The organism is Sphingobium xenophagum NBRC 107872 (assembly GCF_000367345.1).
GTDB classification, from domain to species: domain Bacteria; phylum Pseudomonadota; class Alphaproteobacteria; order Sphingomonadales; family Sphingomonadaceae; genus Sphingobium; species Sphingobium xenophagum.
In genome coordinates this window covers 1-47138 of record NZ_BARE01000021.1, presented here as the reverse complement: position 1 = coordinate 47138, position 47138 = coordinate 1, and the positions used below count along the sequence as shown (strand labels likewise).

Here is a 47138-nt window from a genome sequence, read left to right as displayed (position 1 = left end):
TCAACCCCGTGTGCCGGATAGCCGTGTCATCCTCTGCGGCCATCTGGGGGGCGGGGCTGGTTTGCGCGTGGGCGCTGGCACCCAGCATCAGCGCGAACATGGATACGGAGCATAATGCGATCGGCAGACGTGCCATTTCAAGTCCTCCCCTATGGCTGGCCCATTCGCCATGCCCTGAATTACTCGGACTAATTATTGCTCAGACAAATGGAGTGCAAGCGAAATTTTCTGGTGGGGCCGCATGATGGCGGGGCGTGACATTATTGCTGCATCAAAAAGTACCGGATATTCAAGGATAGTCCGGCCGGAAACGGGTCTGGCGGGGGGCTGGCGGCCCGCCGATATGCAAGATCCGACATTGCCTATTTGTCGGAGCATATCGGTTGACGTCAGTCCGCACGCCAGCGTGCCGCAGCGTCACGGCTGCGCACGAGGCGAATCTGGCCGTCTGCCACGCCGATCGCCTTGCCCGGCGCGGCGATCGCGGCAAAGCGGATGGTGCCCCGCCGCGCATCGGCCAGGCGGACGAACTGGCTGCGCAGGTCGAAATCGGCGCTGTTGCTGTCAGGCTCCAGCGCGACCGATCCGTCCTTGCGCGCGACCAGATAATGGCCGGGCATCAATATGGGGGACAGCATGACGCTTTGCTGGCCCGCGCGACCGGGCGTCTGGCGGAACTGCGTCTGGGCCAGCAAGGGGTTGCCCGCGATCAGGCGGGGGCCGTCATGCGCCAGCAGGAGTTTGGCATTGGTGGCTGACGCAAAGCGCTCCGGCAGTGGTCCGTTGCCTACCGGCACACCGAAATCGGGGATGCCATCGGCGGTATAATAGAGCCGCTGGACGCGGGTATGGCGGTCCGGGTTGAACAGCGGATCGCCCTGGATCGCCTCATAGTCCCGGCCATGATAGACCAATATGTCGCGTCCCTGTTCGTCCACGGTGAAACTGTTGTGGCCAGGGCCGAACACGCTGGTTTCCCGGCATGTCGTGAAAACCGGCTGTGGCGATTTGGTCCAGCTGGCCGCGTCGAGCAGGTCGGCATCTTCATCCGCGGTCAGCATGCCCAGGCAGTAGCGCGCGTCGGTCGCGCTGGCCGAATAGGTCATTAACAGACGGCCATTGCGGTGCAGGACAGCAGGCGCTTCGGCGACCTTGTAGCCGCGAATTTCCCAGTCGAGCGTCGGCACGGTCAGGCGGGTCGCCTTGCCGGCCAGCTTCAACGGGGATTCCAGCTTGGCTATGTACAGGTTACTGTTCGTCTCGATCTCCGGCTCACGCTGCGCCCAGGCGAAATAGCGCTGGCCCTTGTGGACGAAGCTGGTCGAATCGAGGTTGAAACTGTCCCACGGCGCCTGAAACTGCCCCAGGAGGCTCCATTTGCCGGTCATCGGGTCAGGCCCGTCGCAAACGAGGGCATAGGTGCGGATGCGGAATACATCCTCGCCCCCGCCGCTGGGCCCGGCGGCGAAATAGATGATCCACTGTCCATCGATCCGGTGCAGTTCGGGCGCCCAGATGAAGCCGGACAGGGGGCCGGTCTTTTCATGCCGCCACAGCACGGTTTCGGTTGCGCTGGTCAGGCCCGCGATCGTCTTTGACCGGCGCAGCACCAGCCGGTCATATTCGGGGACTGACCCGGTCATGTAATAATGGCCATCGTCATGGCGAAATATCTGCGCATCGGCGCGCTGGCGGACGAGCGGGTTTTGCGGTGCGGCCACGGGCGCTTCGGCGACCTTGGCGCGCGCCATCATCGGCGCGGCGGACAGGGCGGCGCTGCTGGCGATGAAGCCACGGCGGGACAGGGTGAAATGCATGTCTTTCTCTCCGGTCGGTATTCAATAATCGGCCTGGGGCCAGCCGTCCGCGCCCCAGCGGACCGGCGCGATCCGCAGGGTCGGGACGCCGTTCGATTGCTTGTCATAGGCGTGGTAGACGACATAATCCTGGCCATCCCTGTCATGCAGCCAGCCCGCATGACCAGGACCACGGAAGCGCTGTTGTTCCTGCAGGTCGGCGCGCAGGAAGATGGTGCCGCCCCCTTCCAGCATCGAACTGCCATCCTTGCCCAGATAGGGGCCGGTAATCGCCTTCGACCGGCCGATGACGGTGTAATAGGTGCTGGCGGCGCCCTTGCAGCAATAGTCGTAGGACGCCATCAGCCAATAATAGCCGCCATGGTCGATGATGAAGGGCGCTTCGACCGGGGCCGGACCACCCGCCGGGGCCGGACGCCGGGCGATGGCGACGGGCCAGGCCTTGGGGTTTTTGGGCTTGCCGCTTTTGGGGTCCAGTTCGAACAGTTTAAGGCCCGTCCAGAAGCTGCCGAGCGAAAGCCAGTGACGGCCTTCGCGGTCGATGATGAAATTGGGGTCGATCGCGTTGAAGTCGTCGCCCTTGTCCGACATGACGACCATGCCTTCGTCCCGCCAATGATAATCGGGCGCGCCAGGGTCCAGCGTCGGGCTGGTCGCCAGGCCGATCGCGGATCGGTTCGACCCGAAGGTGGAGACCGAATAATAGAGGCGGTAGCGGCCATTCACATAGCTGATGTCGGGCGCCCACATGCCATCGCTGCCGGGGATCGCCGCCTTCGCCCAGTCGGGCAGGGCGGTAAAGACCGGCGCGCCGGCGGTCCAGTGGATGAGGTCAGGCGACGTGCGGGTTTCGATCAGCCGCTTGCCATGGCCGGTGCTGAATATGTGATAGGTGTCGCCCTGCCGGATGATGACCGGATCATGGGTGGGCGTCAGGTCGCCGGTCAGGCGGCTGTTGAGCGTGTCGCGCGGCGGCGGGGACGGCTGCTGCGCGCTGGCGGGGATCGCCAAAAGGGCAAGCGCCAGCCAAGCGATGAACGTCGGTCGCCTCATGCGGACCTCTCCAATTAAAGCCATGTGCTCCCGCGCAGGCGGAAGCACATGGCACTTCAGGCTTTACTGCAACTCCAGCACCACGACCGACTTGGGCGGCAAGGTCACGCTCAGCGTGTCGCCGCTGACCTGCGCCCCGGTAAAGGCGACCGGCTTGACGGTGTCGGGCGCGTCGAACGTGTTGTGGGCGTTGATCGCTGATGCGGTCAGGATGCGGCCGGTGACGTTCGCGGCATTCAGCCCGTCCAGCTTGACCGTGACGCTATTGGGCTGGTTGGGGTCCAGGTTGGACAGGCCGACATGCACCTTCCCATCCTTGCCCCGGACCGCCGATCCGCTGACGGCGGGCATCGACCATTTGTCCTTATGGTACCAGGGTGTGTCGATGCTGATCGGCAGCACGGTCGCATCCTGCCAGGGCTTGTACATTTCGAACACATGATAGGTCGGCGTCAGCGCCATCTTGCTGCCATCGGTCAGGATCATGGCCTGCAACACGTTCACCATCTGGGCGATGGCGGTCATCTTCACCCGGTCGGCATGACGCGCAAAAATGTCGAGATGGATCGACGCGACCAGCGCATCGCGCAGCGTATTTTGCTGGCGCAGGAAACCGGGATGGGTGCCTGGGTCATCGGCATACCAGGTGCCCCATTCATCGACCGCCAGCCATATTCTCTTGGCCGGATCATATTTGTCCATGATGGCGCTATGCCTGGTGATCAATTCGTCGATGCGCAGCGCTTCGGCCAATGTGTTGGCCCAGCCCGTCTCGTCAAACTGAGTGGAGGAAGCGCGCGGCGGCCAGGCGCCTGGGATGGTGTAATAATGGAGCGACAGCGCGTCGAGCTGGCCGCTCGCCATCTTCATCATCGTCTCGGTCCAGTTATAATCGTCGGAATTGGCGCCTGCCGCGATCTTCATGATCCTCGTGCCGCGCGGCGCCTTGATGAAGGTGGCGTAGCGGCGGGTGACGTCGGCGGCATATTCGGCGCGCATATTGCCGCCACAGCCCCACAATTCGTTGCCGACGCCGAAATAGGGAACGGCCCATGGTTCCTTATGCCCGTTCTTCGCGCGTTCTTCGGCCAGCGTTCCCGCAGGCGACGTCATATATTCGACCCATTCGGCCATTTCCTGCGGCGTGCCATTGCCGACATTGCCCGCGACATAGGCCTCCGCGCCGATCTGGCGGATCAGCTCGAAAAATTCATGGGTGCCGACCGTGTTCGGCTCGGTCACGCCGCCCCAATGGGTGTTGATCTTGACCGGGCGCTTGGATTTGCCGCCAATGCCTTCGCGCCAATGATATTCGTCGGCAAAGCAGCCGCCGGGCCAGCGCACGACAGGCACGGACAGGTTCCTGAGCGCCGCAATCACATCGTTGCGGAAGCCGTTCGTGTTGGGGATCGTCTTGTCATTGCCGACCCACAGGCCGCCATAAATGCCGTTGCCCAGATGTTCGGCAAACTGGGTGAAGATGCGCTTGTCATAGACCGGGCCGGGGCTGGCGGCGTTGATCGTCGCGGTCGTCGGCTTGCCATCCGTGTCGGCATGGGCGGTGGTGGCAAGCGCCGTAGCGCAAAGTAGCAGCGTGGCCGTCGTGCGGCGCAGGGCTTTGATCATGTCGTCCACTCCTGTGATCTTAATCGTGAAATGCGTCAGTGGTCTCGCGCCGCCCGCGCAGGAAGGCGTCGGCGACCAGCCGCAGCGGATCGGTATCGACGTCCGATCGCCCGCCCCGGATCAGCGCGGCAAAGCGGCTGTAGAGCCCCGGATATTCGACATCCTCGCCATGGTCGGTGGAACCGGGCAGGTGCAGCACCGCGCCGCCCTGCGACAATTTGAGCGTGCCTGCGTCGGTTTCGACGGCAATGTCCCAGCTTTGCGGGCCGGTCTGCCGCCAGTCGAGGTCCATGTGGATCGGCGCGCCGCCCGTGTCGCGAAAATGCAGGTCAGCCGCGATCGGGGCGGCGCGATTGTCCGGCAGGATCAGCGTTGCATCCTTCAGGAAGAAGGGGCGCGGCAGGATGTGGGTCGCTATCGAGAGCGCGTTGATCCCCGGATCAAACACGCCAAGGCCGCCGGGCTGCCAGATCCACGCCTGCCCCGGATGCCAGACGCGCACATCCTCTCGCCAGACGATCGACACGCTGTCGATCTTCCGCTCCGCGAGCCAGGCGCGTGCCGGAGCGACGCCCGCGGCAAAGCGGCTGTGCCAGGCCGCGAACAGGGAAACGCCCACCTTGTCCGCCTGCGCCTGCAACGCGCCGACTTCGGCCAGCGTCGCGCCGGGCGGCTTTTCCAGAAACATATGGATGCCGCGCCCCAGCGCCTGCGCCGCCAGATCATAGCGGACCTGCGGCGGGGTGCAGAGCGCTATCGCGTCCACCGCCGGGCCGTCATGCAGCAGCGCGTCCAGGCTGGCCAGATGCGGCACCCCGTCCAGCCCGGCATCATGCGGGCTGACCGTCGCGGCCAGGCTGAAGGCGCTATTGCCACGGATGGCGGGGACATGCTGGTCGCGCGCAATCTTGCCCATGCCCACGATTGCGATGCGGATCGGGTCCATGGCGGTCAGAGCGCCTGGACGACCACTTCGACGGGCCGGGCGCGTTGCAACACATTGCGCACGGGCAGGGTGAAGGGCGCGGCGGCGATTTCGAACACATCACCTTCCTGCGTCGCGATGCCATCGCTGAACGACAGCGTCGCCGTGCCGAAGAAATGGACATGGACGTCGCCGGGACGGCGGAACAGGTCATATTTGAAATGATGATGTTCCAGATTGGCGAAGCTGTGCGACATATTGCCTTCGCCCGACAGGAACGGTTTTTCCCAGATCGTGGCGCCATCGCGCAGGATGCGGCTGGCACCCTCGATATGTGCAGGCGGGGTACCGACCAGCAATTCCGGCCCAAGGGCGGCCTGCCGCAGCTTGGAATGGGCGAGCCACAGATAATTGTGCCGCTCGGTCACATGGTCGCTGAACTCGTTGGCCAGCGCCAGGCCGAGCCGATAGGGCTGGCCGTCATCACCGATGATGTAGATGCCCGCCAGTTCCGGCTCCTCGCCGCCATCCCTGGCAAAGGCCGGCATGGTCAGCGGTTCGCCCGGCCCCACCAGTTGCGACCCGTCGCCCTTGTAAAACCATTCGGGCTGCTGGCCGACGGCGCCCGGCGCGGGCTTGCCGCCCTCCAGCCCTTCCAGGAACATGCGCATGGAATCGGTCTGCCGTTCCGCCGCCGCTGCCTCGCGGTGCATCTTGTCGCGGCCTTCGGCGGAGCCGAGATGGGTCAGGCCCGTGCCGGTCAACTGGATGTGCGCGTCATCGTCATGGTCGATGGGGGCGAGCAATTCGCCCGCTGCAAAGGCCGCGGCAATGTCGATCGCATCGCCCGCGCCCGCCGCTTCGACCGCGGCGCTCAGGCTGATGTTACGGGCGATTGCGTCGAGCGCCAGGGCGCGGATGCTGGCATAGCCCGGCACGATATGGGCGGCATCGCCCTGCGCCGCGATGACGGAGCGGACGCCGCTGGGGGCACGATGCTGCAACAGGCGCAATGTCATGAAAAAACTCTCCTCCCGCACGCCATTCGCGGCGCTGGCTGACCCTGAATGATGGCCGATCATGTGCTTGGGCGGCTGTGATATGCAGCAGCGCTTGCGTGATGACTCTCTCAATTACTCCGACATATTACAGGAAGATGGTAATGGCAATGCTTGTATTCTACATCGATCCGTGCCTGATAGGTGCAAGGTGGGAGGAGCCGGGATGGGACAGGACAGGCCGTCAACAACTGCGCATGCCGCGGAAAATGGGGATTCGGCAAAAGTGGCGCGGGGGCCTGGCAGGCGATTGCACGGGGCGATCGCGCACAAGCTGGGTACGGCGATCTTGTCTGGCCAATATGCGCCGGGCGATGTCCTGTCGGGCGAGGTCGCCTTTGCCGAGGAACTGGACGTGTCGCGCAGCGCCTATCGCGAAGCGATTCAGGTGCTGACAGCCAAGGGATTGGTGGAAAGCCGCCCCAAGGCCGGAACGCGGGTGTTGCCGCGCACCCGCTGGAACCTGCTTGATCCCGAAGTGCTGGGCTGGGCCTTTGCCGGGGAACCCGACATCCAGTTCGTGCGCGACCTTTTTGAGCTGCGCGCCATCGTCGAACCGGCCGCCGCCCGGCTGGCGGCGCAGCGGCGCGACAAGAATGACATCAAGATCATGAAGGACGCGCTGGCCGCGATGCGCCGCCATACGCTGGCGACCGAGCTGGGCCGCGCGGCCGACCGCGATTTTCACAATGCGATCCTCAACGCGACCCGCAACGATGCGCTTCAGGTGTTGTCCGCCAGCATCGGATCGGCGGTCAACTGGACCACCCAATATAAGCAGCGCGCCCGTGCCCTGCCGCGCAACCCGATCCCCGACCATGTCCGCGTGTTCGACGCGATCGCGGCGGGAGACGCGGCGGCGGCGGCCGAGGCGATGGGCGTGCTGGTCGATCTGGCGCTGGAGGATACTGCAAGCGCGATGGGGGGATGATCCTGCCCGGTACGGGCAATGAAAAAGGCCGGAGCAGGGTGGTCCTGCTCCGGCCTTTTTTTGCCCCGAAGTGCGACCCTCGGCTGTTTTTGGCTTATTCCGCGACTGGCTGGTCGGGCAGCGCATGGGTCACTTTCGATCCCCATAGCGCGTAGAAGAGGATGTAGAGTTCGCACGCCGCGGTCAGCAGGAACGACCATTGCAGGCCGAATTCGTCCGCCAGCTTGCCCTGCACCACGACCAGCGCGCCACCGGCGATCGCCATGATCAGCAGGCCCGATCCTTCCTCGGTCAAGGGGCCAAGTCCCTTGATACCCAGGGTGAAGATGGTGGGGAACATGATCGAATGGAACAGGCCGACCAGGATCAGCGACCACATCGCGATCGGGCCGGTGGTGAATACCGTCACCAGCATGACGATGAACGCCCCGATCGAGAAGGCCGCCAGCACATGGCCTGCATCGAATTTCTGCATGATCGCGGAGCCAGCGAAGCGGCCGACCATCATCCCGCCCCACAACAGGCTGAGATAATTGCCCGCCTGCTCATGGGTCAGGTTGGCGATATCGGGCTGGCTGACGAAATTGACGAACAGGTTGGCGACGCCGATTTCCGCGATCAGATAGATGAAGATGGCCGGGATGCCGAACACCAGATTGCGATGCACCCAGAGCGAGTGCTTCTTGCGCTCTTCCTTGCTGTGACGCGATGTCGCATTGCCCATGGCGGGCAGGGGGAAGCGGGCGATGATGACCGCCAGAACCACCAATATGACCGCGACGATGATATAGGGCAGGATCACCGACTGCGCGTCGGCCAGCCGTTCGGCCTGGGTCAGGACGACATCGCCCTGCGACGTGCCACCCTTCGACCGGCCCAGGATCAGATAGGCGCCAAACAGGGGAGCAAGCATCGTGCCCGCCGAGTTCATCGCCTGCACCAGATTGAGGCGCGAGGAGGCGGTTTCCGGCTTGCCGACGACCGCGACATAGGGGTTGGCCGCGACCTGCAACAGGGTGATGCCGCTGGCGATGACGAACAGCATGACCAGCGTCACGCCATAGGAGGGGATGGACGCCGCCAGCGTCATGCCCGCTGCGCCCGCCGCCATGATCAGCAGCCCGATGACCATCGACTTCTGATAGCCGACCCGTTCGATCAGCTTGGCCGACGGGATGGAGGCGAAGAAATAGGCGATGAACCAGACCGATTCGATCAGCGTCGTCTGGGTGTAGCTCAGGTCGAACACGCTGCGCAGATGCGGCAGCAGCGTGTTGTTGATGACCGTGATGAAGCCCCACATGAAAAACAGGCTGGCCAGCAGCCCAAGCGCCGGGCCGTAGCGAACGCCGGGATTATGCGCCATCGATGGCGCGGCGGTCGAGGAAACTGGTCCTGCCATTCATCCGTCTCCGTAAATTCCAATGCGGCACAGCCGCTATGAGGGGTTGCATCCGCTTATTTTGTCTGAGTATATTCCCCGAAACCGCCCGTCAATGGGTCATGGTCATCAGAGGAAGCCTCATGCGCAACGTCGCTATTATCAAAACAACGCTGTCATACGCAGTCGCGCTGGCGCTGACAAGCGGGGCGGCGCTCGCCGCCGAAGCCAGCCGCGCGCCCGCCGGAACCCTGGCGGACGGAGCCGCGGTCGAGGTGATCAGCCTGACCAACAAGCAGGGCATATCGGCCCGGATACTGACCTATGGCGCGACGCTCCAGTCGCTGTCGATGCCGGACAAGCATGGCAAGACTGCGGACGTGCTGCTCGGCTATGATGACCTCAAAGACTATGTCGACCATCCCAATTATTTCGGCGTGACCGTGGGCCGCTATGCCAATCGCATCGCGGGCGGTGCCTTCTCGATCGACGGCAAGGCCTATCAGTTGCCGCTCAACGACAAGACCAACAGCCTGCATGGCGGCGGCAAGGGTTTCGACAAGCAGGTCTGGAAAGTCGCCTCCGTCAAGAGTGGCCCGGTCGCGACGCTGGTACTGACATTGACCAGTGCGGATGGCGATTCGGGTTATCCGGGCAAGCTGGACAGCAGCGTCACCTACACGCTGGACGAAGCGGGCAATCTGGGCATCCTATTCGATGCCAAGACGGACAAGCCCACCATCGTCAACATGACCAACCACGCCATTTTCAACCTGGGTGGCGAAGGATCGCCGGACGGGGCGCTGGGCCATCTGCTGACCATTCCGGCCAAAGCCTATACCCCCGTCGATGAAGCGCTGATCCCGACTGGTGAACGCAAGCCGGTGGATGGCAGCGTGTTCGATTTCCGCCAGCCCCGCCGTGTGGCCGACGGCATTCGCGACGGTCGCGATCCGCAGATCGTATTCGGGCGTGGCTATGACCATAATTGGGCGCTGGACAAGGGGCTGACCAAGACCCCCGAACTCGCCGCCCGGCTGGAAGATCCGGTGTCGGGCCGGGTGGTTGAGGTGCTGACGACCGAGCCGGGCGTGCAATTTTATGCGGGCAATTTTCTCGACGGTACGCTGGTGGGCAAGGGCGGTCACCTCTATCGCATGGGTGACGGCATCGCGCTGGAGCCGCAGAAATTCCCCGATGCGCCCAACAAGCCCAATTTCGTGTCGGCGCGGGTCGATCCCGGCAAACCCTATCATCACGCGATGGTCTATCGCCTCTCGGTCAAGCGGTGAACCATGGCGCAGTGGCGGATGATCGCGCGCGATGGCGCCGACATGCTGGGCGAAGGGACTATATGGTCGGCGCGGGATGATGCGGTCTATTGGGTCGACATCCTTGCTCCCGCGCTCAACCGGCTGTCCCTGAAGGACGGCGCCGTCGAACGCTGGGCGATGCCCGAACCGCTGGGCTGGGTGGCCGAGCGGGCGGGCGGCGGCTTTATCGGCGGGTTCAAGAGCGGTTTTGCAGAGATCAGCCTCGACCCGCTGACCATCACGCCGATCGGTGACCCGGAACCTGACCTGCCGGGCAATCGCATGAATGATGGCAAGGCCGATGCGCAGGGCCAGATCTGGTGCGGCACGATGGACATGGCGGAGGAAAGCGACAGCGGATCGCTCTATCGCCTCACCCCCGATCTTGTCTGGCAACAGATGGATACAGGCTATCGCGTCCCCAACGGCCCGGCCTTTTCGCCCTGCGGCAAATGGCTCTATCATAGCGATACGGCCCGCCGGATCATGTATCGCTTCGCCCGGACGGCAGACGGAATTGCCGATCGGCAACCCTTCATTGCCTTCACGGATGCGGACGGTCATCCCGACGGCATGACCGTGGATGCCGACGGCCATATCTGGGTCGCCCATTGGAGCGGCGGGCGGATCAGTCGCTTCACGCCCGATGGCAGGCTAGACCGCGCCATCGCCTTGCCCGCGCGGCAGGTGACCAACATCTGCTTCGCCGGACCCGACCTGGATCGCATGTTCGTCAGTTCAGCCGCGATCGGTCTGGACGCGACGCCCTGTGACGGCGGCTTGTTCGAAGTCGATTGCGGCGTGCGTGGCTTGCCGACCCATCTATTTGGTGGCTGACGTTCGATCGACATATGGTTCGATAAAAGGCGATTGAACTGCGTGCCGAAATCTGCTTAAAGCACCTGGACAGCGTTGTCATTCCTTCTCCAAGACGTACAACGTTGCGATCCCGAACAGCCATAGGCGAACTGCACGCGCCAAAGGCTGTTCGGGACATTTTTCGCCACCTATGTTCGGTTCGCTGTCGGCTTATCCGGGCTATGGCCGACGCGCGGCGACCCGCACCGGCTTTCGCAGACCTGGCTCCGACAAAAGCAGCGTCGCTTGAGGGCGGAGAATGGAGACAGGGGCGCAAGCCCCTTCCCTGTGCGTGGCTTCCTGCTAAAGCGCCCCCATGCTCAATCTTAACGGTATCACCGTGCGCCTTGGTGGCCGCACCATCCTCGACCGCGCCAGCGCGGCGCTTCCCCCACGCAGCCGGGTCGGCCTGATCGGTCGCAATGGCGCGGGCAAGTCCACGCTGATGAAGGTCATGATCGGCCAGCTCGATCCCGACGATGGCAGTTGCGACATGCCGCGCGACACGCGCCTTGGCTATATTGCGCAGGAAGCCCCCAGCGGCACGGCGACCCCGTTCGAAACGGTGCTGGAAGCGGACAAGGAGCGCGCCGCGCTGATGGCGGAGGCCGAGCATACCGAAGACCCCGATCGCCTGGGCCATATCTATGAGCGGCTGACCAGCATCGACGCCTATACCGCGCCCGCCCGCGCCGCGCGCATATTGGTGGGCCTTGGCTTTGACGAGGAAATGCAGGGGCGTCCGCTCGACAGCTATTCGGGCGGCTGGAAGATGCGGGTGGCGCTCGCCTCGCTGCTCTTCTCCAATCCCGACCTGCTGCTGCTCGACGAGCCGTCGAACCATCTCGACCTTGAAGCGACGATGTGGCTGGAAAATTTCCTGAAAGCCTATCGGGGCACGGTGGTCGTGATCAGTCATGAGCGTGACCTGCTCAACAACGTCGTCGATTACATCCTGCATCTGGAGGGCGGCAAGGTCACCCTCTATCCCGGCGGCTATGACGCATTCGAGCGGCAGCGGGCCGAACGCCTGGCCCAGCTTGAATCGGCGCGCGTCAAGCAGCAGGCCGAGCGGGAGAAATTGCAGGATTATGTCGCGCGCAACTCCGCGCGCGCATCCACTGCGAAACAGGCCCAGTCGCGCGCCAAGGCGCTGGCGCGGATGCAGCCGATTGCGGCGGCGATCGAAGACCCCACGCTGGCGTTCAGCTTCCCCAGCCCGCCCGAACTGCGCCCGCCGCTGATCACCATGGACATGGCGGCGGTCGGCTATGGCGACACGCCGATCCTGCGCCGGGTCAATCTGCGCATCGACCCGGACGACCGGCTGGCGCTGCTGGGCCGCAATGGCAACGGCAAGACGACGCTGGCCCGCCTGATCGCGGCGCAACTCGCGCCCATGGAAGGGCAGATGCAAAGCTCGTCCAAGATGCAGGTCGGCTATTTCACCCAATATCAGGTGGAGGAACTGGACGTCACCGACACGCCGCTGGAACATATGACCCGCGTGATGAAGGGGGCAACCCCCGGCGCGGTGCGCGCGCAACTGGGGCGGTTCGGCTTTTCCGGCGAACGCGCAATCCAGAAGGTCGGGAGCATGTCCGGTGGCGAGCGGGCGCGGCTGGCGCTGGCGCTCATCACCCGTGACGCGCCGCATTTGCTGATCCTCGACGAACCGACCAACCATCTGGACGTCGACAGCCGCGAGGCGCTGGTGCAGGCGCTCAACGATTATAATGGCGCGGTGGTGATCGTCAGCCATGACCGGCACATGATCGAACTGGTGGCCGACCGGCTGGTGCTGGTCGATGGCGGGACGGCCCAGCCGTTCGACGGCAGCCTGGAGGATTATACCGACATCGTCCTGCGCAAGGCCGATGGCAACAGCAGCGGCGACGCGCCCAAGGTCGATCGCAAGGCTGACAAGAAGGCGGCTGCGGAATGGCGCGAAAAGCAGAAGGCGCTCAAAAACGCTGTCTCCCGCGCCGAAAAGGAAATGGCGGCGCTGATCGCCGAGCGCAAGCGGATCGACGCCGTGCTGTTCGATCCCAAGACCGCCACCGGGGCGGAAGCGAAGATGACGACCAGCGAACTGATGGTGAAGCGCGCCGCGGTGGAAAAGAAGCTGGAAGCGGCGGAGGAAGTCTGGATGGAAGCAGGCGCGGCGCTGGAGGCGGGCTGAAACCCCTTCAGCGCCCGATCAGGATGAACGGCGCCCAGATATAGGGCTGTGCCGCATCGGCCCGCCCTGACCGCATCAGCTTGCGCATCGCCTTCTGGAGCGCCACCGCGCGGGGTGTCCCCCGGTTGGCGGCTTTCACCGTTTCGAGCGTCACGAAAGCGCTGGCATCGTCGCGCACCGGCCAGTGCGATACCAGCAGCGATCCCGCCCCTGCATAGCGGAACGCCTGCGCCAGTCCCGAATAGGCTGGCGCCTGCGCGCTGTCGCCCGCCGCCGTGTTGCAGGCCGACAGGATCACCCAGTCCGCGCCGATCCGCATCGCGGCGACCTCCGAAGCGGTCAGCAGTCCGTCATCGCCGGTGCCGGGGGACGGCGGAGACAGGACCAGCGCGGGTTCGGTCACGCCCTCCATCTGGCCGCTGACCAGTCCGTGGGTTGCAAACAGGATGACGGAATAGGGCGCGAAATCTTGTGCGCGCAGCGCCGCTTCGCTCGCCTGCGCCCCGACCAGCAGGGTCGCGCGATCCGTGCCGAAGCGATCCGCCACGGCGCGCAATTCGGCGAGCGATCCGGGCAGGGACGGCAGTTCGGACAAGGCAGCCGCATCAGCCGTGCCGCCGCGAAAATAATGGTTCGCCGCGAGCAGCGCAGGTGCCGCTGGCCTGGTCCCGCTGGGAAAGGGGGCAGGTGCGCCGACGCCCAGGAAGCTCTGGTTGCGCATGGCGATCCGCTGTGGCGCCGCGGGGCCGGTGGCAAAGCCAGGCTGTACCTCGATCGCGAAGCGGCGGATCAGCCAGGGCGTATCCCGATCGATCGTAACGACAGGCCGTTGCGGCAGCATCGCGAAGGGCAGCGAGGCGAAGGCGCCGGTGGGCACGATCCGCAACGCCTTTGCCTTGCCCAGCCGGGCGAGGATGGTGGGCGTAAAAATCTGGGCATAGAGATCATGCGCAGCGGTCCGGTCGAACCCGCCGGGTGTCATCGTGCCGCGCAGCCGGTCGACCAGCGCGACCATGGCGGCGCGGCCCAACCCCGTGCGCTCCACGGTCGCGCCGTCTGCATCGACCGCCAGCAGATACACCCCGTCAAAGGCGGGCATCACCGCCAGCAAGGCTTCGTCCTGCGCCAATCCCGCGCGCAATGTCGCAAGGTCGGGCCGGATGCCGCCGCGCGCTTCGATCCAGCGGGGATAGTCGCGGGCGATGGCGGCCCGTTCGGCCTCGGCAATGGCCTCCACGGCGGAACGGGCGGCGCGCGCGGCGTCGACATCCTTGTCGGTCGCCAGCGCCTTGAGCAACGCGCTATCCGCCTTGGCCAGCGCCTTCAGCTTGTCCTGCAAGGTGCGGACCCGCGCGGCGAGCGCTGGATCGGCCACCAGCCGCTCTGCCACCAGCCTGTTGGCCTGGGCAATGCGCGATCCGGCCAGAATCGCCATGGCGTCCAGCGCCAGCGCCGGGTCGTTCGCCTGCACCGCGATCTTGAGGATGGTGTCGAGCGCAGCGCGCTGTTCCTCGTTCAGATCACCATCATCGTCGAGCGACTGGCTTTCGCGCAGCAGCCCGGCCATTTGCCGCGCCGCCGCGACAGCGCCGTCGCCCTGTGCCCAGGCGGCCATCATGGCGGCATTGGCCAGGGCGAAGGCAGGCGCGTCATCGATCTGCCGGGTTTCGCGCAGATAATCGGCGGCCGCGGCCCGCGCCGCGTCCTGCCGGCTGGTGGCGATCAGCGCGGGGACGAGCAGCGGATAGACACGCTGCCCCATGTCTCGATCGCTGGCGGTCGGGGTGCGGACGCGGTCCATCGCCGTGCGCGTACGCTCGATCACCTCCTCCGGCCGTCCCGACGCGGCACTGGCAACGGCGGCAAAGGCCAGCGCGCGCGCACCCTGCGGGCTATTGTCGCCCTCGATCGCCCGAAAACCGCGCTCCGCCTCCAGAAACAGTGGCTCGGCATCACTATAGCGTTCCATCGGCAACAGCACGCCAGCCATGTTATAGAGGCCGAAATGATAGAAGAGGCTCTTCGTCCCCACCGTCTCGCGCTTGATGGCGATGGAGCGCTCCATATAATCCAGGCTCTCCGCGCGTCGCCCCGTCCGCGCCAGCAGCAGCCCCAGCATTTCCAGGGACCGATGATAGCTGGGATGTTTGCGATCGACATGGTCGGTCGCGATATTGACCGCCAGCCGCGCATATTGTTCCGCCTCGACCAGCCGCGCCGCGCGATAGAGCATCTGCGCATAGGTGTAGGTCGCGGCCACCGTATCGGGATGATTGGGGCCAAGGCTGGTCGTGCGCGCTTCCAGGCTGGCGCGCTGGGCGTCGACGGCTTCGCCATAACGCCCCAGCCGCGATAGCGCCTGCGCGTGGGAAAAGGCGATGTTGGACTTGAGCATATAGTCCGCTTCGGAAAGCGCCTTTGGCCCGACGCGCGCGAAATAGCGGTCGGCATAGGCGCTGGCCTGCGCCAGCGTCTCCGCCCCGGCGGTGACGTCGCCGATGATCGACTGGACATAGCCCTTGACCGACATGCCTTCCAGCCAGGGGATGGGATAGGTGTCGCGGAACGGCGCGATCAGCGCCAGCCCCTTGTCCACATGGGCGAGGGCGGAGGGATTCTTGCCCTCGATCTGGTCCATGGACCCCAGCTTGATCAGGCCGACGCCCGCCAGCGGATGAGGGTGGTTGCCCACGCGCACCTTCATCGCCTTGTCGTGCAACGCGGCCCAGGCGTCGCGCGTCTTTTGCGACATCGACTGGGCGAAATCGTCATTTTCGAACAGTGTTGTGGCTTTTTCATCGAGCGCGCGCAATTGGGCGTGGCGCGGATCGTCGACGCGAAAGCCCGGCACGGTCTGGGCGACGCCCGGCAGCACCGGCATCGTCGCCAGCGCCAGCATCACGGCTATCCTGCCTGCCAAAAGCCCCATCGCCTGTCCCCTGACTCTGCCCCTACGGCATCCTTTGCGGGCGCGGGGGCTTTGGCGTCAAGTTACAAGCGTTCGGGCAGGACGATCATGCCAGCGTCAGGCGCCAGTCCCAGCGCAGCGGATCGCCATCCATGACATCGACCCCGCGCGCGATCAGGGCGTCGCGTATCTCGTCCGACAGGGCGAAATCCTTGTCGGCGCGCGCGGCGGCACGGCGTTCCAGTTCCGCTTCAATCTCTTCCGGCGCGATCTGCGCATCCTTGGGCTGGAGGCGCAGGTCGGCGCGGGTCAGGCTCATGAGGTTAAGACCCAGCGCCGCGTCGAAGGCCGCGATCAGGCAGAGTTTCTCATCCACCGGCACTTTCTTGAGCGCAATAGCCTCTTCCAGCAAAGGCAGCGCGCGCGGCGTCATCAGGTCGTCGCTGATCGCCGCGTCAAACTGCTCCAGCAGGGGCGCGAGTTTGGGGTGCATGTTGGCGCGCAAATAGTCGAGCCGGGGCGATTGCCATGTCACCCCTTCGGCGCGGGCCTTCAGACCCTCGACGCCCATGACCAGCCGCTTCAGACGGGTGAGTGCCGCGCCGACACCCTCCGCGCTGAATTCCAGTTCGCTGCGATAATGCGCGCCCAGGCAGAGCAACCGATAGGCCAGCGGATGCACGCCTGCGTCGATCAGCGAAAAGAGCGTGGTGAAACCGCCCTTCGACTTGCTCATCTTGCCGCTGCGATCGACCAGGAAATTATTGTGCATCCACCAGCGCGCGCCGGTGAAGCCCGCTTCGGCCGCGCCGACATCCGGGCCGCAGCAGGCGTGAAAGGCCTGATTCTGGGCAATTTCATTGGGATGATGGATTTCGCGATGGTCGATGCCGCCGGTATGGATGTCGAACGGATGGCCAAGGCGCGCCTGGCTCATCACCGAACATTCCAGATGCCAACCCGGCGCGCCCTTGCCCCACGGACTGTCCCATTCCATCTGCCGCTGTTCGCCGGGCGGCGACTTGCGCCAGATCGCGAAGTCGGACGGGTTGCGCTTGCCCGCGACCGGATCGATCCGGGCATGGGCGGCATCGTCCCGCCCGCCAGCCAGCGCGCCATAATCAGGCACGGTCGCGCTGTCGAAATAGAGGCCGCTGTCCAGTTCATAGCAATGTGCTGGCGCGATCCGCTCGGCAAATGCGATCATCTGCGGCACATAGTCGGTCGCGACCGTCCATTCGCTGGGCGCGATGATGTTGAGGTCGGCGATATTCTGCTTGAAAGCCTGGGTGTAGTGGGCGGCAATGTCCCAGATGCTCTTGGCGCTGGCGCGGGCCGCCGCCTCCATCTTGTCATCGCCCGCGTCCGCGTCGCTGGTCAGATGGCCGACATCGGTGATGTTGATGATGTGGGTGACCGACAGCCCCTTCCATAGCAGCGTCCGCCGCAAAGTGTCGGTAAAGACATAGGCGCGCAAATTGCCCAGATGCGCATAATTATAGACGGTCGGTCCGCAGCTATAGACGCGCGCATGATTGTCCTCGATCGGCGCGAACGGCTCGATCGTGCGGGTCAGGCTGTTGAACAGGCGCAGCGGCGCAGTGATATGCTGGTCGTCGAAAGCATTGCTCATGGGTGCAGCCATGCGACCAAGCGGCGCAGGCGTCAACGGGGCCGAAGGTCGAAAAAATTGCTTGAACTTGACCCAACGTCAAGCGGTAGGTCAGCGTCATGACGGATTATCTCGATATCGCCGCCGTCGTGCGGCAGGCTGGTGTTACCAGTCGGGCCTTGCGCTATTACGAAGCACGCGGTCTGCTCCACCCGTTACGCACCGGTTCCGGGCGGCGGCTGTTCGGCCCCATGCAATTGACGCGATTACACCAGCTTCTGACACTCAAGCGCGCCGGCTTCACCTTGGCTCAGATCGGGAAAATGTTTGCCGAGCCGATGCCAGACATAGGCGCATTGCTGCGTGCGCAGATGCAGACGCTGGATGACCAGGTCCGTCTGCTCGATCATGCACGCTATCATCTCGACCTAGCCCTTTCCCGCATCGCGCGCAGCGAGCCGCTCGATACCGCTATTCTCTGCTCGCTCATCAGGCATGGAGGCAAAGATATGGACGAGAAGGACTGGAAGAAGGTCACCGATCTGTATTTCAGCGCGCAGGCTGAAGCAGATTTTGCCGATGCGCAACAAAGTCTACCAACAGATTTTGATCAGGCCGCCTATGGCGCGCAATGGGCGGCATTGACCCAGAGGATCGCAGGGGCGCTGCCGCTCGATCCGGCCAGCGAACAGGCGCAGACATTCTATGACGAATGGCAGGCGCTGCTTGCGCCGTTCATGGCGGCGGCAACCCCAGCTATGCAGCAGGGGGTGGTGCATCTCTACGACCATATTGGCGAATGGGAGGATAATCAGACGCCTCCGTTCCCGTCGGACATATGGGATTTCATTCGCGCGGCGGGAGTGGCACGGACACAAGGCCGCGCTGGATTGTAATAAAATGTTGCGCCGGCCTCTGGCTCTTGTACCGGCGCGTTCCTCCGCCAATATGGTTGGTGCGGGCCGGGCCCCTCTGACGCGCTGGACTTCTCCCCCCCTAGTCCAGCCGTGATGTCGGACCGCATCGGGTGCGCCCGGTGCAGGTTTTGCGGCAATTCCCCCCTCATATGCCGCAGGAGACCGCACCGGGCCACTCGAACCATATCTTGATGGATGGAGTGACCTTACGTGAATAATCCCGTTCGTATGCCGGGCTATGGTGCGAGCCGCACGGCGCAGACCGACGCCGGGCTGCGCGCGCACATGCTGGGTGTTTTCCGCAATATGGGCCTGGGTCTGGTGATTACCGGCCTGGTCGCGGCGTTCATCGGCAATACGCCGGTGCTGGCCGCTGCCATCTTCGGCACGCCGCTCAAATGGGTGGCGATCTTCGCGCCCCTGGCCTTTGTCTTTTTCTTCAGCTTCCGCATCGAAAAGATGACGACATCCGGCGCACGCATGGCCTTCTGGGCCTTCTCCGCCGTGATGGGCGTGTCGCTGGCCAGCGTTTTTCTGGTGTTTACCGGCGGCAGCATCGCGCAGGCCTTTTTCTCGGCCGCCGTCATGTTCCTGGCCATGTCGCTGTGGGGATATACCACGCAGCGTGACCTGACGAAGATGGGCAGCTTTTTGATCATGGGCCTCATTGGCATCATCGTCGCCAGCCTGATCAACATCTTCATCGGATCGTCGGCGATGGCGATGGTCATCTCGATCCTGGGCGTGGTGATCTTCACGGGCCTGACTGCCTGGGATACGCAGCGGATCAAGTCGGAATATTTCGCCTATGCCGGCCATGAAATGGCGGCGAAGATGCAGGTGATGGGCGCGCTGTCGCTGTACCTGAACTTCGTCAACCTGTTCCAGATGCTCCTCAGCCTCACCGGCGAGCGGGAGTAAGCGGATGCGGGATCAAGCGGCCGTATCGGCCATGCTCTGCCCGGTCTGTCACGTCGGATTGGCGATGACGGACCGGCAGGGGGTCGAAATCGACTATTGCCCGCAATGCCGGGGCGTATGGCTGGACCGGGGCGAACTGGACAAGATTATCGACCGGGCCATGTCCGACACGGCTGCACCCGCCCGGCCAGCGCCCTTCGCGCAACCCAGCTACCGCCCGGACCGCGATTATCGCGACGACGGGCGGGGCTACCCGAAAAAGCGCAAGAAGAGCTTTCTGGAAGAGCTGTTCGATTGATGGAAAGGCCGGTCCTGCTGGGCCGGCCTTTTTCTTACACCCATACCCGTCATCCCCGCGAAGGCGGGGATCCAACTCACGCCAGTCGCGGGTCGGGAGATGGGTTCCCGCTTTCGCGGGAATGACGGAAATTTTGACACGCTTCACCAGCGCGCGATTACTACTGCCGCTGTAAAACACGAGAACATTGCTATCACCGCGCCGGGCCAGCCCGTATACGGCAGGGCTATCGCGAAACAGGCAAAGAGCGTAAGTAGCGCGGCTATTTTTTGGGCCCTATCGGCTTGCTTGATCTTGAAAAGCTCAATGCGCCGCACCCCAGCTCGGCCCCGTGCCGATCTCCACCCCAAGCGGCACGCTTAGCTTCACGCTCGGCTCGGCGGCGCTTTCCATGACGCGGCGGATCACCGCGCTGGCGGCGTCCACATCGCCCTCCGGCAGTTCGAACACCAGTTCGTCATGCACTTGCAGCAGCATCCTGACGCCCGGCAGCCCCGCTGCCTCCAGCGCCGGTTCCATGCGCGCCATCGCCCGTTTGATGATGTCGGCGCTGGTCCCCTGGATCGGTGCGTTGATCGCGGCGCGCTCGGCGCCCTGCCGTTCGTGCTGGATCGATGCGCGGATGCGCGGGAACCAGGTTTTTCGCCCGAATAAAGTCTCGGTATAGCCGCGCTCCCGCGCCTTCTCGATCGTTTCGTTGATGTAGATGCTGATGCCGGGGAAGCGCTCATAATATTTGGCGATCATCTCCTGCGCCTCGTCCGCGCTGATCTCCAGCCGTCCGGCCAGTCCCCAGCGGGAAATGCCGTAGAGGATCGCGAAATTGATCGTCTTGGCCCGGCCGCGCGTGTCGCGGTTTACCTCGCCAAACAGCTCCTTGGCGGTCGCCGCGTGAATATCCTCGCCCGCCGCGAACGCCTCTTTCAGCGCAGGCACGTCGGCCATATGCGCGGCCAGCCGCAGCTCGATCTGGCTATAGTCCGCCGCCAATATGACATTGCCGGGTTCCGCGACAAAGGCATGGCGGATCTGCCGCCCGACTTCGGTGCGGATCGGAATATTTTGCAGGTTGGGATCAGTGGAGGAAAGCCGCCCGGTCTGCGCCCCGGTCAGCGAGTAGCTGGTGTGGACCCGGCCTGTATCCTTGTTGATCTGGGCTTGCAACGCGTCGGTATAGGTGGATTTGAGTTTGGAAAGCTGACGCCATTCCAATATTTTGCTGGCGATCGGCGCGCCTTGCGCGGCCAGTTGCTCAAGGATGGTGACGTCGGTGGAATAGGCGCCCGACTTGCCCTTCTTGCCGCCCTTATAGCCCATCTTGTCGAACAGGATCGCGCCCAGTTGCTGGGTCGATCCGATCGCGAAGGGTTGCCCGGCCAGTTCGTGAATCTCCGTCTCCAGCGCGGCGATGCCAGCGGTAAATTCGCCCGACAGCCGCGCCAGATGTTCGCGGTCCACCTTGATCCCGCGATGCTCCATCCGCGCAATCACCGGCACCAGCGGACGGTCGACCAGTTCATAGACGCGGTTTGCGCCTTCATTGGCTACCCGCGTCTTGAACAGCTTCCACAGGCGCAGCGTCACGTCCGCATCCTCGGCGGCATAGGCGGTCGCCTTGTCCAGCGGCACTTCGGCAAAGCTGATCTGGCTCTTGCCGGTGCCGACGACCTCCTTGAAGCTGATGCACTCATGATTGAGGTGCGTGCGTGCGGCCTCATCCATGCCGTGGCCTGACAGGCTTTGACCGGCATCCAGGTCGAAGCTCATGACGATCGTGTCGTCGAACGGCGTGACGGCGATGTCGTGCCGCCGCAGCACGGTCATGTCATATTTCAGATTCTGCCCCACCTTCAGGACTGCATCATCCTCCAGCAGCGGTTTGAGCTTCGCCATCACGGTTGCCAGCGGCAGTTGCTCCGGCTTTTCGGCAAACATGTCGCGCCCGCCATGGCCGATCGGGATGTAGCAGGCCTTGTTGGGGCCGGTCGCCAGGCTCACCCCCACCAGCTGGCAGGATACGCAATCGAGCATGTCGGTTTCGGTATCGACCGCGACGATCCCTTCCGCCGTCGCCTGTGCGATCCAGCGGTCGAGCGCTTCTTCGCTGACGACGGTTTCATACAGGCTGCGGTCGATCGCCGGTTCCTGCGGCGCGACCGGGGTGGTGACGGGTTCCGGCACGCCGGAGGAGACCGCGGCCACCGCGACGGCGGCGGCTGGGGCGCCCAGCCGGTTGAGCAGCGTCTTGAAACCGTGATGCGTCAGGAAATCCTGCAACGGCTCCTTGGGAATACCCTTGAGCGCCAGATCCTCCAACGGTTCGGGCAGATCCATACTGTCATGCAGCGCCACCAGCCGCCGCGACAGGCGCGCCATGTCGGCATGGGCGATCAGATTTTCCTGCATCTTGGACTTCTTCATCGCCGGCGCTGCCTCCAGCGCCGCTTCCAGCCCGCCATATTCGACGATCAGCTTGGCCGCGGTCTTGGGGCCGATGCCCGGCACACCCGGCACATTGTCCACGCTGTCGCCCATCAGCGCGAGCACGTCGCCAAGTTGCTCTGGCTGTACGCCGAATTTGCCGACGACATAATCGGCCCCGCGCCGTTCATTCTTCATCGTGTCATACATGTCGACGCCCGGCTGGATCAGCTGCATCAGATCCTTGTCCGAACTCACGATGGTGACATGCCATCCCGCCGCAATCGCCGCCCTGGTATAACTGGCGATCAGGTCGTCCGCTTCATATCCCGCTTCCTCGATACAGGGGAGGGAAAAGGCGCGGGTCGCGTCGCGAATCATCGGGAATTGCGGGACCAGATCTTCGGGCGCGGGCGGGCGGTTCGCCTTATACTGGTCGTACATATCGTTGCGGAAGGTGTGCGACCCCTTGTCCAGGATCACCGCCATATGCGTTGGCCCTTCCGCCTTGCCCAGTTCCTCCGCCAGTTTCCACAGCATCGTCGTATAGCCATAGACAGCGCCGACCGGCTGGCCATGCTGGTTGGTGAGCGGCGGGAGCTGGTGATAGGCGCGAAAAATATAGCCGCTGCCATCGACGAGATAGAGGTGATTCTGGGTCATGGGGAAGGGGGATAGCGGGTTACGCATCCTCCCTCCAGTCGTCAGGTCGACAGAAAGTCCGGCGGCCGGACCCGATCAATCAAACCCCGCGTCACCGGCGCGTGCCCTTATCTCATTTCGGCTCGTGGTTCGCCGCGACGGCCTTTGCCACAGCCTGCATCAGCGCCCAGCGTTCCGGGATGGAAACGGTGGTGCTGCCGATCATCACGGCGACCGCGTAGCTGGTGCCATCAGGCGCAGTCATGATGCCGACATCATTATATCCGGTGGAGCGTGGCGGCAGATCCTGGCCGGTCCCGGTTTTGTGCAGATAGGACCAGCCCGGCGGCACCCCGCCCTTGATCCGCTGCGGCCCGGTCTTGGCTTCCGACATGATCGACAGCAGCAGGCGGGAAGATGCGGACGATAGCATATCGCCCTGTTTCAGCCTTGCCAGCGCCTGGACGATCGCGGCGGGCGCCGCCCCATCGGGCGGGCTGGCGAGGTAATTGTCCAGCGCCTTCACCCGCGCAGCCATCGGCACCCTTGCGCGGGCAGTGTAGAAGTTGCGGCCGATCGCATAATCCTGCCGCCAGTCGAGCCCCGCCGTCGCCGATTGCAGCAGCCTTTCGCCCGGACCAAAGCGGATGTCCTTGATCATCCGCCGCGCCAGAAAGCCACGCACGGCGTCCGGCCCGCCGACCGCGCGCAGCAGCGTGTCGTTGGCGGTGTTGTCGCTTTGCGTCATGGCCCGGCGCATCAGGTCGGAATAGCTGGTGGTCCAGCCGTTGGTCCCGACCATCGCGGCGGTCGGCTGGTGAAACAGGGTCAGGTCGTTGCGGGTGATGGTCGTGGTGTCCGCCAGGCGCAGCTTGCCCCGGTCGACAGCGTCCAGGAACGTCATCGCGACCCAAAGTTTGGACACGCTCTGCTGCGGGAACAGCGCATTGCCATTCCATGCCACGGTCCAGTCCGCGCCGATCCTGCGAACGGCGATGCCCACCTTGCCCCGGAAACTTTGCCCCAGATTGCGCACGACGCTGACCAGCGCGGGGGAGGGCGTTTCGGTCTGGTCGATGTCCCTGTAGGGCAGCGGCGGGTTGGCGACCTTGCGGATCGGCCAGGTGTTGGTCGTGGGCTGCACGCCCTTGGGCGCGGCGGCGGCAGCCTGCGCCGGGCGCGGTTCGGGGGCGCTTACGCAGGCGGACAGCGCCGCCATCAACAGGACCAGGCGCGCAGAACCGCCCCGGCTATCATTCGATCTCATTTCATTCCCCGCACTCTGCAAGTGCCATTTAGGGTCAGCCGCCCGGTTGGCGGGCAAGGCCGATGCGACGAATGATTCCACAAATGCGATGTAAGGAGGCTTAACGGGGAACCGGCACGAAACCGCTTCCGCTCAGTTGCGGTTAAGCGGCGCAGCGGCAATAGGGCGGCATGATGGACAATGGCATGGACAGGCGGACGCTGCTCGGCGGGATGCTCGCGGCGAGCGGCCTGATGTGGAGCGGGACGGCGCAGGCCGCGCCCTTTACCTCGCGCCGGATCGCGGTGACGGTACGGGGGGCAGGGCGGGACGTGCTGCTGATCCCCGGCCTTGCCAGTGGTCCGGGCATCTGGAACGGGGTGCTGGGCGCGATGCCAGGCTATCGCTTCCATCTGGTTCAGGTGCGCGGCTTTGCAGGGTTGGCGGCGGATGCCAATGCCAGCGGCCCGCTGGTTCAGCCGCTGGCCGACGAAATTGCCCGCTACATCACGGTCTCTGGCCTGAAACGCCCGGCGATCGTGGGGCATTCGATGGGCGGCACGCTGGCGATGATGGTGGGGCTGAAGGGCGTGGCTGGCCGGGCAATGGTGGTCGACATGCTGCCAGCCGGGGCGGCGATTGTCGGCGGCACTGCCAGCGGCCTTGGCTTTCTGGCGGACCAGCTTGGCGGCTATCTGACCGGGACAGTCGCGGGGAGACGCTATCTGGCGCAGATTGTGGGCCAGGCGCCCGGCGCCAGAGGCAGCGATCCCGAAGTCATTGCCAACGCCCTGCGCGATCTGGCCAATATCGATCTTGGCCCGCAACTCGCGCGACTCTCTATCCCGCTTGAGATAGTCTATGCGGTCGGCGCGGACCGGGAGCAGGCAGCGGTCATCACCAGCCGGTTCCGCAGCGCCTATGCCCCCAAGAAAGATGCCGTGCTGCGCGCCATTGGCCCCAGCGGTCATATGGTGATGGCGGATCAGCCTGCACGCTTTCAGGCCGCACTCGGTGCTTTCCTCAAGGATATTTGATAGGCGTCAAAGCGTGGTGCGAGCGAGAGGGCTAGGGCGGAAATCGGATGCGCTTCCAGCGTCTCCCTCCTCCACCTTGAGGCGCGGCGCCGACCCGGCGACCGCGCCATTTTTTTACGGCGTCAGCACCGTGTCGACCGCCTTTTCCAGCATGTCGGGATAATCGAGGGTATAATGCAATCCCCGGCTTTCCTTGCGATGGAGTGCGGAGCGCACGACCAGCCGGGCGACTTCCAGCAGGTTGCGTAATTCGATCAAGTCCGGCGTGACGCGGAAATTGCCGTAATAATCATCGACCTCCTGCGCCAGCAGGGCGACGCGGTGCTGGGCGCGTTCCAGCCGCTTGGTGGTGCGGACGATGCCGACATAATCCCACATGAAGCGACGAATCTCTTTCCAGTTATGCTGGACGATGACTTCTTCGTCGCTGTTGGTCACGCGGCTTTCGTCCCATGGCCGGATGGGCGGCGGGGCGGGCAATTCGTCCCAGTGACGGCGGATATGTTTGGCGGCGGCTTCGCCGAACACGAAACATTCGAGCAGCGAGTTGGACGCCAGGCGATTGGCGCCATGGAGGCCGCTTTCGGTCACTTCGCCCGCGGCATAGAGACCCGGCAGGTCGGTGCGGCCATCCAGGTCGATCACCACGCCGCCGCAGGTATAATGTTGCGCGGGGACGACCGGAATCGGCTCCTTGGTAATGTCGATGTCCAAGTCCAGCAGCCGGGCATAGATGGTCGGGAAATGCTGCCGCACAAACTCTGGCGGCTTGTGGCTGATGTCGAGATGGACGTAATCGAGGCCCAGCCGCTTGATTTCATGGTCGATGGCGCGGGCCACCACGTCACGCGGGGCCAGTTCCTCGCGCGGGTCGAAGCGGGGCATGAAGCGCTCGCCGCCGCCGGGTACGCCAGGCGGCAGTTTCAGATGCCCGCCTTCGCCGCGCACCGCTTCGGTGATAAGGAAATTCTTGACCTCCAGATTATAGAGGCAGGTCGGGTGGAACTGGTTCATTTCCATGTTCGACACGCGGCAACCTGCACGCCAGGCCATGGCGATGCCATCCCCGGTCGCGCCGCGCGGGGCAGTGGAGAAAAGATAGGTGCGGCCCGCGCCCCCGGTGCACAGGATCGTCGCCTTGCCCAGCAGCGCATCGACATGCTTGGTCTTCTTGTTGAAGGCATAGACGCCCCAGACATGGCCATCGCCCGAATAGCGCTCGCCATGGCGGGAGGTGATGAGGTCGATCGCGATCAGATCGTCGATCAGGGTGATGTTGGGATTGGCGCGGGCGGCCTTCAGCAGGGCGACCTGCACCGCATGGCCGGTGGCATCATCGACATGGACGATGCGGCGATGGCTGTGCCCGCCCTCGCGCGTCAGATGCCAGCGATCGCCGAAATCCTCACCTGCGTTGAACGGAACGCCGAGTTTGGCGAGGCGCTCGATCGCGGCAGGCGCTTCGGACACGACGAACTCGACCGTGGCGCGATCATTGAGGCCAGCGCCCGCGACCATCGTATCTTCGACATGCGCCTCGAAACTGTCACCGGCGTCGAGTACGGCGGCAATGCCGCCCTGCGCCCAGTTGGTCGACCCACCATCGAGCGCGCCCTTGGCCAGCACCAGCACCTTGCGATCCTGCGCGAGGTTGATGGCGGCCGTCAGCCCCGCAGCGCCGGAGCCGATGATGATGACGTCGTGGGTTGTTGTGGGCATTATGTGGTCTTGCTGCTTCTTATTTACTCCCCTCCCGCAGGCGGGAGGGGGTGATTGAAGATTGCGGCGTTACCGCAGAATGACAGTTCGCGTCAGGCCGACTTTCTTTCGATGACAGTCCAGTCGGGCCGATAGCCGTCTATTTCCCACAAATCATGGCGAAAACCGGTAATGCTGGCAGCAAGTTCGATCGGAATGTCGAAAATGAAATCTACTTCTGCGCTTCCGGCATCTTCACTTTTCTGGTCCAAAAACAGCTTGTCCTTGATAGGCAACAATTCCGGGGGTGGATTGCCGGAAATCGAAAGGTCATGCAGCGATTGCTGCGCATCATGGACCACGCTCCACAGCTCAATTCCGTCGTCAGCGCCGTGTGTGGCGCTATACATTAAGCCTTCATGCAATTGGCAGCTGATGGCGCGCTTGGTTGGAAAGGATGATTTAACGGGCTGGGTGGCTGCCCATTCAAAGTCGTTGGACCATATTATGCTCCAGCCATTACGCAATTGAACGGCCGAAAAAGGGCTTTCATTTGCCTCGTCGGCTTCACCGGTATCCCGGAATCCCAAGGCATCCAGCATCGTTGCTTTTTCGATGGCGTCAAAAGCCAGCCACGAGATTTTAAAGCCCACGATCCTTCTCCTTCAAAATCACGCCGCCGCCGTCAGATTGAGGAACACATCCTCCAGGTCCGGGTCGCGCGTCACGACGTCGACGATCGCCAGGCCGCTGGCCTGCACGGCGCTGAGCACCTGGCCCGCATTGGCGCGGTCCTTGAGGTAGGTGATGGTCAGCGTGCGGTCGCCCGATCGTTCGACCTTCTCGAAACAGGGGGCGTCGGGCGGGGTCGTAATGTCGCGGTCCACGGTCACCTGCACCACCTTTTCCTGCGCCATGTCGACCAGTTCGCGGGTCGGCTTGTCGGCGATCAGGCGGCCATGGTTGATGATGCCGATGCGGTCGCACAGTTCCTCGGCCTCTTCCAGATAATGGGTCGTCAAGACGATGGTGACGCCCAGCGCATTGAGTTCGCGCACATAGGCCCAGAGTTGCTGGCGCAATTGCACGTCGACGCCCGCAGTCGGCTCATCGAGCACCAGGATCGGGGGGGAATGGACCATCGCCTTGGCCACCAGCAGGCGACGCTTCATGCCGCCTGACAATGTGCGGGCATAGGCGTGCGCCTTGTCCTCCAGATGAACGGCACGCAGCAATTCCATCGATCGGCGCTGACCCTTGGGCACGCCATAATAGCCGGCCTGATTTTCCAGCGTCTCGAAGGGCGTGAAGAAGGGGTCGAACACGATTTCCTGCGGCACGATGCCGATGGAGTTTTTCGCGTTGCGCGGATTGACGTCCGTGTCGAAGCCCCAGATGCGCGCTGTGCCCGAGGTCTTGTTGACCATGCCCGCCAGGATATTGATCGTCGTCGATTTGCCTGCGCCATTGGGGCCGAGCAGACCGTAAATCTGGCCGCGCGGGATCGACAGGTTCATGCCGTCGAGCGCGCGCTTGCCGCCCTTGTAGATTTTGGTGAGATTGCGGATCTCGATGGCGGCCTCTGGGGCGGATGCGGGCGTGTCGGTCATGGCTCCACTCTATGGTGATCCGGCCGGGCAAAGGGAAGGGGTCAGAATTCGTCCGCAATGTCCATGAGGCCAAGCAACTTGCGCGGAGCGACCTGACGCCAGCTTTCGCGCAGCCGTTGCGCCACATGGTCCCAGTCCGTGTCGCCAAGGTCCAGCCGGATGCCGACCCATTCATTGCCGAAATAGGCGGGGCGGTAATAGCGGGCCGGATCGGCTTCGATCAGGCTGGCCTGTTCTTCTGGCGCGGTGGTTTTGACCAGCAGGGCAATGATGCCGTCGCCATGATGGTCGCGGGTGAAATAGGCGAATTTCTTGCCCTTGACGATGCCGAAGCAGGGCATGCCGTGCGAAACGATCTCGTCCGCCTGCGGCAGGGCCAGCGCGCTTTCGCGGACCTTGTTGAGCAGCCAGTCGGGCTGGCGCTCGCGGGTGACGAAATCGGCCAGCGTGCGGGAATAGAGCTGATGTTCGGCGATGAGGATGCGGGCGGCCAGGCTGTCGGCGGTGTCGCCGGGCAGGATAGCGACGGCGGTCTGGCCCAGCACCGGGCCATCGTCCAGTTCGGCGGTGACGATATGGACCGAGCAACCGGCATGGCTGTCGCCCGCGTCGATAGCGCGCTGGTGGGTGTCCAGCCCCTTATATTTGGGCAGCAGGCTGGGGTGGATGTTGAGCATTCGGCCTTCCCAACCCGACACGAATTCGGGCGACAGCAGGCGCATATAGCCCGCCAGCGCCACATATTGCGCGCCCGCCGCGCGCAGCTTTGCGTCGATGATCCGGTCGAATTCCGCGCGCTTATGGCCTTTATGGCTCTGGCCGAAGGTGGGGATCCCCTCCGCAGCGGCCAGCGTCAGGCCAGCGGCATCGGGATCGTTGGCGGCGACCAGTATGATCTCATAGGGGCAGCTTTCCGCCTTGGCCGCATAGAGCAGCGCCGCCATGTTGGACCCGCGACCGGAGATCAGGACGCCGACTTTTGCCTTTTGCATAACAACATCCGTTCGGTTCGAGCGAAGTCGAGAACCCTGGCGCGACCGTTTCTCGACTTCGCTCGAAACGAACGGAGGGGGTGATTTTAGCCCAGATGCGTCGCGCGCCAGTCGGCCTTGCCGCTCCATGTCTCGACCGAGCCGCGGACGGTGCAGCCCTTCTCGCCCGCCTGGACTTCGCCGATGCGATGGACGGTTTCGCCCGCGGCTTCGAGCGCGGTGGTGACGCCTGCGACATGGCCTTCTTCGACGCTAAGCACCATGCCGATGCCGCAGTTGAAGGTCCGCGCCATTTCGCCCGGTTCGATATGGCCCTGCGCCTGGAGGAAGGCCATCAGGCGCGGCTGCTCCCATGCGTCGGCATCGACCATCGCATGGCAGCCGTCGGGCAGGACGCGCGGGATATTTTCCAGCAGTCCGCCGCCGGTGATGTGGGCCAGCGCATTGATCATGCCGGCGCGGACCAGGGGCAGCAGGCTTTTCACATAGATTTTGGTGGGCGCCATCAGCGCGTCGATCAGCAAAATATCCTGATCGAAAATGGCGGGGCGGTCGAGCTTCCAGCCCTTGTCGGCGGCAAGGCGGCGGACCAGCGAGAAACCGTTGGAATGGACGCCGGAGGATGCCAGGCCCAACAGCACGTCGCCGACCTTGACCCGATTGCCGGTCAGCGCCTTCTGCCGTTCGACCGCGCCGACGCAGAAGCCCGCCAGATCATAGTCGCCCGGCCCGTACATGCCGGGCATTTCGGCGGTTTCGCCGCCAATCAGCGCGCAACCGGCGATCCGGCACCCCTCGGCTATCCCGGCGATGACACGTTCGGCGACGCCGCTTTCCAGCTTGCCGGTGGCATAATAGTCGAGGAAGAAAAGCGGCTCTGCCCCCTGGACGATCAGGTCGTTGGCGCACATGGCGACCAGGTCGATGCCCACGCCATCATGGCGATCATGGTCGATCGCAAGCTTCAGCTTGGTGCCGACGCCGTCATTGGCCGCGACCAGCAGCGGATCGTCATAGCCTGCGGCCTTCAGGTCGAAAAAGCCGCCAAATCCGCCAAGTTCGGCGTCTGCGCCAGGGCGGCGGGTCGCCTTGGCCAGCGGCGCGATGGCGCGGACGAGGGCGTTGCCCGCGGCGATGTCGACGCCAGCCTTGGCGTAGCTGTAGGATTCGTTCTCACTCATGGGGGAGCGCCCTAGAGCAAAGGCGGGCAAAACGGAACCTTCGATCTTGGCGGCATCATTGCACATCCGTTCGCCCTGAGCGACATCGAAGGGCTTTACCGAGCGTAGCGGAGTGCTTCACTGCGTTCAGCAGAGGGCTTCGACTTCGCTCAGCCCGAACGGTAGGGGTGAGGGGCCTTGAAGGTTGGCGCTTGGCATCCTGGGCAAATCCCGCCAAAAGGCGCTCGTGAGCCTGAGCCAGACCCTTAACCGCCTGCCGTTCCAGCCCGGCGCGCTGCTGCGCGCCGTGTCGCGCCCGGTCCAGATCCTCCTCGCCATCGCGATCGGCCTGATTGCCGCAGCGCTGTTCGCGCAGATGGAGGGGGAGCGGGGCGTCCCGCCGATCGCCAGTGGCGGCGATTTCGAGGTGCGCGGCGTCAAGGTCGATGTCGTCGCCAAGGATGCCGACAGCGCCCGCTATGCCGGGTGGCGGATGGCGCAGCGGCAGGCGTGGCGGATGCTGTGGACGCGCACCCATGGCGGCGGCGGCGCGCCGGCCCTGTCCGATTCGCAGATCGAGGCGATGGTTTCGGGCATAGAGATTGATTTCGAGCAGGCCGGACCGACCCGTTATGTCGCGACATTGGGCATATTGTTCGACCGGGCGCGTACCGGGCAATTGCTGGGCGTGTCGGGCAATGTCATGCGGTCGCCGCCGCTGCTGGTGATACCGGTTCTGTGGGATGGCGGATCTGCGGTGTCCTATGAACGGACCAATGAATGGCAGAAGGCCTGGGCGCGGTATCGCACCGGCGACAGCGCGATCGACTATGTGCGCGTGGCCGGGTCGGTCGCGGACCCGATTTTGCTGACGGCCGGGCAGACCGGGCGGCGCGGACGCCTGTGGTGGCGGGTGCTGCTCGACCAATATGGCGCGGCCGACGTGGTGATCCCGATCGCGCGGCTGGACCGCGCCTATCCCGGCGGCCCGGTGACCGGCACCTTCACCGCGCGCTATGGCCCGGACAACAGCCTGATCGGCAGCGTGACGCTGCGCGCGTCCAATGCCAGCGGCGTTGCGCAGATGCTGGACGAGGGCGCGCGGCGGATCGACGAAATGTATATCCGCGCGCTCAATGATGGCCGCCTGCGCCCCGACCCGTCGCTGATCATCGAGGAGCCGGTCGATCCCGACGCGCTGGCGATCGAGAATGCGACCGATACGGTGATCGAGACGGACGATCTGCCGACGGCGGCCAGCACGAGCGGCACCAGCAGTTTCGCGATCCAGTTCGACACGCCCGATGTCGGGTCGATCAGCGCGGGCGAATCGGCGGTGCGGGCGATCCCCGGCGTGCGGTCGGCATCGACCAGCAGCCTGGCGTTGGGCGGCACGTCGGTGATGCAGGTCAGCTTTGACGGCACGGTGGATATGTTGCGCAACGGGTTACAGGCGCGCGGCTATACTGTCAGCGTATCGGGCACCACCCTGCGCATCGTGCGCAGGCAGGCGCCGCAGCCGACGCCGCCATCACAGCAATGAGCCAGATCAGCCTGCCTTTCGACTGGCAAGGCGCGGCCAGCGGCGGAGATTTTCTGGTCAGCGACGCCAATGCCCAGGCGGTCGCCCATCTGGAACGCTGGCGCGACTGGCCGCTGTCGGTGAGCGTGCTGACCGGGCCGCCCCTGTCGGGCCGATCGACGCTGGCGCGCCATTTCACGCAGATGAGCGGTGGCAGCGTGATCGACGATGCGCAGGGAAAGGACGAACATGCGCTGTTCCATGCCTGGAACGAGGCGCAGACGAGCCGCCAGCCATTGCTGATGATCGGCCATGCGCCCCCCGCCAGCTGGACCGTGGCGCTGCCCGACCTGCGATCGCGGCTGGCCGCTGCGCCCCATGTCGCGATCGCCGAACCGGACGAGGCGCTGGCGCGCGCGCTGATCGAGCGCCAGTTGGGCGCGGCGGGGGCACGCTTCGCCGCCGACCTGCCCGACTGGCTGTTGCGCCGGATAGAGCGTAGCTATGGCGCAATCGCGGCGGTTACGCGGCTGCTCGACCAGGCGGCTTTGTCATCTGGCCGTAAGATTTCCATCTCAATGGCAAAAGACTGCCTGCAAGGCGCTGGCTATCTGCCTATAGTAGCGCCTGACCCTTCCCTCGATCCATGCGAGTGATCCCAGTGGCCGAAGCCGATCCCGCGACCAGCCTGACCCAGCCGATGGGTCGCTATTTCAACCGTGAGCTGTCCTGGCTGGCGTTCAACCAGCGCGTGCTGGAGGAGGCGATGAACCGCGCCCATCCGCTGCTGGAGCGGTTGCGCTTCCTGTCGATTTCCGGCGCCAATCTGGACGAATTCTTCTCCGTCCGGGTCGCGGGCCTCAAGGGGCAGCAGTTGCAGGACGTGGACATGTGTTCGGCCGACGGGCTGACCGCGGGGCAGCAATTGACGGCCATTGCGGCGGAAACCGACCGGCTGATGCAGGCGCAGCAGAAGGTGTGGGGCGTCGTCCATAGTGAGCTGGCGCAGGTGGGGATCGAAGTGGTCGGCCCGACCAGTCCGATCGATCCACTGAGCGAAGCCTGGCTGCGGGACCATTTCCTGAACCAGATCTTCCCGATCCTGACGCCGCAGGCGCTGGACCCGGCCCATCCCTTTCCCTTCATCCCCAATCAGGGCTTGTCGATCGTATTCGACCTGCAACGCCTGTCGGACAAGCAGCCGATCCGTGAACTGGTGATGATCCCCGCATCGCTCGCACGCTTTGTCCGCATTCCCGGCGAACCGGCGCGTTACATGGCGCTGGAGGCGGTGGTGCGGCGTTTTTCGGTGGATCTGTTCCCCGGATATATGGTGCGCAACAGCGGCGTGTTCCGCATCATCCGCGACAGCGACATCGAGATCGAGGAAGAGGCCGAGGATCTGGTCCGCCACTATCGCAGCGCGATCAAGCGCCGCCGCCGGGGCCGCGTCATCCGCATGGAGATAGAAGAGCGCATCCCCGAACCGGTCGAGGAGATGTTGCAGGACATGCTTCAGGGCCATGAGGCCGTGGTGGTCGAGGTGGAAGGGTTCATCGGCATCGGCGACCTGTCCGGCGTCGTCGAGGAGGACCGGCCCGACCTGAAATTCGAACCCTATGCGCCGCGCTTTCCCGAACGCATCCGCGAATATGGCGGCGATTGTTTCGCCGCGATCCGGGCGAAGGATATTGTCGTCCACCATCCCTATGAGGCGTTCGACGTCGTCGTCGCGTTCCTGAAGCAGGCGGCGGTCGATCCCGATGTGGTGGCGATCAAGCAGACGCTCTATCGCGCGGGCAAGCAGTCCGCGATCATCCGCGCGCTGATCGACGCGGCGGAGGCGGGCAAGTCCGTGACCGCCGTGGTCGAATTGAAGGCGCGGTTCGACGAAGAGCAGAACCTGATGTGGGCCGACGCGCTGGAGCGGGCCGGCGTGCAGGTCGTCTATGGCTTCATCGACTGGAAAACCCACGCCAAAGTGTCGATGGTGATCCGGCGCGAGGGGGATCAGTTTCGCAGCTACTGCCATTTTGGCACCGGCAATTATCATCCGGTCACGGCCCGCATCTATACCGATCTGAGCTTCTTCACCGCCGATCCGGCCTTCAGCCGGGATGCCGCCGCGTTGTTCAACTATATCACCGGCTATGTTGAGCCGCAGGGGCTGGAAAAGCTGGTCATGTCACCGCGCAGCCTGCGCGATCATCTGTGCGCGATGGTGGATGCCGAGATCGACCATGTCCGCGCCGGTCGCCCCGGCACCATCTGGGCCAAGATGAACAGCCTGGTCGATCCGGCGCTGATTGAAAAACTCTATGCCGCCAGCAATGCCGGGGTGCAGATCGACCTGATCGTGCGGGGCATCTGCTGCCTGCGCCCCGGCGTGCCGGGCATGTCGGAACATATCCGGGTCAAGTCGGTGGTCGGCCGTTTTCTGGAACATAGCCGCATTGCCGTGTTCGGCAATGGCAAGGCGCTGCCCAATAACGGCGCCAAAGTCTATATCAGTTCGGCCGACTGGATGCCGCGCAACTTCGACCGGCGCGTCGAATTCCTGGCCCCGATCGAAAATCCGACCGTGCATGACCAGATTTTGGACCAGGTGATGGTCGCCAATCTGATCGACAGCGAACAAAGCTGGACGCTCGACAGCACGGGGCATTACACCAGGCTCGATCCGGGCGACAAGCCGTTCAACCTGCACCGCTATTTCATGACGAACCCGTCCCTGTCGGGGCGGGGCGCGGCGCTGGACAATGAAGCGGTGCCGACTTTGCGCCTGCGCGGGCGGACCTGAGCCTGATGAATTCCATGCTCAGCCGGGTCCGCGAAGCGGCGCATACGATGACGATGTCGGCGCAACCGACGACGGGTCGCACCGCGATCATCGACATTGGTTCCAACAGTGTGCGTCTGGTGGTGTATGACGGGCCGCGCCGTATCCCGTTCATCCTGTTCAATGAAAAGGTGATGGCGGGGCTGGGCGCGGCGCTGGCGCGGACCGGACAGATCGAGCCGGAACCGATGGAGCGCGGACTGCGCGCGGCCGAACGCTTTGCCCATCTGTGCCGGCAAATGAAGGTTGCCGATATTCGCTGCGTGGCGACCGCGGCGGTGCGGGACGCGACCAACGGGCCGGAATTCATCGCCCGCGCTGCCGCCATGGGGCTGACGGTGGAATTGCTGTCGGGCCGGCAGGAAGCAGTCGGCGCGGCGATGGGCGTGCTGTCGGGCATTCCGCATGCCGACGGCATAGTCGGCGATCTGGGCGGTGGCAGTCTGGAACTGGCGCGGATCAGGGACGGGCAGGTGCATGACACCATATCCCTGCCGCTGGGCGTACTGCGCCTGCCGCAAATCCGCGCCAAGGGGCCAAGGTTGCTGGAACGGCAGGTGGCCAAGATGCTGGCCGATGCCGGGTGGCATCAGGCGCCTGACCTGCCATTCTATCTGGTCGGCGGGTCGTGGCGGGCGCTGGCGCGGTTCGACATGCAACTGACCCAGTTTCCGCTGCCGGTGGTGCATCAATATGAAATGCCCGCGACCCGCGCCGAGCAGCTGATCCGTATCGTGTCCCATGTCGATCGCGCGCGGTTGAAGGAAATTCCGGGCATGAGCGGGTCGCGCGTGCCGACGCTGGGCGATGCGGCGGCGTTGCTGTCGGTGGTCGTGCGCCAGTTGCGATCGAGCCGTCTGGTCGTGTCCGCCTATGGCCTGCGCGAGGGATTGCTGTTCGAAGGGCTGCCGCCCGAAATTCGTGGCGAAGATCCGCTGCTGGTCGCAGCCGAAGCGGAGGGGGAGGCGCAATCGCGGTTTCGCGGCCATGGCGACCGGATCGAACGCTGGATCGCCCCCCTGTTCGCCGATGATGTGCCCGCCGCCCGCCGTATCCGCCGCGCTGCCTGCCTGCTGGCCGATGTCGGCTGGCGCGCCAATCCCGATTTCCGCGCCGAACGGGGCATGGAGATTGCGCTGCACAGCAATTGGGTGGGCATCACCGCGGCGGAGCGGGCAATGCTGGGGCAGGCGTTGTTCAGCCATTTTGGCGGCGGCACGGCGATCGCGCCGGGGCTGGAACGGCTCGCCAGTGCCGAGGCGCTGCACCGGGCGATGCTGTGGGGGCTGGCGATCCGACTCGCGCAGCGCCTGTCTGGCGGGGTCGAGCGGCCGCTGACCCATACGCGGCTGACGTTGCGGGACGGGCTGTTGCTGCTGGAACTGGACAGCGACGATGTGGCGCTGGGCGGCGAAGTGGTGGAACGGCGGTTGCGGCATCTGGCACAGACGCTGGGCGTGAAATATCGGCTGGTGCGGGGTGAGGGGTAGGGACTTCAACAGGTTCGTCATGCCGGTGGACGCGGGGATGACGGACCGAGCAACATGCCCGCACTGCCCACCTTCCCCTGCCGCGTAATCTTGGCTAAGCCCCGGCGATGACATCTTCTCCCGCGCCGCTCAGCCGATCGCTCTTTGGCTTTTCGATCTTTTATGGCGGCATGGTCTGCATTGCGGGCGTGCTGGGCAACAAGCAGGTCACGCTGGGGCCGGTATCGGCGATCGGGCCAGCATTGGGGCTGGGTCCGCTGGCGGTGGAGGCGGGGATTTTCGCCTTCCTGCTGCTGGTGACGATTTCCAGCGCGGTGGCCGAGCTTCATGGCCGCGCGGTGGCCAACCGGCTGGTGCAGATCGGCTTCCTGCCGCTGATCGCCTCTATCCTGCTGTCGGTTCTGGTCCTGGCGGCTCCCGCTGCGGGAGATATGGACCCGGCCCGCGCCCAAGCCTTTGCCATGATGATGGGCGGTACGCCGCGCATCTGGGCGGGCGGCATCATCGCCTATGGCGTGTCGCAGACATTGAACGTCACCCTGTTCGCGATGCTCAAGGGGCGGGAGGGCGGTCGCCTGCTGTGGCTGCGCGCGGCGGTGGCGAGCATCCTGTCGCAGATCGCCGACACGCTGCTGTTCGTGACCATCGCCTTTTACGGCGTCTTTCCGATCGGCGAGTTGTTGCTGGGGCAGATGCTGGCCAAGGTCGTGCTGTCCGCATTGCTGGTGCCGCCGGTCATTTATCTGCTGGTGGCGCTGGGGCGGCGGCTGGACCGCTGAGGGCGGCGGCAGTCGACCCCGGCAATGTGCGACAGTAAGCCGAACATATGCACGATAATGGCGGAAATGGATTAGTTAGCTAACTAATCGAATTGTAATGCGGTGTTGCGCGGCGTTGGGGGCCTGGCTTCGGTAGCTTCGGGGGCGTTGGATGATGCCGGTTGGCGCGCGAAGCGGGCGGGCGCGCGTCGCTTCTTGCTCCACGCCTGCTTTGCCCCTATGCGCCCGCGCATGACCAGTTCGCATGATCCCGTCCCGGCGCTGCTCGCCAAGGCTGAAACCCTCGTCGAGGCGCTGCCCTATATGCAGCGCTATGCGGGCAAGACCTTTGTCGTGAAATATGGTGGCCATGCGATGGGCGACCCGGAAGCGGCGCGCGATTTTGCCGAGGATGTCGTGCTGATGAAGGCGGTCGGCATCAATGTCGTCGTCGTCCATGGCGGCGGGCCGCAGATCGGCGCGATGCTCAAGAAGCTGGGCGTCGAATCGGAATTTATCGGCGGGCTGCGCGTGACGGACGCGGAAACCGCCAAGATCGCCGAAATGGTGCTGGCCGGTTCCATCAACAAGGAAATCGTCGGCTGGATCGCTGGCGCTGGTGGCCGGGCGGTCGGCATTTCGGGCAAGGATGGCGGGCTGGTCGTCTGCGAAAAGGTGCTGGGCAAGCGTGAGGCGGACCCCAATTCGGGGATCGAGCGCAATGTGGACCTTGGCTTTGTCGGCGATCCTGTGAAGGTCGACCGGCGTATCCTGGATACGCTGACGCAGGACGGGATCATTCCGGTCGTCGCGCCGGTTGGCATCGGCGCGGATGGCCATACCTATAATGTCAACGCCGACACGATGGCAGGCGCGATCGCGGCGGAACTGGGCGCGTCGCGCTTCTTCCTGCTGACCGACGTGGCAGGTGTGCTGGACAAGAACAAGAATCTGCTGACCGATCTTGATCCCGCCGCGATCGAGGTGCTGCAACAGGATGGCACGATCAGCGGCGGCATGATCCCGAAGCTGGAAACCTGCGTCAAGGCGGTCGAGGGCGGGGTAGACGCCGCCGTCATTCTGGACGGGCGGGTGCCGCATGCCATGCTGCTGGAAATCTTCACCAAGCGCGGCGCGGGCACGCTGATTCGCAAATAAGCCGTCACCTGCACCCTGTCCGGAGAGCCGATCCATGTCGCTGACCCAACTTCTAGTCCCGACCTTTGTGCAGATGCTCAATCGTCTGTCCACCTGGCTGGAGAAGGCGGATGGTTCCACCGGCGATGCACTGCTGTCCGCGCGTCTGGCGCCCGACATGTTCCCCCTGTCGACGCAGATCCGCTTCGCCTGTGTGCAGGCGCAGGAAGCGATGTGTCGACTGAAGGGAGAGGATTTTCCGGATTCGCTGGGCGCGTTGCGCGATGAGGGGCGCAATGGGGCGGAGCATCCCGGTTCGATCGCGGATGCCAAGGGCCGGATCGCGCAAACCCTGGCGTTGCTGGAGGGGCTGGCCCCCGATGCGCTGGATGCCGCCGCTGGCACGATGATTGCCCATGCGCTGCCCAACGGGATGATTTTGGATCTGACCGCCGAACAATATGCGCGCGACTGGGCGCTGCCCCAATTTTATTTTCACCTGATGACGGCCTATGCGATCCTGCGGGCCAATGGGGTGGAACTGGGCAAGGCGGACTATGTCGCGCACCTGTTCCCCACTATCCGGCCGGGAACGATGCCGACCGCCTGATCGGGGCCTGTCCCGGCGCGGCGAACGCCCGGTCAGCATTGCGCCGATGCGATCATGCGCCGCTTCGGCCCGATACCCTATGTGCCTGTGATGCCCATGCCAGCCAGGAAAAAGCTTTCGGAAAGCGTGCGGCGATGCTTGTCCCCCGGCCATCGGACGGGGTAGAGAGAGGCAATATTTTTCGGAGACCTCATGGCCTACGCGCTTTATCAGATCATCGTCATCCTGCTCGACGTGCTGTGGTGGATCATCATCATTCAGGCCGTCATGAGCTGGCTGATCGCGTTCAACATCGTGAATATGGGCAGTGATTTCGTCCGTACCGTCATGACCGCGCTCGACCGGATGACCGCGCCCATCTATAATCCCATTCGCAAGGTCATGCCCGATCTGGGCGCTTTGGACCTTTCGCCGATGGTCGTGCTGCTGGCGATCCTGATCATCCGCCAGGCTGTGTTGCCGCCGCTGTTCGGGCTGGTGTGACGGTCTGGAGCCAGACGGGCGACGACCTGATCCTGGCCGTCCGGCTGACCCCCGGCGCATCGAAGGCAGCGATCGGCGGCATATGGACGGATGAAAAGGGCGCGCAATGGCTGTCCGCCCGCGTGACCGCCGTGCCGGAAAAAGGGCGGGCCAACGACGCGCTGGTCGCCCTGCTCAGCAAATATCTCGACTGGCCCAAGGGGGCGATTTCGCTGGAATCGGGGGACAGCAACCGGCTAAAGCGGCTGCGTATCCGGGGCGGCGCACAGCCGCGCCTGATCGCCATCATAGAAGAACAGGTTGACGTGACATGACCATCGGCAAGATCATCGACGGCAAGGCTTTTGCGGCGGGGCTGCGCGACAAGGTGGCGGAGGGCGTGAGCGCTTTCGCCGCGCAGGCGGGGCGCAAGCCGGGTCTGGCCGTGGTGCTGGTGGGCGAAGACCCGGCCAGCGCGGTCTATGTGCGCAACAAGGGCAAGATGACGATCGCCACCGGCATGGAAAGCTATGAGTTCAAGCGCCCGGCGAGCATCGGCGCGGACGATCTGCTCGACCTGATCGAGGAGCTGAACCATGACGAGCGGGTCGATGGCATATTGGTCCAGTTGCCGCTGCCCGATCATATCGACGAGAGCGCCGTTCTGGCCGCGATCGACCCGGCCAAGGATGTCGACGGGTTCCATGTCGTCAATGCCGGCAAGCTGGCGACGGGGCAGGAGGCGCTGGTCCCCTGCACGCCGCTGGGCTGCATCATGCTGCTGAAGGACGAACTGGGCGACCTGAGCGGCCTGGAAGCGGTGGTGGTGGGCCGGTCGAACATTGTCGGCAAGCCGATGGCGCAATTGCTGCTGGCGGAAAGCTGCACCGTCACGATCGCCCATAGCCGCACCCGCGACATTGCGAGCATCGTCCATCGCGCCGACATCGTCGTCGCTGCCGTGGGGCGGGCCGAAATGGTCAAGGGCGAATGGATCAAGCCGGGCGCGACGGTGATCGACGTGGGCATCAACCGGGTGGCCGATACCGAGGATGGCAAGAGCCGGATCGTCGGCGATGTCGCGACGGCGGAGGCGCTGGCCCATGTCCGCGCGATTACGCCGGTGCCGGGCGGCGTCGGGCCGATGACGATCGCGGTGCTGTTGCGCAATACGCTGGTCGCGGCCCATGCCCGCGCCGGGCTGGCGAAGCCCGACGGGCTGTGAGGGTGCGCCCGACGCTGCTGGCGCCGCTGCTGGTCTTGGGCGCGGCGGTGCTGGTCGCGGCGAAACCGCCGATGCGCTTTCAGCCCGATCCCAGTTCCGTGATCGCCGCCGAAATCGCCTTTAGCCGGCTGGCGCAGGAGAAGGGGCAATGGACCGCCTTTCGCGCCACGGCCGACGATGATGCAGTGATGTTCGTGCCGCAGCAGGTGTCGGCGAAGGCGTGGCTGAAGGGGCGGGCCGACCCGCCAGCGTCGGTCAAATGGTCGCCATCCGTCGTCTATGTCTCCTGCAACGGCAATCTGGCCGCCAGCACCGGCAACTGGACCCGGCCCGATGGCGCGGTCGGTTATTTCACGACCATCTGGCGGCGCGACAAGAAGGGCGCCTGGAAGTGGATCGCCGATCATGGCGACACGCTGGCCAAGGCGCGCGAGGCGCCGGAATTTCTGAGCGGCAAGGTGGCGACATGCAAGCGGCCCGCGCGCGGCGAAGGCCCGCCGCAGGATGGTCCGCCAGCCGCAGGAAAGGACGCGCCGCTGCCCCCGCCCGACGAGAGCCTGCTCTGGTCGGCGCAGGTTGCGCCCGATGGCGGCCGCCGCGTCACGGTGCGGATGTGGAATGGCAGCGACTATGATATTGTGATCGACGACAGGGTAGGGCCGGCATCATGACCGAATTGTTCATTTCCGCCTTCGTCACCCTGTTCGTGGTGATCGACCCGCCCGGCTGTGCGCCCATCTATGCCAGCCTGACCGGCGGCGCGACGGTGGCGCAGCGCAAGGCGATGGCGATCCGCGCGGTCGGCATTGCCGCGGCGATCCTGCTGGTGTTCGCGCTATGGGGCAAGCAGTTGCTGGGCGTGCTGGGGATCGCGCTCGACAGTTTCCGTATCGCGGGCGGCATCATGCTGTTCATGATCGCGATGGACATGGTGTTCGAAAAGCGCACCCAGCGGCGCGAGGACCGGGCACAGAAGATCAGCGCCGAAGAGCGGCATGTCGAGGATGTGTCGGTATTCCCGATGGCAATGCCGATGATCGCCGGGCCGGGATCGATCGCTACCGTCATGCTGCTGATGTCGCGCGCCGATGGCATGGGCGAGCGGATGGTGGTGCTGGGCGCTGTCGTCGTAACGCTGATGCTGATGCTGGGCGCGTTGCTGGCGGCGGGGCCGCTGATGGCGCTGCTGGGCCACAGGATAGAGGCGGTGATCACCCGGTTGCTGGGCGTGCTGCTGGCCGCGCTGGCGGCGCAGTTCGTGATCGACGGGTTGAAGGCGAGTTTTTAATCCTCCCCGGCGCGGGGAGTTCAATAGAGTCACGTGCCTCTGTTGAACAGGCGAAGCCTGACGGAGGGGGGCGCCTGATTGCACGCCCCCTCCACCACTTCGTGATCCCCCTCCCCTTGCAGGGGAGGATGAGTTGTTAACCCCGCACGTCGGCTTCGGTGACGGGGGCGATCTTGATTTCGACGCGGCGGTTGGCGGCCTTGCCCTCTTCGGTGGCGTTGGACGCGATCGGCTGGGTTTCGCCATAGCCGCGCGTACCGATGCGGGCGGACTGGACGCCGCGACCGATCAGATAGTCGGCGACGGAGCGGGCGCGCCGTTCCGACAGGGTCTGGTTGTAGGCGTCCGACCCGTCGCTGTCGGTATGGCCCAGCACGTCGATATAGGTTTTGGGATATTGCGCCAGCACGCTCGCGACGTCGTTGAGCGTCGGCTGGAACTGGGGCTGCACATCGGCGCGGTCATAGCCGAAGGTGATGCCGGAGGGCATGCGCAGCAGCAGATTGTCGCCGTCGCGAATCACGTCGACGCCCGTGCCGGCGGTTTCTTCGCGCAGCTTGCGTTCCTGGGCGTCCATATAGGCGCCCACGCCCGCGCCCGCGATGGCGCCAATGCCAGCCCCCAGAATCTTTTCGGTCCGGTCATTGCGCCCGCCGACCAGATCGCCCAGCAGATAGCCGCCCAGCGCGCCGCCGATGCCGCCGATCGCGGCCTTGGAAATGGTGCGCTGACCGGTGTTGGGATCGGTCGTGCAGGCGGTGGTGGCCAGCATCGCGGCCAGGCCTGCCGCGCCGATGATGCGGTGAGAAATCTTCATGATCCTGATCCCTTGTCTTTCCTGAATCTCGTTTTGGCGCCCGTATGAGCCGAATAACCCCAAAATCACCGAGCTATGTGTTTGTTCCACAAGCGAACTGAACGGGCGATGATGGGGATGTTGTGCAATTGAAAGAATAACGGTTATAGGAGGTCGCTGACCGCCATGGCCACGATCCCCCTTCCCAATCCGACGCCCTTTCCCTGGGCCGATCTTTTCATCATTCTCGCCCTGGTGGCGTTGAACGGTATTTTCGCGATGTCGGAGCTTGCCATCGTATCGGCGCGCAAGCCGCGCTTGCAGGGGCTGGAGAAGGCCGGGCGCAAGGGCGCGGCGACGGCGTTGCGGCTGGCGAGCGATCCGGGCAAATTCCTGTCCACCGTGCAGATCGGCATCACCCTGATCGGCATTGTCGCTGGCGCCTATTCGGGGGCGAGCCTGGGCGGCCCGGTCGGCGAGCGGCTCTATGCGATGGGCCAGAATCTGGGCATAGGCCTGTCGTCCAATGCCGCGGAAAATCTGGGCTTTGCGCTGGTCATCGGCTTTACCACCTATGCATCGCTGATCATTGGCGAACTGGTGCCCAAGCAATTTGCGCTGCGTGCGCCCGAACCGATTGCGGTGATCATGGCCGGGCCGATGCTGTGGCTGTCCAAGGCGACCGCGCCGGTCGTGTGGGTGCTCGACGGGTCGAGCGCGCTGATCTTCAAGCTGTTGCGGATGAACCGCGAATCGGAACAGCATGTGACCGCCGAGGAGCTGCATCTGATCGTCGCGGAGGCCAGCAGGTCGGGCGTGATCGAGGAAAGCGAACGGGCGATCATTTCGGGCGTGGTGCGGTTGGCCGACCGGCCGGTGCGCGAGGTGATGACGCAGCGCATGGATGTCGACTGGATCGACATTGCGGCGGATGACGCGACGATTCGCGCGCGATTGCTGGAAACGCCCCATACCCGGTTGCCGGTGGGGCGCGGATCGGTGGAGGATATTGTCGGCATCGTCCAGGCGCGCGACATCATGAGCGCGCTGTTCCGGGGCGAGACGCTGAATGTCGGCGCGCTGATGCGCAAGGCGGAGGTGGTGCCTGACCAGGTCGATGCGATGGACGCGCTGGAAGTGCTGCGCCGGTCGGACGTGCCGATGGTGATGGTGCATGACGAATATGGTCATTTCGAGGGGATCGTGACCCCGGCCGACCTGTTGTCGGCGATTGCGGGCCATTTCGCGTCCGACCGCGACGCCTATGACGAACCCGACGTGGTGGAACGGGAGGATGGCAGCCTGCTGGTGTCGGGGCAGATGCCGATCGACCAGCTGGCCGATCGGATCGGCATCGACCTGTCGGAGGATCGCGATTATGCGACCGTGGCGGGCCATGCGCTGTGGCTGCTCAAGCGCCTGCCGGAAGTCGGCGATTTCGTCGACGATCAGGGTTTCCGTTTCGAGATTGTCGATATGGACGGGCGCAAGATCGACAAAGTGCTGGTCGCAGAGCGCTGAGGCGCGGGACAATCGGTTGCCGAAATACTAACATTCGTTATGATTGTCTCCAAAGGAGAGGATCATGCGATTTACCGAACAGGATTATCTGGCCTATGTCGCCGCGTTCAACGCGCGCGACTACAAGACGCTGGAAACGTTCTTTGCCGACGATTTCGCGTTGGAAAATGCGGGGTTCAAGGTCCAGGGAAAGGCGGCGTTCCGCGAATTCTATGCGTTTTTCCATGACTATATCCGCGAAACCGTGCTGTTCCGCGGCTTTTATCCGGGCCAGGATGGCTTCGTCGCCCATGTCGTCATCCGCTTTGAAGGGCTGAAGGATCTGACCCCGGCCGTGCTGGCGGAAAAGGGTTATCCGGGCATGACGCCGGTCAATCGTGGTGGCAGCGCAGATGTGGAGTTTCTGATCCTCTATCTGCTCGATGCGGACGGACTGATCCGTCATATCAAGGGCGCGGTCTGGGTGCCGGAGCGCTGAGCGACGATCAGTCCAGCCTTTTTACCCAGAATTGCATCGGGTGGTCGCTTTCGGCGGCGTCGCCCCTGTCCTTCCAGCCAAACTGGCCGATCAGCCCATCGACCGGCGCAAAGCCGCGCTTGCGCCAGAAGGGGTCGAGCGGACTGTAGCCAACGGGGCGGGCAGGGTGATCGGCCGGGCGGATGACGGCGCAGAAGGCCGCGATGGAAAAGCCAAGGTCGCGCGCCCTGGCTTCGCGCCGGTCGAAAAAGGCGTGGCCGATGCCATGGCCGCGCCATTCGGGCAGCAGGACCGATTCGCCGAAATAATAGACATGGCCAATATCCATGCCGCGCGCGCGGAAGGGGGCGGCGAAGGCGGCGGCATGATCGGCCATAGGCGCGGCGGTGGCGGCGCCGACCAGCCTGTCGCCCTGATCGGTCCTGGCAAAGGCGCCGACGACCAGCGCGCCGGGGCTGTCGGCATAGGCGGCCAGATAATCGCGCTCATAGGCGCGGTCCCCGTCATAGAGATAGGGGAAATCCCTGAACACCGCGATGCGCAGGTCCGCCAACGAATCGAGCGCGGCACCCAGTGCCGCGCCCGTCAATTCGCATATGTCGACCGGCGTACCGATCGGGCTTTACTCGGCAGCGTTCGCTGCCGGAGCTTCGCTCGCATTGGCAGCGTTGCCCGCTTCGGCTTCGGCGGCGTTCGCGCCTTCGGCGGCCGGCGCAGCGTCGGCAGCTGGCAGCGGCAGGTTGGAACCCTGCGTGTTCATCCAGGCGATCAGGTTGGCGCGATCGACCGGATTGCCAAGGCCCGCAAAGGTCATCTTGGTGCCAGGCGCGAATTCACGCGGGCTTTTCAGCCAGTGATCGAGATTTTCGAAGGTCCAGCTGCCGCCCTTGCCGGACAGCGCCGCCGAGAAGGCGAAACCGGCCTTGCCCTTGCCGATTTCCTCGCCGACCGTCGCATACAGGTTGGGACCGATGCCGTTGGCGCCGCCCGACGTGATGGTGTGGCAGGCGGCGCACTTGGCAAACACCTTCTCGCCCGCTGCGACGTCCGCGCTGGCCAGCAGGGTGTTGAGGCCGGGGCCGGAAGCCGCGCCTTCGCCTTCAGCCTCGACGCCTTCGATCGCATAGCCCATCGGTTCGGGCCGTTCGTCATGGAAATATTTGGAACTGACGATCGCGCCGCCGAGCGCGATAATGCCAGCGAACAGCGCCCAGCCCGCTACGGTATTGAAACGATCGCCCATTTCGCTCGATTTCCCTTGCATTTCTGTTCGGGCGGCTGTCTTGGCGCCCCCTCTTGGCCGTTGCCATAATGGCGGACACGCGAACGTGCAACCCGGCTTGACACCACAAATGCGCAGGGGCGTGTCGCGCTTGCGCCGCCGACGCTTGCGCGGCCCCGCGCAACTGCCTAAGCGCGCAGCCATCCATGGAAAACTATCCCGCCCCCGCGCGCGCGATTGTCGCGCAACTGGCTGAAAAAGCCGCCGCCGACCCGGCCCGCGCCGTCGCCTATCAGGGCGCGCCGGGGGCCAATTCGCATCTGGCGGCGCTTGGCTATGCGCCCGATTGCGTGCCTTTGCCCTGTTTCGCATTTGAGGATGCGATCGATGCCGTGCGCAACGGCCAGGCGGAACGGGCGATCATCCCGATCGAAAACAGCCTGCACGGGCGGGTGGCGGACATGCATTTCCTGCTGCCCGAATCGGGCCTGTCCATCGTGGACGAATATTTCCTGCGCGTGCGCCATTGCCTGATGGCGCCGGACAACAGCCCGGTCAAAAGCGCGATCAGCCATCCCCAGGCGCTGGGCCAATGCCGCCATTATCTGCGCGAACGGGGCATCCAGCCGGTCGCCTATGCCGATACGGCGGGCGCAGCGGCGCTGGTGGCGGAAACGCGCCTGCCCGGCGAAGGGGCGATCGCGCCGTATCTGGCGGCGGAGATCTACGGCCTGCGGCTGATTGCGGAGAATATCGAGGATAGCGACGATAATGTAACGCGCTTCCTGGTGCTGGCGCGCGCGCCGCGGATGCCGGTCGCCAATGTCGGGCCGGTCATGACGACTTTCCTGTTCGAGGTGAAGAATGTCCCCGCCGCGCTCTACAAGGCGATGGGCGGCTTTGCGACCAACGGCGTCAACATGACCAAGCTGGAAAGCTATCAACGCGGCGCGAGTTTCGCCGCGACGGAGTTTTTCTGCGATATTGAAGGCATGCCGGGCGACCCGGCGGTCGACCGGGCGCTGGCGGAACTGGAATTCCACACCAAATGGGTGCGGATGCTGGGCAGTTATCGGCAGGCGCGGCCCAGAACTTAGGGGTGCGCAATCGATCACCCTCCCCTTGCAGGGGAGGTGTCGGGCCGCAGGCCAGACGGAGGGGTGTCGCCGTCTCGATAGGGTAAC

At 64.4% G+C, this 47138-nt stretch carries 41 protein-coding genes; 23 read left to right on the top strand and 18 right to left on the bottom strand.

Features of this window, described 5'->3' with window-relative positions:
* Nucleotides 1–389 precede the first annotated feature (389 nt).
* The 5 genes from SX1_RS11645 to araD1 form a co-directional block, all read right to left on the bottom strand.
* Complete coding sequence (locus SX1_RS11645) at nucleotides 390–1817, bottom strand: glycoside hydrolase family 43 protein (RefSeq protein WP_019053124.1); 1428 nt, start codon at nucleotides 1815–1817, stop codon at nucleotides 390–392.
* A 21-nt stretch (nucleotides 1818–1838) separates the two neighbouring features.
* Nucleotides 1839–2870, bottom strand: a complete 1032-nt coding sequence (locus SX1_RS11640) for an arabinan endo-1,5-alpha-L-arabinosidase (protein WP_019053123.1) — start codon at nucleotides 2868–2870, stop codon at nucleotides 1839–1841.
* Between the two features lie 63 nt (nucleotides 2871–2933).
* Nucleotides 2934–4496: an alpha-N-arabinofuranosidase gene (locus SX1_RS11635; protein WP_026149694.1), complete on the bottom strand. Its 1563-nt coding sequence runs from the start codon at nucleotides 4494–4496 to the stop codon at nucleotides 2934–2936.
* A gap of 19 nt (nucleotides 4497–4515) precedes the next feature.
* Nucleotides 4516–5442, bottom strand: a complete 927-nt coding sequence (locus SX1_RS11630; protein ID WP_019053121.1) for a Gfo/Idh/MocA family protein — start codon at nucleotides 5440–5442, stop codon at nucleotides 4516–4518.
* 5 nt (nucleotides 5443–5447) lie between these two features.
* Entirely contained in the window at nucleotides 5448–6440 is a 993-nt protein-coding gene (gene araD1, locus SX1_RS11625) for an AraD1 family protein (protein WP_026149693.1), read from the bottom strand.
* Nucleotides 6441–6645: 205 nt separating this feature from the next.
* Between araD1 and SX1_RS11620 the strand changes: the two genes are divergently transcribed.
* Nucleotides 6646–7410, top strand: a complete 765-nt coding sequence (locus SX1_RS11620) for a FadR/GntR family transcriptional regulator (protein ID WP_026149692.1) — start codon at nucleotides 6646–6648, stop codon at nucleotides 7408–7410.
* Nucleotides 7411–7504: 94 nt separating this feature from the next.
* Here the strand turns inward: SX1_RS11620 and SX1_RS11615 are convergent, their stop codons facing one another.
* On the bottom strand, nucleotides 7505–8812 hold the full coding sequence (locus SX1_RS11615) for a sugar MFS transporter (protein ID WP_026149691.1): 1308 nt from the start codon (nucleotides 8810–8812) through the stop codon (nucleotides 7505–7507).
* 122 nt (nucleotides 8813–8934) lie between these two features.
* On the opposite strand from SX1_RS11615, the gene SX1_RS11610 reads away from it, so the two are divergent.
* The 3 genes from SX1_RS11610 to SX1_RS11595 all read left to right on the top strand — a co-directional run bounded on the left by SX1_RS11610 (nucleotide 8935) and on the right by SX1_RS11595 (nucleotide 13144).
* Nucleotides 8935–10083 carry an aldose epimerase family protein gene (locus SX1_RS11610; protein WP_019053118.1) on the top strand — a complete coding sequence of 383 codons (1149 nt, stop codon included), beginning with the start codon at nucleotides 8935–8937 and terminating at the stop codon, nucleotides 10081–10083.
* A gap of 3 nt (nucleotides 10084–10086) precedes the next feature.
* Nucleotides 10087–10941, top strand: a complete 855-nt coding sequence (locus SX1_RS11605; protein WP_019053117.1) for an SMP-30/gluconolactonase/LRE family protein — start codon at nucleotides 10087–10089, stop codon at nucleotides 10939–10941.
* Nucleotides 10942–11278: 337 nt separating this feature from the next.
* Entirely contained in the window at nucleotides 11279–13144 is a 1866-nt protein-coding gene (locus tag SX1_RS11595) for an ABC-F family ATP-binding cassette domain-containing protein (RefSeq protein ID WP_019053115.1), read from the top strand.
* Nucleotides 13145–13151: 7 nt separating this feature from the next.
* On the opposite strand, the gene SX1_RS11590 is transcribed toward SX1_RS11595, so the two are convergent.
* Together SX1_RS11590 and SX1_RS11585 are read right to left on the bottom strand one after the other, a co-directional pair.
* Nucleotides 13152–16043, bottom strand: coding sequence for a CHAT domain-containing protein (locus SX1_RS11590; RefSeq protein ID WP_019053114.1), 2892 nt, complete (start codon nucleotides 16041–16043; stop codon nucleotides 13152–13154).
* A 115-nt stretch (nucleotides 16044–16158) separates the two neighbouring features.
* Entirely contained in the window at nucleotides 16159–17685 is a 1527-nt protein-coding gene (locus SX1_RS11585) for a cysteine--tRNA ligase (protein ID WP_019053113.1), read from the bottom strand.
* 98 nt (nucleotides 17686–17783) lie between these two features.
* Here SX1_RS11585 and SX1_RS11580 point away from each other — a divergent pair, with 98 nt between their 5' ends.
* The 3 genes from SX1_RS11580 (at nucleotide 17784) to SX1_RS11570 (ending at nucleotide 19800) form a co-directional block, all read left to right on the top strand.
* Complete coding sequence (locus tag SX1_RS11580; protein WP_019053112.1) at nucleotides 17784–18560, top strand: MerR family transcriptional regulator; 777 nt, start codon at nucleotides 17784–17786, stop codon at nucleotides 18558–18560.
* Between the two features lie 249 nt (nucleotides 18561–18809).
* Entirely contained in the window at nucleotides 18810–19502 is a 693-nt protein-coding gene (locus SX1_RS11575) for a Bax inhibitor-1/YccA family protein (protein ID WP_019053111.1), read from the top strand.
* 4 nt (nucleotides 19503–19506) lie between these two features.
* Nucleotides 19507–19800 (top strand): TFIIB-type zinc ribbon-containing protein, encoded by a 294-nt coding sequence (locus SX1_RS11570; RefSeq protein WP_019053110.1) that lies wholly within the window; start codon nucleotides 19507–19509, stop codon nucleotides 19798–19800.
* Between the two features lie 303 nt (nucleotides 19801–20103).
* Here the strand turns inward: SX1_RS11570 and polA are convergent, their stop codons facing one another.
* Both polA and SX1_RS11560 read right to left on the bottom strand, forming a co-directional pair.
* On the bottom strand, nucleotides 20104–22884 hold the full coding sequence (polA, locus tag SX1_RS11565) for a DNA polymerase I (RefSeq protein WP_019053109.1): 2781 nt from the start codon (nucleotides 22882–22884) through the stop codon (nucleotides 20104–20106).
* A gap of 112 nt (nucleotides 22885–22996) precedes the next feature.
* The gene (locus SX1_RS11560) at nucleotides 22997–24130 is read right to left on the bottom strand and encodes a serine hydrolase (RefSeq protein ID WP_019053108.1); all 1134 of its coding nucleotides are present in this window, start codon (nucleotides 24128–24130) and stop codon (nucleotides 22997–22999) included.
* A 170-nt stretch (nucleotides 24131–24300) separates the two neighbouring features.
* Here SX1_RS11560 and SX1_RS11555 point away from each other — a divergent pair, with 170 nt between their 5' ends.
* Nucleotides 24301–25146, top strand: a complete 846-nt coding sequence (locus SX1_RS11555; protein ID WP_019053107.1) for an alpha/beta fold hydrolase — start codon at nucleotides 24301–24303, stop codon at nucleotides 25144–25146.
* A gap of 114 nt (nucleotides 25147–25260) precedes the next feature.
* Here SX1_RS11555 and nadB read toward each other — a convergent pair whose 3' ends face one another.
* The 5 genes from nadB to purM form a co-directional block, all read right to left on the bottom strand.
* A complete protein-coding gene (gene nadB / locus SX1_RS11550; RefSeq protein WP_019053106.1) occupies nucleotides 25261–26865 on the bottom strand; it encodes an L-aspartate oxidase in 1605 nt (534 codons plus the stop codon).
* A gap of 92 nt (nucleotides 26866–26957) precedes the next feature.
* A complete protein-coding gene (locus tag SX1_RS11545; RefSeq protein WP_019053105.1) occupies nucleotides 26958–27497 on the bottom strand; it encodes a hypothetical protein in 540 nt (179 codons plus the stop codon).
* 18 nt (nucleotides 27498–27515) lie between these two features.
* Complete coding sequence (locus SX1_RS11540; protein ID WP_017183819.1) at nucleotides 27516–28454, bottom strand: ABC transporter ATP-binding protein; 939 nt, start codon at nucleotides 28452–28454, stop codon at nucleotides 27516–27518.
* A gap of 41 nt (nucleotides 28455–28495) precedes the next feature.
* Nucleotides 28496–29446 carry a phosphoribosylglycinamide formyltransferase gene (purN, locus tag SX1_RS11535; protein ID WP_019053104.1) on the bottom strand — a complete coding sequence of 317 codons (951 nt, stop codon included), beginning with the start codon at nucleotides 29444–29446 and terminating at the stop codon, nucleotides 28496–28498.
* An 86-nt stretch (nucleotides 29447–29532) separates the two neighbouring features.
* Nucleotides 29533–30627 carry a phosphoribosylformylglycinamidine cyclo-ligase gene (gene purM, locus SX1_RS11530; protein WP_019053103.1) on the bottom strand — a complete coding sequence of 365 codons (1095 nt, stop codon included), beginning with the start codon at nucleotides 30625–30627 and terminating at the stop codon, nucleotides 29533–29535.
* A gap of 226 nt (nucleotides 30628–30853) precedes the next feature.
* Between purM and SX1_RS11525 the strand changes: the two genes are divergently transcribed.
* The 12 genes from SX1_RS11525 to SX1_RS11470 all read left to right on the top strand — a co-directional run bounded on the left by SX1_RS11525 (nucleotide 30854) and on the right by SX1_RS11470 (nucleotide 41937).
* The gene (locus SX1_RS11525; protein ID WP_026002522.1) at nucleotides 30854–32149 is read left to right on the top strand and encodes a hypothetical protein; all 1296 of its coding nucleotides are present in this window, start codon (nucleotides 30854–30856) and stop codon (nucleotides 32147–32149) included.
* Entirely contained in the window at nucleotides 32146–32784 is a 639-nt protein-coding gene (locus SX1_RS11520) for a P-loop NTPase family protein (protein ID WP_019053102.1), read from the top strand. Before SX1_RS11525 ends, SX1_RS11520 begins: the two co-directional genes overlap by 4 nt.
* A gap of 5 nt (nucleotides 32785–32789) precedes the next feature.
* Entirely contained in the window at nucleotides 32790–34928 is a 2139-nt protein-coding gene (locus SX1_RS11515) for an RNA degradosome polyphosphate kinase (protein WP_017183824.1), read from the top strand.
* Between the two features lie 5 nt (nucleotides 34929–34933).
* Entirely contained in the window at nucleotides 34934–36457 is a 1524-nt protein-coding gene (locus SX1_RS11510) for a Ppx/GppA family phosphatase (RefSeq protein WP_019053100.1), read from the top strand.
* A gap of 107 nt (nucleotides 36458–36564) precedes the next feature.
* Nucleotides 36565–37236 carry a queuosine precursor transporter gene (locus tag SX1_RS11505; protein ID WP_017183826.1) on the top strand — a complete coding sequence of 224 codons (672 nt, stop codon included), beginning with the start codon at nucleotides 36565–36567 and terminating at the stop codon, nucleotides 37234–37236.
* Nucleotides 37237–37455: 219 nt separating this feature from the next.
* Nucleotides 37456–38373 (top strand): acetylglutamate kinase, encoded by a 918-nt coding sequence (gene argB, locus SX1_RS11500; protein WP_019053099.1) that lies wholly within the window; start codon nucleotides 37456–37458, stop codon nucleotides 38371–38373.
* A 34-nt stretch (nucleotides 38374–38407) separates the two neighbouring features.
* Nucleotides 38408–38962, top strand: coding sequence for a DUF1993 domain-containing protein (locus SX1_RS11495; protein ID WP_026149689.1), 555 nt, complete (start codon nucleotides 38408–38410; stop codon nucleotides 38960–38962).
* A 192-nt stretch (nucleotides 38963–39154) separates the two neighbouring features.
* Complete coding sequence (locus tag SX1_RS11490; protein ID WP_017183829.1) at nucleotides 39155–39445, top strand: YggT family protein; 291 nt, start codon at nucleotides 39155–39157, stop codon at nucleotides 39443–39445.
* Nucleotides 39442–39759: a DUF167 domain-containing protein gene (locus tag SX1_RS11485; protein WP_019053097.1), complete on the top strand. Its 318-nt coding sequence runs from the start codon at nucleotides 39442–39444 to the stop codon at nucleotides 39757–39759. The genes SX1_RS11490 and SX1_RS11485 overlap by 4 nt, the downstream gene beginning before the upstream one ends.
* On the top strand, nucleotides 39756–40649 hold the full coding sequence (folD, locus tag SX1_RS11480) for a bifunctional methylenetetrahydrofolate dehydrogenase/methenyltetrahydrofolate cyclohydrolase FolD (RefSeq protein ID WP_019053096.1): 894 nt from the start codon (nucleotides 39756–39758) through the stop codon (nucleotides 40647–40649). The genes SX1_RS11485 and folD overlap by 4 nt, the downstream gene beginning before the upstream one ends.
* A complete protein-coding gene (locus SX1_RS11475; RefSeq protein WP_019053095.1) occupies nucleotides 40646–41320 on the top strand; it encodes a hypothetical protein in 675 nt (224 codons plus the stop codon). Before folD ends, SX1_RS11475 begins: the two co-directional genes overlap by 4 nt.
* Complete coding sequence (locus SX1_RS11470; protein ID WP_017183833.1) at nucleotides 41317–41937, top strand: MarC family protein; 621 nt, start codon at nucleotides 41317–41319, stop codon at nucleotides 41935–41937. The genes SX1_RS11475 and SX1_RS11470 overlap by 4 nt, the downstream gene beginning before the upstream one ends.
* Before the next feature lie 136 nt (nucleotides 41938–42073).
* Here SX1_RS11470 and SX1_RS11465 read toward each other — a convergent pair whose 3' ends face one another.
* Nucleotides 42074–42754: a YiaD family glycine zipper/OmpA-like lipoprotein gene (locus tag SX1_RS11465; protein WP_017183834.1), complete on the bottom strand. Its 681-nt coding sequence runs from the start codon at nucleotides 42752–42754 to the stop codon at nucleotides 42074–42076.
* A gap of 165 nt (nucleotides 42755–42919) precedes the next feature.
* Here SX1_RS11465 and SX1_RS11460 point away from each other — a divergent pair, with 165 nt between their 5' ends.
* On the top strand, nucleotides 42920–44254 hold the full coding sequence (locus SX1_RS11460) for a hemolysin family protein (protein WP_019053094.1): 1335 nt from the start codon (nucleotides 42920–42922) through the stop codon (nucleotides 44252–44254).
* 64 nt (nucleotides 44255–44318) lie between these two features.
* A complete protein-coding gene (locus SX1_RS11455; RefSeq protein WP_017183836.1) occupies nucleotides 44319–44732 on the top strand; it encodes a nuclear transport factor 2 family protein in 414 nt (137 codons plus the stop codon).
* 7 nt (nucleotides 44733–44739) lie between these two features.
* Here the strand turns inward: SX1_RS11455 and SX1_RS11450 are convergent, their stop codons facing one another.
* Complete coding sequence (locus tag SX1_RS11450; protein WP_019053093.1) at nucleotides 44740–45321, bottom strand: GNAT family N-acetyltransferase; 582 nt, start codon at nucleotides 45319–45321, stop codon at nucleotides 44740–44742.
* Between the two features lie 33 nt (nucleotides 45322–45354).
* A complete protein-coding gene (locus SX1_RS11445; RefSeq protein ID WP_019053092.1) occupies nucleotides 45355–45975 on the bottom strand; it encodes a c-type cytochrome in 621 nt (206 codons plus the stop codon).
* Between the two features lie 185 nt (nucleotides 45976–46160).
* On the opposite strand from SX1_RS11445, the gene SX1_RS11440 reads away from it, so the two are divergent.
* Nucleotides 46161–47051, top strand: coding sequence for a prephenate dehydratase (locus SX1_RS11440; protein ID WP_017183839.1), 891 nt, complete (start codon nucleotides 46161–46163; stop codon nucleotides 47049–47051).
* Nucleotides 47052–47138 lie beyond the last annotated feature (87 nt).

What these genes read in the sequence shown, in the direction of transcription:
- argB (WP_019053099.1), top strand. Translation starts at nt 37,456, where the DNA reads ATGCGCCCGCGCATGACCAGTTCGCATGATCCCGTCCCGGCGCTGCTC.
- SX1_RS11610 (WP_019053118.1), top strand. Translation starts at nt 8,935, where the DNA reads ATGCGCAACGTCGCTATTATCAAAACAACGCTGTCATACGCAGTCGCG.
- SX1_RS11445 (WP_019053092.1), bottom strand. Translation starts at nt 45,975, where the DNA reads ATGGGCGATCGTTTCAATACCGTAGCGGGCTGGGCGCTGTTCGCTGGC.
- SX1_RS11570 (WP_019053110.1), top strand. Translation starts at nt 19,507, where the DNA reads ATGCGGGATCAAGCGGCCGTATCGGCCATGCTCTGCCCGGTCTGTCAC.
- folD (WP_019053096.1), top strand. Translation starts at nt 39,756, where the DNA reads ATGACCATCGGCAAGATCATCGACGGCAAGGCTTTTGCGGCGGGGCTG.
- SX1_RS11620 (WP_026149692.1), top strand. Translation starts at nt 6,646, where the DNA reads ATGGGACAGGACAGGCCGTCAACAACTGCGCATGCCGCGGAAAATGGG.
- SX1_RS11555 (WP_019053107.1), top strand. Translation starts at nt 24,301, where the DNA reads ATGATGGACAATGGCATGGACAGGCGGACGCTGCTCGGCGGGATGCTC.
- SX1_RS11495 (WP_026149689.1), top strand. Translation starts at nt 38,408, where the DNA reads ATGTCGCTGACCCAACTTCTAGTCCCGACCTTTGTGCAGATGCTCAAT.
- SX1_RS11560 (WP_019053108.1), bottom strand. Translation starts at nt 24,130, where the DNA reads ATGAGATCGAATGATAGCCGGGGCGGTTCTGCGCGCCTGGTCCTGTTG.
- purN (WP_019053104.1), bottom strand. Translation starts at nt 29,446, where the DNA reads ATGCAAAAGGCAAAAGTCGGCGTCCTGATCTCCGGTCGCGGGTCCAAC.
- SX1_RS11635 (WP_026149694.1), bottom strand. Translation starts at nt 4,496, where the DNA reads ATGATCAAAGCCCTGCGCCGCACGACGGCCACGCTGCTACTTTGCGCT.
- SX1_RS11520 (WP_019053102.1), top strand. Translation starts at nt 32,146, where the DNA reads ATGAGCCAGATCAGCCTGCCTTTCGACTGGCAAGGCGCGGCCAGCGGC.
- SX1_RS11615 (WP_026149691.1), bottom strand. Translation starts at nt 8,812, where the DNA reads ATGGCAGGACCAGTTTCCTCGACCGCCGCGCCATCGATGGCGCATAAT.
- SX1_RS11465 (WP_017183834.1), bottom strand. Translation starts at nt 42,754, where the DNA reads ATGAAGATTTCTCACCGCATCATCGGCGCGGCAGGCCTGGCCGCGATG.
- SX1_RS11630 (WP_019053121.1), bottom strand. Translation starts at nt 5,442, where the DNA reads ATGGACCCGATCCGCATCGCAATCGTGGGCATGGGCAAGATTGCGCGC.
- SX1_RS11640 (WP_019053123.1), bottom strand. Translation starts at nt 2,870, where the DNA reads ATGAGGCGACCGACGTTCATCGCTTGGCTGGCGCTTGCCCTTTTGGCG.
- SX1_RS11510 (WP_019053100.1), top strand. Translation starts at nt 34,934, where the DNA reads ATGAATTCCATGCTCAGCCGGGTCCGCGAAGCGGCGCATACGATGACG.
- SX1_RS11440 (WP_017183839.1), top strand. Translation starts at nt 46,161, where the DNA reads ATGGAAAACTATCCCGCCCCCGCGCGCGCGATTGTCGCGCAACTGGCT.
- araD1 (WP_026149693.1), bottom strand. Translation starts at nt 6,440, where the DNA reads ATGACATTGCGCCTGTTGCAGCATCGTGCCCCCAGCGGCGTCCGCTCC.
- SX1_RS11585 (WP_019053113.1), bottom strand. Translation starts at nt 17,685, where the DNA reads ATGAGCAATGCTTTCGACGACCAGCATATCACTGCGCCGCTGCGCCTG.
- SX1_RS11505 (WP_017183826.1), top strand. Translation starts at nt 36,565, where the DNA reads ATGACATCTTCTCCCGCGCCGCTCAGCCGATCGCTCTTTGGCTTTTCG.
- SX1_RS11460 (WP_019053094.1), top strand. Translation starts at nt 42,920, where the DNA reads ATGGCCACGATCCCCCTTCCCAATCCGACGCCCTTTCCCTGGGCCGAT.
- SX1_RS11645 (WP_019053124.1), bottom strand. Translation starts at nt 1,817, where the DNA reads ATGCATTTCACCCTGTCCCGCCGTGGCTTCATCGCCAGCAGCGCCGCC.
- SX1_RS11595 (WP_019053115.1), top strand. Translation starts at nt 11,279, where the DNA reads ATGCTCAATCTTAACGGTATCACCGTGCGCCTTGGTGGCCGCACCATC.
- SX1_RS11455 (WP_017183836.1), top strand. Translation starts at nt 44,319, where the DNA reads ATGCGATTTACCGAACAGGATTATCTGGCCTATGTCGCCGCGTTCAAC.
- SX1_RS11580 (WP_019053112.1), top strand. Translation starts at nt 17,784, where the DNA reads ATGACGGATTATCTCGATATCGCCGCCGTCGTGCGGCAGGCTGGTGTT.
- SX1_RS11605 (WP_019053117.1), top strand. Translation starts at nt 10,087, where the DNA reads ATGGCGCAGTGGCGGATGATCGCGCGCGATGGCGCCGACATGCTGGGC.
- SX1_RS11490 (WP_017183829.1), top strand. Translation starts at nt 39,155, where the DNA reads ATGGCCTACGCGCTTTATCAGATCATCGTCATCCTGCTCGACGTGCTG.
- SX1_RS11470 (WP_017183833.1), top strand. Translation starts at nt 41,317, where the DNA reads ATGACCGAATTGTTCATTTCCGCCTTCGTCACCCTGTTCGTGGTGATC.
- SX1_RS11540 (WP_017183819.1), bottom strand. Translation starts at nt 28,454, where the DNA reads ATGACCGACACGCCCGCATCCGCCCCAGAGGCCGCCATCGAGATCCGC.
- purM (WP_019053103.1), bottom strand. Translation starts at nt 30,627, where the DNA reads ATGAGTGAGAACGAATCCTACAGCTACGCCAAGGCTGGCGTCGACATC.
- polA (WP_019053109.1), bottom strand. Translation starts at nt 22,884, where the DNA reads ATGACCCAGAATCACCTCTATCTCGTCGATGGCAGCGGCTATATTTTT.
- SX1_RS11575 (WP_019053111.1), top strand. Translation starts at nt 18,810, where the DNA reads ATGCCGGGCTATGGTGCGAGCCGCACGGCGCAGACCGACGCCGGGCTG.
- nadB (WP_019053106.1), bottom strand. Translation starts at nt 26,865, where the DNA reads ATGCCCACAACAACCCACGACGTCATCATCATCGGCTCCGGCGCTGCG.
- SX1_RS11590 (WP_019053114.1), bottom strand. Translation starts at nt 16,043, where the DNA reads ATGCTGGCGCTGGCGACGATGCCGGTGCTGCCGGGCGTCGCCCAGACC.